Genomic DNA, 57,514 nt, shown 5'->3' on the forward strand with positions numbered 1-57,514 from the left:
GACCAGCAACCTGTGTAACCCGCGGTCGGCAAATCTTCCGAATATCCGGTGAAGGTCAAGTTGGCGCTTAATAATTCAGTGACGAGATTCTGTGAGGTGAACGGTTTTTTACAGATGTCGTCGGTTACTCCTTGTGTAGAGCCTGAAAACAAAGCGAGATAGTTAGGCTGGCTTGGATGTGTGACTCCATGCGCATTCGTGAACAGCGCACCGCGCTGAATGAGCGATTGCATATAAGGAGCATCGGGGCTTCCTACGATTTGATTATAGGAATGGTTTTCTTCAACTACAACGACAATATGATCAATCGGCGGCGTCAAACTGGAGTTTGCTCTATCGTTTACAAACACAGAGCTTGTGGCTTGATCCCAATCGATCTGAAGACCAAATTGCTGGGCGAGAAAACGTACCGGAAGCATCGAGCTGCCGCTTTCGATATAGGGCGCCGAATCAAGTGTATATAAGCTGTCATTCACTTGAACGACCGGGTTGCCGATCGTAAGCTGAATCCTTTTATCTGCCTTATCAAGAGTAACTTTATGCTGCTCGTTTTCCCAAGTCACTTGAAAGCCAAGCGCTTCAGCAATCGTCCGCAAGGGAACGAAAGTAGTGCCATTCACGTTTTGCGAGCTGACTTCGGAGTTTAGTTTGTTGCCGTTCATAAACACTTGTGTCGGAACACTGGCGTTTGCAGCCGTTGGAACCGACAATGCCAGTAACACTGCAGCTATAGAAAGTAGCTTCTTTTTCATCATGCACCTCATGTAGTAAGTTTTCTCAGACTTCCTGCTCTAAATACTTAGAGCTAAGCAGAGAGAAAAAGTTGCACTTTTTCGTATTGGTTAATTTTTCCGGAAAATAGTCGAACAGAACCTTACTTTGCAACGTCTTCTTGATGGTGGTTGCATAAGGAGGGATTCATTTGAAAACGAAATTCGTTTTGAGGTTAAGCGGGTTGCTTGTGGGGATAGTTCTTGTTTTATTTTTAAGTATTGAGATGGGAAGTCGTCACGTATTTACTCCGCGGCAAGATCACAGTTCTATTCAATCACCTCTACCGTCTGCCTCCTTAGATCATGTTCCCGTATCTACTCCCATACCAACCTTAGAAATAGCAGCAGCGGCTTCTCCCACTACTCCTGAACCAGTACCAGTCGAAACACCATTAGTCCTTTTCAATGGACAGATCGAACATATCTTTTTTCACCCTTTGATTGCATTCCCGGAGCTCGCCTTTGATGGAGATTCTATGGCGAAAGGCTATAATGATTGGTTCGTCACGGTGAAGGAATTCAATAAAATCTTAGATTCGTTATACCGGAATCAGTATATTCTAATTGATATTGGTTCGTTGTATACGGAAAAAGAGGGTGTTGTCAGGCCACAAGAACTGTGGCTGCCCGCGAATAAAAAACCCCTCGTACTTTCGATTGACGACCTCAATTATTACACGTATATGCGCGAAAATGGTAATGCCTCTCGATTAGTCTTGGATGACAATGGAGAAGTTGCAACTTATTCCATGACACCTCAAGGGGAACCGATTACGGCGCGAAATAGTGAAATTGTCCCTATTTTGGATGATTTTGTCCATGCGCATCCCGACTTTTCTTGGCACGGTGCGAAGGGAGTTATTGCCCTAACTGGATATGAGGGCATTCTTGGGTACCGCACGGATCAACGCGACTCGCCTAATTATATAAACGCCAAGGAGGGTGTACTTCCTGTTATAAAGCGCTTGAAGGAGACCGGATGGACTTTTGCCTCGCATGGCTATGGGCATTTGGATACAGCAAAAATTACCTTGAATCGATTCAAGCAGGATACGCTGCGCTGGAAGCAAGAAGTAGAGCCGCTGATAGGCGCCACCTCTGTATACATTTATCCATTCGGAAGTAGTGTGCTGCCTGAGGATCGCAAATATCAGTTTCTTATGGAGGAGGGCTTTCGAATCATGTGTTCCGTGGGTCCGGTTCCATACCTTGCTTTTAAGCCAGACAGCGTCATGATGGATCGCAGACATATAGATGGCATAGCTCTTCACGACCAGCGTTCCAGGCTGCTACCTTTGTTCGACAGTCAGGAAATTTGGGATTCTATAAGACCGGGATCGGGTCCAAAATAAATTAGGAGAAGGATTCGCTGTTATGGCAATCCTTCTTTTTACTTTAACTATGAATTAATAAAATCTTAAGAAATGATTCACACTTCCTTAACTGTTATTAACTATGATTTAGAAGTGATAAATGAAATGACTCATAGTCAAAAATGTATCGTATACATTAAATATAAGATATGATTTGCTAACTCGAAGGGGAGGTTCGTTTTAAAATGAATATATTTCCCAAAATTTTGGTTTTGACAGCTGGTTATGGCAATGGACATTTACAAGCTTCTCAAGCTTTGAGTGAACAATTCGAAAAGCAGGGAGCAAAACAAGTTGTCACACTTGATCTCATGAAAGAAGGACATCCTTTATTAAATACGATTACCATTTCTCTTTATAATAAAAGTACACAAGTGGCAAGAATGGGACTGGATTATTACGGTTGGAGCTACTATTTGACAAGGGAAGCGGAGTATGATGCGCTGATTAATCGATCTTTAAATATTTTGGGTCGGAAGAAATTATTTCAGTATATACAGCAAATACGACCAGATGCAGTAGTGAATACCTTCCCATTTGGGGCAACTCCTGAGGTTTGCAGGACACTTGGTGTTAGCAACTTTACTGTTATAACGGATTATGCATTGCATTCTAGATGGATTCATCCTGAGGTAGACAAGTATTATGTCGCTACAGAGGTGCTGCAGCAGCAGCTCATGAGTAAGGGTTTTACGAAAAATCAAATCCATGTCAGCGGCATTCCTATCCGTAAGCAATTCGATGAAATGAAATCAGACAAGCAATCCGTATTGGTAAACAACACGAAGAAAAAATCGATTTTGGTTATGGCAGGTGATTATGGGATCTCGAGCTACATGGAAGAAATGGTTCTATCTTTACTAGCCATAGGTGATCATGAGATTACGGTTATTTGCGGGAGAAATGAGAAAGTTAAGCATAAATTGGATGCTCTTCAATCGTTTCATCCTAACTTGAATGTTCTCGGATACGTTAGTAATATTCACGAATATATGTCAAATACGACTTGTATCGTTACGAAAGCAGGAGGCCTAACTTTGACTGAGGCGATCTCCATGCGCATTCCAATTTTCATATTCAAACCGTATGCAGGACAAGAGAGAGAGAACGCCATATTTTTGTCCGAACAAGGGGTTGCTTCGATTTCAAATCATGTGGATGAGCTTGCAGCTCAATTAAAAGGTTTGATAGATACGCCTTTGCTTCAGAGTGAGATCAAGAGTCGAATGCTTGCTCTAAAGAAAACCCAAGCAGCTTCTGTCATTGCTCATGACATCATGGAAACGATCCGTCAACCCATTTCTGTTTCTGTATGAGCAGGAATTTTAATTGAAAAGATTGAGAAAACTATCAAATATGGGAGTGACTGATCAACTTGAAATCTCAAAAGACTCTCCCTCACGCTCGGCTTATGAGTTTCATTAGTTTACTCATCATTGCTAGTATTATTAGTTATTATATCTATCTACTTCATACCGGTACTGCCCAAAACATGCTGAAATCCATCAAAGATTTGGGTATATTACCGTATAGTATCGCCATGAGCGGCATATATGCAGGGGTTCGTAAGGGCTCACTGCTGTGGGGAGTTATCGGAGCGGTCGTATGCATCGTATTATTAGGATTAAGTTGGTTGTTAAAGAGAAGAAATAATATGCTAATGGCTGCGAAAATAGGAGAATGATGCGACTTTGCGTCTTCCTTCATACATTATAAAAGATGGGGTAGCCAACGGCTATCCCATCTTTCATTAACGCCAACAAATTGAAGCATTTTAAGGAGAACACATGTGTGCTTGAGCTACATATGGATTACACATTTCTATCTAGTAATGTCCCTAGTTGTTCTGCCAAGACATGATGGGGGACAGGCTTTTCATTAGTAAACCACCATTCCACTACTCCTACGTAAGCAGATGCAACAAACCTAACTAGAAGATCTTCATGTAACTTCTCGTTCTTGCCTTTGGTTACTTCGACCTCACTCGTTAATTCTTCGATAAGTAAGTCAAGAAACCGACCCCGAAAATAAGGAGCACCTTTACTCGCTAACATCATTGAAAAGAATGAATAATTACGTTCAAAGTATTCGGTCCACATCAGAGTCGCTTCGATAAAATCCAATTCGGATGCCGATTTGCACATTCCCCTTAGAACGTTTATATGTTCTTCAATGAGCTTATCCAGTAAATCAAATTTATCCAAATAATGGAGATAGATGGTCCCGCGGCTCACATTCGCCCTGTCGGAAAGATCCTGTATCGTAATGTCATCAAAATTTTTCTCTGACATCAGTTCAATAACTGCTTTTTTTATCGCTTCCTGCGTTTTGAGTATTCTTCGATCCACTTTAGCCAATTGGCGGTCACCGAGCTTTCTTAACTAATTAACAATTATTAAGTAGTTGTTCATTTCTTAACAAATCACGCTTATTTAACAATTGCAGATTTTCTGTACCTACTTATAATTATAGACATGTGTTCAGGAATTCATCAAGAGTTATTCGACGACGTATTGTCTCAGAAGAAGACAAGATTTCTTATATGCTGGAACGAGAGGGGAAATTATTGGGCCGGTACTAAAGGACTATGCGAATCGAGATGAAATTGTACTCGCCACAAAGGTTAATAGCCGAATGCATGCTCACCGGATAGTTGGTCATCAGTAAAAGCGGTTAAGGAGGTAGAAAAAAATGGAGCGCCTATGGACGAAGCCATTTACTCTCATGACGGTAGGAAACCTATTCTTATTTAATGCATTTTATATGCTGTATCCGACGTTGCCGCCGTTCATCAAACAAATGGGGGGCAACCAATCGCAGGTCGGTCTGGCGATGGGCGCGTTTGCGCTGTCCGCCGTTATTTTCCGGCCGCTCGTCGGCGGACTGCTGGACCGGTTCGGCAGACGTCCGTTTATCGTCTGGGGGCTGCTTCTATTCATCCTGGCGATGTATATGTATAACTGGGTCGGGGGAATTGTCATTCTAATAGGGCTTAGAATCTTGCACGGCATGAGTTGGGCTATTTCCACAACTGCCACGATCACGGCGATTACAGATATGATCCCGTCTAGCCGCCGCGGCGAAGGAATGGGGTGGTTTAGCACATCTATGACCCTGGCTATGGCAATTGGACCGATGTTCGGCATCTGGGTTTCACAGAACCTATCGTACAGCTCTTTGTTTTTAATCGCCGTCGTCTTCTCTGCGGCAGCACTGCTCCTAACACTTGGTGCAAATACGCCTTACCGGCCGCAAATAGGCGGAAGAAGAATCGAATTGTACGAAAAATCGGTTTTGCCCGTTGCGGCATCTGTCTTTTTTCTGTTTATCGCTTATGGCGGCATTACCACCTTTGTTCCGCTGTTTGCAGACTCGATCCAGGTTAATTCCGGAGCGTTCTTTCTGGCCTTTGCTGCAGCACTTGCGCTCAGCCGTCCTATTTCGGGAAAACTATCTGATCGGTACGGAGAGATGTTTGTCATTGTACCGGCACTTGTGATTACGATTTGTGCCTTAGCTGTCTTGAGCCTCTCAACCGATTTGATCGGCGTGGTCGTATCGGCTGTTCTATATGGAATCGGCTTCGGCTCTGCGCAGCCGGCTCTTCAAGCAGCAACGATACGTCTGGCACGTTCGGACCGAAAAGGGGTTGCCAACGCCACGATATCGACTGCTAATGACCTTGGCATCGGGCTAGGTGCAATCATGTTAGGCTGGGTCTCCCAGTACACTAGCTACCAAGTATTGTTTGCGGTCAGCGCAGTGTCAGTAGCGTTTTCCTTGATTCTTTTTACTTTCTTTATGAAACGTTTTTTGAAAAACAAACCGTCTCTGAATGCTGATTCGAATTTATAATTGAATTAGCAAGAAACGATACTAAAAAGCAGGCAGCTGAGGCGGTCTGCTTTTTTACTTGAATTAGCGTGCAGAATCGTTCATTCGCTTTAAAGGGAAGTATGGATCCGTTCGCGAATAATTAAATATCTTTTGGTATTTTTGTGGAATTCGTAAACATACAGCTGTGATGGACGTGGTAAAAGGAGAGGAGAATATCGATCCAAATGTTAGTTGATCCTTCGAATCATGCGTTTAGTGAACTAAATGAGTACGTCTTAAAGATAAGAAATCTGATTAATGCAACAGCCGCATCCACTTATATTATTCAAAATGATTGTGTGGTAAATGAATGGTATTCGGGGTGTCACGACAATACAGTAGACAGTCGAAGGGTAGATGCCGAATCCAAGTTTAATATTGCTTCTGTCCGTAAAACATATTTAGGTTTCGTTGTTAGCCTCGCTCTTTACGAGGGGAGAATCAAAAATTTAGATGACTGTGTTACTGATTATCTAGATGATTTGGACGAAATTGTCTTAAAAGATACTACAATACGTCATCTGCTAACGCATACTCACGGTCTCCAAGGCAGTGATACTCTTATAAAAAGGGCTTTTCCACCAGGGACAGATTGGAAGTATAATAACACAGGTGTTAATTTGCTAATAACTCTTGTTCAAAAGGTATTTGGTCAAACACTCGCTTTGATTTTGCAAGAAAGACTGTTCTTACCCTATGGTTTTACAGAAACTGGTTGGCAGAAAGAGAAATCAGAAAAATTAGTATGGCTGAATGAAAACTATAAGGATAATCAAGGCAATTATGGAAATCTATTTGTTAGCACGAGGGAATTAGCCTATTGGGGTTATATTCATTTAACAAAAGGAAAAGTTAATGGCATGCAATTTGTTCCTAGCTCTATTTTCGAACAAGTCAGTTCTATTGCTACACCTTTAAACCTTAACGAAACTTTACCACGTAATGGATTTTTTTGGTGGATCCAGGACAAATTTCGACCTATAACTGAATTAGGAGACCAACTCCCCAAAGGTGCTTATCAGTCACTTGGTTTATATGAAAATACTATCTTAGTTATCCCTGAGTATAATGTTGTGGCAGTAAGAATGTTGAACCAAACCGATCGTAATCCTCCCCAATATGACTATATAAAAGACATTCAAACCTTCGGAAACCTTGTTTGCAAATGTGTTTTGTCACAAGAATAGATTTAACCTAACCTTTGCCTTAAAAAGGGGGCTGCCCCATGCCCATCAAGGTAAGATTTTAAAGTACCCCCAAACAGGAAAAAACGTCCTCGACATAAGAAATAGCTAAATTTTTTCATTTGAAATATCTATTGACTTCGCATTTGTTTGTTGTTACTGTATTAATTAATTAATACGGTAATACTGAATGAGATTGGTGGAGGCTGCGATGGAATTCAATCAGAAGGAACCGATTTATACCCAAATTATCGATGACATCAAAATAAAGTTCATCAACGGAACGTATCAATCGGGTCAGGAAATTCCCTCACGGCGCGAGCTTGCCAAAAGACTGGGGGTCAACCCGAATACGATCCAGAGAGCCTACAGGGAAATGGAGGACATGAAATTGATTGTAACGGCAAGAGGTCAGGGAAGCTTTATGACCAGCGATTCGAAAATTTTGGAAGCATTAAGGGAAGAAGCGTTGAACGCTGCGGTTAGCCAAAGCATCGAAATGTTACGTTCTTTCGGGAAATCGGATGAGGAGATTCTGGATACGATGAAAAAGTATATGAAAGGGGAAAATCTCAATGATCAGAGTGGAACAAGTCGTTAAGACGTTCGGAAATAAAAAAGCGTTGGACAGTATATCCTTCTCCGCCGGGGAGGGGCGAATCGTTGGATTGCTGGGTACGAACGGCGCAGGCAAATCAACGATGCTCAAAGCGATGGCCGGACTGCTCCGGCTGGATCGAGGCAAGATTACTATGGACGGCAAATCGCCGTGTTTGTCTACAAGAGGGATACTGACTTACCTTCCCGACAAGGATGTCTGGTATCCATGGATGAAATTATCCGATGCCATGCAGTATATGAAAGACATTTATTGGGACTGGGACGATAATAAGGCTCGTCATTTGCTCGATTTTTTCGAATTAATGCCCGAATCGTCGATTCGAGAGGCGTCCAAAGGGACGCGAGCTAAGATGAAGTTGTTGCTGGCACTTAGCCGGCAAGCAAGCCAAATATTTGTTCCTGGACGAACCTTTCTCGGGAATCGATCCTTTCGCGAGACAGCAGATTGCTCAAGCGATTGTGGAGGATTTTGTGGAGGAAGGTCAAACCATTATCCTAACTACGCACGAGTTATCCGAAGTTATGCCATATGTGGTCGGCGTTAACCGGATGCCGTTCAGGCGCTACGCCTTATTCTCATATACGGCGGGCTTCGTCTGGACATTCCTGTTCTTTATAATCGGACGTTATGCAGGCGATCACGCGCGGGAAGTCGGTTCGCTCATCTATGAATACGGCTTGCGCTTCCTTTGGCTACCGTTCGTCCTCGTTGCGGTGTGGGCGATTATCTGGTTTGCCTACAAACACAATAAACCTGGAAGGGGTCAGGCTTGACGATACTCGTTCTCGTTGCGGATGACGATCCGGAGATTCGCGGCGTCATTCGCTTTTATTTGTAAAACGAAGGCTACGGCGTCTATGAAGCGGAGTACGGCGTTCAGGTACTCGATTTGCTGCGAAAGGAAACGGTCGATTTGATATTTTGGACATTAATTCAGGCTTTCTTTATTTTTATGTTGGTAAATTTATGTCAACAAAATATGCACAAAAGCCCCTACATTGTCTAAGTCCATAAAATTGAAGATTCTCGCTTCTTTACTCAGGATGAGTCATTATAAATAATATACAAGAATAGGGTAGGGCAGTTCGTTTATGAGATGGGTGTTGGATGAACCGTTAGATATTTGGCCAGAACCGATGACGTTTTCCTCTATGTGGCCGGTTAGTGCATTCCAACTCCCCAGATGAACCTTCATACCCAATGACAACAGCAGGTTGCGTGTGCTCAACAACTTCCCGATCGAAACTTTTTCGGGTAAATCTTCTTATTGAGAGAGCCAAGTACAACTTGGACAGAATACCCCTTGTCCTTCAAATACTGCAGCATGAACTTCAGGGAAAAAGTAAACACCCCGCAGTGATCCCGTTTGGGTAAAGGGTGCTGCTCGGGACGGGCCTTCCATATCCATCGATGCTGCCGTTCCATCCTGCGTCTACATTGATGTAATTGTAGCCGTGCGATTGGAGACTTGTATGCATGGCATCGGACTGTGCTTTAATTTGCGCTGCCGTAATCCAACTGGAATTGCCCGAGTACACTTGCATGGTGTAGCTGCTCCAGCCCATTAAGGGTTTGAGTGCTAACCCATTATTGGCCGCATTCGCGACCTGTCCCGCTGAAATCCCAAAGCCCGATTGTACGGTGATTATAAGTAAAAACGCGAACACAATAGACCTTGCTTTTTTCAACCATGTCAACATAAATCCATCTCCTTTTTAAAAAATAACATCGTGTGAATCAAGAATTAGCGCACGGAACGAATACCTCCTATCAAAAATGATAGCGCTTTCTCAAATCTGATCATATAAGGATTCCGAAGTCTCAAGCAAGGTACATTTAAGCTATTTCACGTACAATATTCCTTATTTTCTCGATAGTACGAAACGGAAGTGAGAGTAGTCATGCCTTCAATTGATACATGTTTTTGATAATATTAGATTTTCATTCGCCGATTGTCTCCTAATGGCATACGTCCAAGCAAGCAATATGTACCGAGCATATATTTATACCGTAAGTGAAAAATCAATGAAGGGAATGAGTACACATGGGAGCAGTTGGTTATGGTGGTGTAGGTTGTGGTGATGGTTATGGATGGAGCCGCAATGTAGCAATTGTTTTGGTTCTTTTTATTCTTTTGGTAATCATCACAACAGCGTTTGTAATCTAATTTAACAACTCGAACAAGAAAAACGGCTCGTGTTCGCGAACTTCACGAACACGGGCCGTTTTTTCTGTTTTTTCTGATCATTAAAAAGGTTGTCTTGCTGCTGTTGAGCTTTCCTAGGCGTTTGCCTCCCAGTGACAAACGTCCAATCAAGAAGTATGTACTTAGCGTATATTTATATTGTAAGTTAAAAATCACTGGAAGGGAATGAATAAATATGAGCGGAGTAGGTTATGGATGGAGTCACAACGTAGCAATTATCTTGGTTCTTTTCATTCTTTTAGTCATCATCACAACAGCTTTTGTAATTTAATTCCTGTATCTCCTTAATTGAACACTAAGAATAACGAGAGAAACAAAGACGGCCTATCGCGTCATAGATGCGAATATAGGGCCGTTTTTTCTCGTTGTTCTTTTCAAAAAACGAACCCATGCAACATGAGAACAAGGCAATTCATCATTTAATTGGAAAAATTTCTCCTTTTTCATAAGAAGACAGTTTCATTGAGCTGAAAAATGGGATTCATGAATAGAGTTCGAGTGGGTTTTACGTAGATTAGAACGGTATACAAAATTCCAATTCATTTAAAAATAACTGACATCAGGGTCTGCGGTTTGCTTTTGTTTAGGAAATAGAAATCCTTCGATATATGGCGAAGATTGACCATGAAGTCGAAATGTTTTCTTTGTTCTGCGGTGAGCTTGTGAGCAACGATATCGTTCATTAAATTCAAAGCCATAAAATTCGCTCCTTCCTGGTCGCATTTTGCAGTGGCTTCACCGCTTGTGCGGTCAGGATATAAACTTCCGTCGAATTTAGCAAGCTCGTCAAAGCGTTCAGGAGGTACTCTGTAATCGATCGTTTGCCCCAAATAATCTAGATGGAGAGTAGGAAAGTGATGCGGTACGGTATCAAGATGAACAATAGTGCGTTTCCAAGGGCCGTTATTATACCATATTATTTTTCTTGCGCTCGCTTCGTTTGGTAATCCATATTACTTGATTAGCATGTAAGTTGTATCTTTGGGTTGTCCCGACCAACTGGCTAAGATTTGATCCAGAACGGGATGGACTCGGAAATGAAGGGATTGAGAGCCATAATTTCTTATATCCATAAGTCCTCCTTATATCGGATTAATTTTATCCTAATATATATGTTGGTGAGGTGCCTATGGTTACATCTTAGTTCCTAATTAATCATTACGAATAATTAAATAAACAATCAGTCCTATGATTGGAAAAAATAACATTGCTAATAGAATAATTATTGCAAATTCACTGCTTTTACCTCTCCTTAGGCTATCTCGATATGCCCATACGCATAAAACGATATGCACTAAAAATAACGCAAAGGATAATAAAAGAAATAATAAAATAATACCGGAGCTAAAGGCAAAACCAACGTTACTTTGCAAATTTGATCACCTCTTCTTGAATGATTAATGGGTCGTAATCACATTATGCTGGGAGTCACTTAATTTGGTTTTTACGCAGCCGATACGCTTTTGGCGTAAAACCTGTAAATTGTTTGAAGGTACGGTTGAAATGGCTAATGTCCTCGAAGCCCGTTTCCAACGCAATGCTGATGATCTTCCTATTCGTTTGGGCGAGGAGCATTTCAGAAAGTCGGATACGCATCTCATTGCGGTATTCCAGAAATGTGCGTCCCGTATAGTGTTTGAACTTGATTGTAAAAGCGGTGCTACCGAGGCCGCACATACGGCAGACTTGATCGAGCGTGAGTGGTTTATCGCAATGTGCAGCGATGAACTCGCATGTTCGCTTCATGAGCGCAGCATTGTCACCTTGTTCCACGAACTCATCTGCTTTTCTTATCGCATAACCCCGGCTCAAAAAAACGAGCAATTCGATCAGCTTTGTTCGAAGGAGGATGCGATAACCGGAATTCTTGCCAGTAAACTCGGCAAGCATGTTTTGCAGTAAAAAGTCAGCTTCCGTTCGTTGCGCCGCCGGTAAGGAAAGTCGGGTTCGGAACATGACCGCATTGCGAATGAATGGCTCCATGTAGTAGAAATCGACGAATGATTCCACTTCGGCCAAAGCGCGCATCTCATTTGTCAAAAACGAAGGGTGGAACAGAACGTTGTATACTTCAAGCGTATGGTTGGGCTCTATGTCATAGGCATGCTCTGCTTCTGGTTCGATCACGAATACATCGCCTTCCGAAATTGCAAAATTCTCGCCGCAATAGGAGTGACGACCCCGCCCTTTGCGCACAAATACAAGCTCAACAAATTCGTGCGAATGAAGGTCAATCGCGCTCGTAATCTTATAAATTTGCATAAAAAAAGGAAATGCAAGACTTTCCAGAAATTGATTGTTGGTTAAGCGGGACATTGCCTAGCCTCCATATGTTATCCAATATGTTTTCAGTATACAGTATATTCGCTGCATTACGCAGTTAGTAAAATCCGCATGGTTTAATGTAAAATCCACCAAGTTAACTATATAATTTCCATGTTAAAGTAATCTTGAAACTAGTAGGGAGGCCCTGACAATGGAGAATATGGATATGGTTAACCGTGTTATGAGTACGGAGCAAAAAGAGTTCTATAAAGAATACGGATTCGTGCAAGTGGATAACATTCTGACAAAGGATGAAATTGCGGAGCTGACTAGCTATATTGAGGAAGCAATGAGCGAGCAGGGCAGCCGATCACAGAAGACGTCAACGCCGGATATGAGCTATTACCGTGTGTTGAACCAGAAGGTTAACGTTTGGCGCGATCATGCGGGAATAGCGCGTTATACCGCACATCCGCTTCTTGCTAAGGTCGCGCTGGAGCTTGCGGAAGCAAGTGGAATCCGCCTGTTTCATGATCAAGCGCTGTGGAAAATGCCACAGGATTCGAAGGAGACACCTTGGCATCAGGATTTTCCCTATTGGCCGATGAACGACGAGATTGGGTCGGAGGGTGTGAACCGGACGAAAACGGTGTCCGTCTGGATTCCACTTGACGATGTGGACGAAACGAATGGCTGCATGATGTTCGTACCTGGATCGCAAAAGATCGGTAAGTTACAAGGCATCGATCTGGTGAACCCTCAAAATATTTTCGACGAAGCGAAAGGAACTGCAATTGATACAACGAAGCCGGTTCAAGTTCCGCTCCGTAAAGGCAGTTGCACTTTCCATAATGGGCTGACCTTTCATTATGCGCACGCCAACAAAACTGACAAACCGCGACGCGTGTTAGCTATCATCTACATGCCTGATGGTACGACTTACAATGGCAAAGCTCATATCATCACTGATCCGCTGAATCTGAAACAAGACGAAAAGCTGCAAGGAGGCATGTTTCCATTGCTCGCCAGACGATGACCAGACTAGTTTCTCATGCTTATTTCAGACTGAACACCGCGTAAATCGCGGTTTTTTTGTTTTTTAGATGACATAAAAGGTATTTGGAGGAATATCTAAAGCAAGGACGAATAATGTATCAGGCAAGCTGTCTTTGGCAAATGCTCAGTTACTAATGGTTATAGGAAGTAAAGGGGGTTGACATGAAATCCATTTCATACATCGCTCACAATATTCAAATCCGCAAGAAACTCATCCTTTCTTACCTATTTGTCGTATTCATACCGGTTTTGAGCGTAGGCCTACTGTTGTCCAATTCCTTGAAGAAAATTACGATCGGTCACGCGATCCAGCAATCGGTCAACAACGCAGAGAAAATCAAGAAACGAACCGAGGAGCTGCTGAGGATTCCTACTGATATTTCAAACCAGATTTATTTTGATAATAAGATTAAATCTCTCGTCAGCAACAATTATAGCTCCGTCTGGGATGTGGTTCATGCCTATAAAGATTACAATGACTTCGATGCTTTTCTTAAGCTGTATAAAGAAATAGCGGGCATTCGTCTTTACACGGGAAACGACACTCTGCTCAATAACTGGACGTTGTTTAAGGTGGATCAAGCAACCCGCAATTCTGAGTGGTACACGGATGGACTTAGAAATCGTGGTAAAATCGAATGGTTCTACATTCCGGATGTTACCCATCAGAATATGCGTTATTTAAGCTTGGTGCGGGAAATCTTTTTCGATAATATGACGTTTTGCGGCATGCTGATCGTGACGGTGAATCCTGAATACTTGCTGGATGCCGTAAGTCAAGAGCCGTTTGAGACGCTGATCGTGACCGGGGATGAAAATATTATTGCTGCCAAGGACTTCTCGTTAGTCGGAAAGACGCTTAGTGATATCGACTTGACCGGATTTGGCGCTAAAACGAGCACGGATATCGTGGATTCGAAGTATAAGGGGAAGGACGCTAAAATTATTTTAAAGAACGTAACGACAGATAACAGTAAAAACCAATTTCGCATTATCAGTATCATCCCGACTGAAACGATTACGGCGGAAGTAAGAAAAGTAAACGTTATTGCCTTTCTTATCATTTTTGTAAGCCTACTTGTCTCAATCGGAATGATTTTTTTCTTTTCAAATGTGCTCAGCAAGCGAATTGGCATTCTAAGCCGGCATATTCGTAGGGTAGCATTAGGGGACTTCTCTAGCACGTCAGTGGTGGAGGGGAAGGATGAGATCGGGCAGTTGGCAAGGCATTTCAACTTTATGGTAAGGAATATTGAATTGTTAATGTCCGAGGTTGAGGAAGCTCATCTTCAGAAAAACACGTTAGTGATCAAACAAAAGGAAATTAAATTTAAAATGCTGGCCAATCAAGTGAACCCTCATTTTCTGTTCAACGTCTTGGAAACAATACGAATGAAAGCGCACACAAACGGCGAAAATGAAATCGCAAATACGGTGAAATCGCTGGGTCAGCTGCTGCGGCATAATCTGGAGATGGGCCAAGAGCCAGTCTCGCTTGCCGATGAAATAGTGGTAGTGAGAAAATATTTGGAAATTCAGAGATTCCGCTTCGGGGATAAAATTGATTATGAGCTACCGCCGCCGGAAGAGGCATATGACTGCATTATCCTGCCGATGATCCTTCAACCTGTTGTAGAAAATGCCATCATTCACGGTCTCGAGAACAAGTTGGGGAAGGGGACTGTAACAGTTCGTCTGGAAAAATGGAGAAATCACCTGAGACTGATCGTGTCGGACGACGGGACCGGCATCGAAATAGACAAGCTCCAGCAACTGATGCGCTCACTTAACGAGCCTGATGATGAATCGAATCACCATATTGGCTTACGCAATGTTCATCAACGACTTCAACTGTACTATGGCTCAGAATTCGGCCTCGCAATAGAGAGTGAGCTGAGAGAGGGCACGAAAGTCACAATTCTTTTTCCTGACAATGGGGGGACCTCACATGTATAAACTGCTTATTATCGACGATGAACCGATTATTCGCCAAGGTCTGCGTACAATTATTGATTGGCTGTCTTTTGATATCGAAATATGCGGGGAAGCAGATAACGGCGCGGATGGAGCTAGGCTTTGTATTGAGCTCCAGCCTGATATTGCCATTGTCGATGTGAAAATGCCTGTGATGGATGGCATTCAGATGATAGAAGAGGTTCGAAAAGCCGGTGGTGAAACCGACTTCATCGTGCTTAGCGGTTACTCGGAGTTCGGCTATGCGCAAAGGGCTATCGAACAAGGGGTGAACAGCTACCTGCTGAAGCCCATCGAGCAGGAAGATTTATCGGCAAAGGTGGTGCAGCTTCACAAAATTTGGAGCCGTAAGATGAGTTCCCGTCAAAGCTTAAACGAGCTGCGTAGCTTAAAGCTGGAGAAGGCCATGCAAAGAGTCGTGACAAGGGAGGCTGGAACAACCCTCCAGAATGAGGATATGGTACTTCTGACGACCCATCTTGGGCTGCCTTGGACTTATTATCAAGTAATTCTGTTAAGCGATGAGCGGAGAGATTTGGAGCCTGAGGAGAAGGAATGGCTTATTGTTAAATTGCGCGAAACATATGATTCGGAACGAACAGGTATCACATTTAACATAGGGACGTACGTAGGCGTGCTGTCAAACAAAGAACATAGCGATGTAAATGGCTATGATTGGATTCCGCAGGCTAAAGATCGGTTCGGTGTCGAGCTTGTTTTGGCCGTTGGATCTGCTGCTGTGGAAATAGAGGGGGTTGCCGACTCGTACTATCAGGCCAGATTTTTGATCAAGAACAAATTTATGAACAGTCGTTGCGGAATCGCCGTCATGCCCGGCATAACGTCTTTTGATACATGTGCTGCTTCCATAGAAGATGCAGCTTCCTTTGAGCGGATCAGGGATTTATTAGCGAAAGGGATCGAGGCTGGCAATAAACAGATGATTTCGCAGCTTCTTCGTACAGCAGGTGCATTACTCCTTCGTCAAGACTGGTCGGAAAATCAAATAAAGGCTGCTTTCTCCGCTTTATATGTCGATGCGATGCATGCTTTGGCGATGAAGCATGGGCAGGAGAAGCCTACTTCAGCAGAAATGACGGAGAAGATATCTGGGATTGACGCTCAATATTCACTGGAGAGGCTTGTTTCTTATTTGGAAGGTTGTTTGCATGCCTGCTGCGAGGCGTGGAAAAAGGAGAAAACGAACGATTCGTTTCAACCCATTCTCGACTTCATTTCCGCTCATTATAGAGAGGATATTAAGCTGGAGTTTCTGGCTCAGCTGTTTAATTACAATAGCTCCTACCTCGGAAAGTTATTCAAGTCCCAGACGGGAATGTCATTTAATGCGTATTTGGACGATATTCGAATGCAGGAGGCCAAACGACTGCTCATAAACGGCAGCAAGGTATACGAGGTGGCTGAGATTGTTGGGTACGCAAACGTTGACTACTTTCATCTCAAATTCAAGAAATCGGTCGGCGTTTCGCCTTCGTCCTATCGGGAGAAAGGAAAAGCGCTCTAATCAGCTAATTAGAGGTGGAGAGCTGATCTCCACCTCTAATTTTTATATGAGAAACATATCTAAGTTCTCATGTAGTTGTAAGCTTTAACTTCCTTTAATATAGGTGTTGTAAGTGCTTACATTTAGTTGGAAGGGGGGCAATATCCTCATGCAACAATCGACTCAAACACTGGCAACACCGGTTAGTCTCATCAAGAGAAGGTCGACATGGAGCAAGATCATCGAACAGCGGTTTCTATTTTTAATGTCCGTCCCGTTTGTGATCTGGTTGATCATTTTCCACTACATCCCGATTTGGGGTTGGACGATGGCGTTTCAGAAATATAAACCGGGTAAGTCGTTCAGCGAGCAAACGTGGGTTGGGTTCGATAACTTCGTTACCTTGTTTCATGAGCCGCACTTTTATCTCGTTCTGCGTAATACGCTGGCTATGAGCTTCCTTAGTTTAATCGTAGGGTATACCGTACCCATCCTGTTTGCAATTCTACTCAATGAAGTTCGCGTAATGTCGATTAAGCGTACGATGCAAACAATCTCGTATTTGCCCCATTTTGTATCGTGGGTCATCGTTGCAGGACTTGTCTCCAAGATGCTATCCACGGACGGAGGGATTGTTAACCAACTGCTGTTGACACTGCATGTGATCGATAAGCCGATTCAATTCATGGCGCAGGGGAAATGGTTTTGGGGGATCGTGACCGTATCGGATATGTGGAAGGAAACAGGCTGGAACTCCATCATTTATTTAGCAGCTATCTCCGGTATTGATCCCGAGTTATACGAAGCGGCCACAATGGACGGAGCCGGTCGGTTCCGACGAATTTGGCACATTACACTGCCTGGTATTCGTCCGACGATTATGATCATGATGATCTTGTCCATCGGGTGGCTGATGAGTATCGGATTTGAGAAGCAGTTTTTGCTCGGCAATTCGATCGTCAAAGATTATTCCGAGGTGCTGGATCTGTACGTTCTGAATTACGGTATTAATCTAGGTAGGTTTTCTTACGGTACGGCCGTAGGGATGTTTAACTCGCTAGTAAGTATTGTTCTGCTGTTCAGTGCGAACCGGATTTTCAAACGTTGGACGAACGAGAGTGTGATTTAGAAAGGAGGTTACTACCGTGTACGTCAGCATACGATCAAAATTTTCCGGTTTGCCGTTTACGATTTTCTTATATGTGTTCATGCTTATCGTCGGCATCGTCACGTTGTATCCTTTCTTGAACGTGCTTGCGATATCATTTAACGATGCTACAGATTCGGTGCGAGGAGGTATCTATATATGGCCTCGCGTACTTACGATCCAAAATTATAAAGAAATTTTTCAATACCATAATTTGCTGGTAGCAGCTCGTAACTCGGTGCTGCGTTCGGTTATCGGTACAGGTATGGGTGTGTTCTCTGCTGCGATGGTCGCTTACGTGTTGAGCAGGAAAGATTTTATTGCACGCAAAATATTCTCGCTTATGTTCGTCCTAACGCTGTATGTATCAGGCGGCCTAATTCCTGTTTACATGCTAATGCGCGACCTTCATTTGACGAAGTCATTTTGGGTGTACATTCTGCCTAGTCTAGTCAACGCTTGGAACATCTTCGTCATACGCTCATATATCGAAGGGCTTCCGGTTTCCTTACAGGAGTCGGCAAAGATTGACGGAGCCAACGATGCTACGATTTTTTTCAAAATCATATTGCCGCTCTGCAAGCCCGTTCTCGCCACGATTGCATTGTTTGTAGCCGTAGGTCAATGGAATTCGTGGTTCGATACGTTCCTGTACAACAGTAATAGCGATTACTTGAGTACACTTCAGTACGAGTTAATGAAAATATTGGCAAATACGAACGCCGGGTCCTCTAGTCAAGACATCTTCCGCACAGGCAACGCCGAGCAAGCGACTCGCGTCTCGCCGGAATCGATTCGGATGGCCATTACGATCGTGGCAGCTGCACCGATTGTAATCGTATATCCGTTCTTACAGAAATATTTCGTCAAAGGGCTGACGCTAGGCGCGGTTAAGAGTTAGACAAAGTAAGCTTCCTATCGGTGATAACAGGGTGCATCTGTTGTTACAATATAAAAATTCTGGAGGGTAATCCGAAATGGCGAATTCCAAAAAGATGAAGCGAGCCGTTATGTTGTCAGCGGCAACGCTGCTCCTACTGATGACGGCATGTACAAACACGACGCAGCCGGCAGCAGACGGTAACACATCTAAACCGGCAGCAACGACTGACAACAAGGGAACCGACAGTAAAAAAGACGATATTAAGCCAATAACGTTTACGATGTTCAGCGAAGACATCAATCAGAACTACGAGAACATGCAAAGTCCTGTCGGGAAGAAAATTACTGAACTTACGGGCGTTTCGCTCAAGATCGACTATCCGGTTGGCGATGCGAAGCAGAAAGTCTCTTTGATGGCAGCTAGCAACGATTATCCTGACTTTATTTATGCGAAAGGCGATTCCAATCTTATCGTAAATGCCGGGGGCTTCATCGACCTCGCGCCTCTAATCGATAAATATGCGCCGAATCTGAAGAAGCTGTACGGCGACTACATGAAACGCTTGAGATGGAACAAAGATGATAAAGCAATTTATACACTTGGCGCTTATGGTGTGGGGCAGCAGCAATGGGAGCCAGCGACAGGCTTTGAGCTGCAGCATGGTGTGGTGAAAGAGCTTGGATATCCAAAGCTGCGCACCATCCAGGATTTTGAGAACGCGATTAAAACGTATAAAGACAAGCATCCAACAGTTGACGGTCAGCCGACCATTGGCCTTTCACTCCTCGCGGACGACTGGCGTATTCTCATCTCGGTCACAAACCCCGCGGTGTTCGCTACAGGAGGTCCGGATGACGGAGAATGGTACGTCGATCCGAAGACGCAGAAAGCGGTTTACCACTTTACCCGTCCAGAAGAGAAAGAGTATTTCAAATGGTTAAACCATATGAATGATATCGGTCTGCTCGATCCTGAAAGCTTCGTCCAGAAATATGACCAATATCAGGCGAAGATTTCGTCCGGCCGCGTTCTCGGTCTGATCGACGCGAAGTGGGAATATCAACAGGCCGAACAAGCCTTGAAAAAGGCGGGCAAGGAAGATCAAACATACGGTCTATATCCGCTGACGCTGAACGATAGTATTAAGTATCATGATTTTCAGGATTCAGGCTATTCGGGCGGTTGGGGCATAGGTATTTCCAAAACTTGTAAAGATCCAGTACGCGCGATCAAATTCTTAGATTGGCTCGCTACCGAGCCAGCCCAGATATTGAACAATTGGGGCATCGAAGGCGTCAACTACAAAATAGAAAACGGCAAGCGCGTTATCTCACCGGAAGAGATGGAGCAACGAAATAAAGATCCACAATACGGTAAGAAAACCGGTATCGGCGTGTACGCTTACCCGTTTCCGACATATGGAGACGGTGTGAAGGATTCGACTGGTCAAACGTACACGATTAAGAGCCAACAGCAAATTATCGACGCATATTCCAATACGGATAAAGAAGTTCTTAGCAAGTATAATGCAAAAATGTGGAAGGACCTGTACCCGCAGCCGTCCGATTTCCCGGTCAAACCATATGGAGCAGCTTGGCAAATTAATATTCCGCAGGATACGGATGCGGCCCTAATCTTCCAGAAGGCTGAGGACCTAATGAAGAAACGCATACCGGAAGCGATTTTGGCCAAGCCGGACAAATTTGACTCGATATGGGATAATTTCATGAAAGAACTCGAGCAAGCCGGCGTCCACAAAATGGAAGACCAATTTAACAAATTGCTGCAGGATCGCATTCAGCAGTTTACAAGCTAATATTTTAATGCGGAGTACCTTTATGGCGCTCCGCTTCAACATTTTGATTGTTCATATTGGCGTCAGTTGTAATGGATCGCAAGCAGCAGAAAACTATTCTAAATGGAATGGGTGAGTGTTATGGAGAAGGTGAAAGTAGGTGTCGTAGGATGTGGGATGATCAGCAGTATTTACTTGAAAAACTGTACGCAAGTGTTCAATCATATTCTTGAAGTAATCGCATGTGCAGATCTAATGCCTGAGCTTGCGCGTAAACGGGCGGAAGAATTCAGCGTTCCTACTTATTGTACGGTTGAAGAGTTACTAGCGAATCAGGACATTGACGTCGTGCTCAATTTAACCGCTCCCGCTGCGCATGCCGAGATAAACATGAGGGCCCTCCATGCCGGTAAGCATATTTATACGGAAAAGCCTTTTGCCCTGAGGCGTGAAGAAGCCCAAGAAGTGTTGGCACTTGCCGAATCTAAGGGACTTTTGGTCGGTTGCGCTCCAGATACCTTCATGGGTGCGAGTTTGCAAACATGCAGGAAGCTTATCGATGACGGCTGGATCGGCACGCCTTATGGTGCTAACGCAACGATTATTATGGGGAGTGCCGGAGACGGGATGCATCCTAATTTTCAAAATTTCCTCAAGCTTGGCGGAGATCCAATGATGGACATGGGACCTTATTATTTAACAGCATTAATTAACTTGCTCGGTCCCGTTCGGAGAGTCACAGGTTCCGCTAACCAGCTTCACGCGAAAATCAAGGTTCAAAACCCGAAATCTTCACGCTATGGTGATACTATTCCAGTGGAAGCACCTACGAACGTGGCTGCTGTGCTCGATTTTCACAGCGGCGCGGTAGCAAGTCTTCAAGCCGCCAAGGAAAGCTTCGGCTACAAACCGAGACTTGAAATCTTTGGCACAGAAGGCAATATGACGGTGCCAGATCCCAATTTCTTCGGTCCGGTTCCGGGTCTAGACACGACTGTCATCATTCAATTCCGCAGCGGTCAATCAAAGGAGATACCATTGACGCACGGTTTTACGGAAGACAGCAGAGGAATTGGCTTAGCCGACATCGCCTACGCGATCCGGTCGGGCCGGGCGAACAGAGCGAGCGGACGGTTGGCAGAACATGTTCTGGATATTTCTCTTGCTATCTTTGAAGCGTCGACAGAGGAGCGGCATATTCATCTCCAGACGCATGTTGAGCGTCCCGCTCCACTCCCGCTTGGCTTGAAATTCAACCAGTTGGACTCGTAATTTCACTTAATCGATTTATATAATACCCATTTGAAAGGATCGATGACCGTGCCAAAGTTTCCGATTGCTTTTCAGCCTTATACGATTCAAAAACAATTAGTCGAAGATTATGCAGGGTCTCTGGAACGTGTGGCTGCTATAGGTTATCAAGGCATTGAGATCGGTATGCCTCCGGAAGGCATGAAGATCGCCGAGCAGAAAGCGCTTCTGGATCGGCTCGGGCTGCAGGTGATTAACACGTGGGGTGGTTTCAACAGCTTCGATATCGATACGGAACAAATTGCCGATTATCTGGACGAAGTTGGCGGCCGCTACATCACGGTTTCTATGTTGTTCGACGGCACTTTGGAAGACGTACTGAATAAGTCCCGGCAGATGAATCGAATCGGTGAGGCTTTTCATAGACGGGGAAAGCAGTTCCTCTATCATAATCATGATTGGGAGTTCAAACGCATCGATGGCGAAACGATTTTGGACATTCTGCTGCGTGAAACGGATCCAGAACTCGTTAAGATGGAAATGGATACATACTGGATCAAACGCGGCGGGGAAGATCCGGCTGTCTACTTAAGCAAGCTTCAGAATCGTTGTCCGCTGCTTCATATTAAAGACATGGAAGCAGGCGAAGAGCAATTTTTTGCGGAGATCGGCGAAGGTATTCTGGATTTCACGAAGATATCGAGAGTGGCGGAAGCAATTGGGACTCAGTGGCTTGTCGTGGAGCAGGATCAAAGCCGCCGAGATCCGTTCGAAAGCTTAGCGATCAGCTACAGGAATTTGCATCATTTAGGCCTCATCATCGATAATGATAAGTAAGTCATTCAGCTGCGCTATGATGATATCGCTACAAATTAAGAGGCGCTGAAAAATAGCGTCCTCTGGTTAGAGTTAAGTAAAATGGCTGACGTTAATCGTCAGCCATTTTTTATGCAGGTAGAAGATCCATAGTGACAGTTGACATGGATATTATCTGTTACAGAAGTTGAATTTATTTTAGGGTTTGATGCATTGATATCAATTACTTTTTAAAAACTTATCTAAGCAAATAAAGGGATGCTACGCCCAGAATTGGAACCACAATAAGCATGATCCCTAGTCGAATTGAAATTAAATCTTCGTGTGAGTACACAGAAGCCACGACCTTTCTTGTCAGCTTAGTATATGCATACGATATGTATTCAATTTAAGCTTTGTCGAATCCTTTGATGAAAAAACACTACTTTTGTCAGTTGGCTTTTATTCAAAGAAGAATGGCAGCTTCTAGGCAAATTTAGTTCAATTAAATGGCAGGTTAGTTTAGGATAAATATATGTTAAAATAAAAGAGTGATCATAGAAATTGACTGTTATTCATCGTCCTATTAAGCTCTATCGAAATTAATTTGCACACTATTGGTATTATCCGGTAAGGTTTCTTCACCGCACTTCTTGTCGTATAGCTTATAACTATCATATAATAGTAAATAAATATTTTAATCATAGGGTTATAATGATCAGAAAAGGTGTATGACTAGGTCGAACTCTGGCTTGCTGTAGTGCAAAAGCAGGAGCGCCTATAACCTTTCTGCAAATTTTAGGGTATAAGGATGGTAAAAATGAGCAGCAGAGAAACTAAAACAGACGTCATCTTAATTGGTGCAGGAATCATGAGTGCAACTTTAGGGACACTTTTGAAAGAATTAGTTCCGGAATGGGAAATTACAGTGTTTGAGAAGCTTGAAAATGCAGGGGAAGAAAGCTCTAACGAATGGAATAATGCAGGAACAGGGCATGCGGCACTGTGCGAACTTAACTACACTGTCGAAAATCCAGACGGGTCTATAGATATCAGCAAAGCTATTAAAATTAATGAACAGTTTCAGCTTTCCATGCAGTTTTGGTCTTATCTTGTAGAAAGCAAGCTGATACGTAATCCACAGGACTTTATCATTCCATTGCCTCATATGAGTTTGGTGCAAGGGGAACAAGATGTAACGTTTTTAAAGAAACGTTTTGAAGCGATGTCGAATAATCCTTTGTTTCAAGGAATGGAATTTTCCGATGAACCTCAAAAGCTGATGGAATGGATTCCACTTATTATACAAGATCGTCCATCGAATGAACCCATAGCAGCAACCAAAATCGACTCTGGAACGGATGTCAATTTTGGTGCTTTGACGCGTATTTTGTTTGACCACTTAAAGAGTAAAAACGTCGATATTAATTACAAACATAGCGTTGATAATATTAAACGTACTAGAGACGGATTGTGGGAATTGAAAGTAAGAAACGACAGCGGTAACGTCGAACGCCATACTGCAAAATTCGTCTTTATCGGTGGCGGGGGAGGCAGCCTTCATTTGCTGCAAAAATCCGGTATTCCCGAAGGAAAACATATTGGCGGATTCCCGGTAAGCGGAATATTTATGGTGTGTAATAATCCGGATGTTGTCGCGCAGCATCATGCAAAAGTATACGGAAAAGCTAAGGTTGGAGCTCCTCCCATGTCGGTTCCGCATCTTGACACAAGATTCATCGACAATAAAAAATCGTTGCTATTTGGACCGTTTGCCGGCTTCTCACCAAAGTTTTTAAAAACCGGTTCAATTTTTGATTTGGTAACTTCCGTAAAACCGGATAATCTCGTAACGATGTTGTCCGCAGGTGCAAAAAACATGTCATTGACAAAATACCTGATCGAGCAAGTTATGTTATCGAAAGAAAAGCGCATGGAAGAGTTGCGAGAGTTTATCCCGAACGCCAAAAGCGAGGATTGGGATTTAGTAGTAGCGGGCCAACGTGTGCAAGTTATCAAAGATACGGAAGCTGGCAAAGGAACACTGCAATTTGGTACGGAAGTTATTAGTGCCGCAGATGGCTCGATAGCTGCATTGCTCGGCGCTTCTCCAGGTGCTTCTACCGCCGTTTCCGTCATGCTTGAGTTAATTAAAAAATGTTTCCCGCAACAAATGAAAGCATGGGAACCTAAAATAAAAGAAATGATTCCTTCTTATGGCGTGTCACTATTGAAAAACCCAGAGCTCATCCAAGAAATCCATACTTCAACAGCGCGGACGCTAGGTCTAAGCGAAAACTTGCCGTTACAGATAACACGCCAAACCGTATCATAAATATTAAAGTTTTGATTTGAAAACATTTTATATAAGTTTAGACCCTCGGCCCGTTGCTGAGGGTCACTTTTTTAGTATTCAAGAAAGACATCCGTTACGACTACAATAGCCGCTGCAATCCACGTACTTAAAAGGTTTTAGCCATTTCAACAGCCAGTTGAATAGCGTCTTAAAATTGACTGCCATTTCCAATGAAGCTGCCTCTCCCTCAGAATAGTAACACGCTTCATACAATTTAACACTTGCTGTTTGTTCTACTGGACGATTATTAGCCTTTACGAATAATACCTTTCTCATTCCCGTCTCCCACCTTATTTAGAAAATGGCTCTCGATCCCAGTTCTGTCCGACATCACCCCCTGAAATCGACAGAATTCGACGAATGCTTATAAAAGCTATGCATAAGGAGTGAATCACGATGGCGAATAATTACAAACGCTTCATTCAAAATCAATTCCAAAAAGCGAAGTCCACCGCTTCCGAATTCATTTCTTCAAGAAGTGAAGAACAAGAAGAAGGCACAATAGAACTCAATCCGCAATATTATGATGAGCTGAAAGCAATCGCCGACATGCAGCATACGACTGTGCAAGCGATCGTCAATGGAATCATTGTCCAATACCTGGCAAGTGCCCCCTTCGAATCAACCCCCATCTCAGTGGATCAAAAGGAAGATAACCCGCTTCTATATTTGGATGGTATTTGCAAACTTGAGGATTAAGGAGTGCTGACAACATATGGATAACCACTTGAACATTCAGGATGCAATTTTTCTGGATGAAACAGCTTTAGCCGCTTTAATGAACCCTGAAGACCCGCACTATTCGAAAGCTCGTTCCCTGTTTCTAGATTTGCATGATCTTGAACGTAATTACATAACGACCAACTCCATTATATTTGATCTTCATCAATGGCTTCGTAATGAATACAGTTATCAGAAGGCGGAGTATTTTTTGAATGCAATTGATAAAGCAGTGAGTAAAGGCAAGTTGTCGCTCGTCTCCAGCGGCCCCGAATTTGAGGGGGAATCGCGCAGACTGCTTATGGACAGGCCCGAGCTCCGTTTCTCGCTCAGCGAAGCATTCACTGCTGTGACCATGTCCTATTATCAGGTAAAACGCATCTTTACTTTCAACCGCAATTTCATAATGCTTGCCAATTTGGATAAAGATATTCGAATCATACCATCCAATTAAAAGCCAATAACTAATACAGTCTGCCCTCTTGAGAGGCCGGCTGTATTTTTTTCGTTTCAACTGAATCTTTTCCGCTTATTCGCAGGAATTAATCACTTTTTTGGAGTAGAATAGAAGAGAATGGGAGAAATGCGCATTAAACGACGGTGAATTATACTTAAGTAATCTGTAATGATGGTTCATTAAAGGAGGATTAAGATGGAAATACGAAAATTAGATACTTACGAGTCGGCTCCAATGGAGCTGTTATTGCTAGCAGACCCTTCTGAACAGATTGTTAAAGAATATCTTAAACGAGGGCAGTGCTATATAGCAGAGATGGACAACACTATTTTAGCTGTCTATGTATTATTGCCTACAAGACCTGAGACAGTTGAGTTGGTGAATATAGCTGTCAACGAGAACCACCAAGGTAAAGGGTTAGGAAAGAAGATAGTACAGCATGCAATTAACAATGCTAAGTATCAGGGGTATAAAACCATTGAGATTGGCACTGGGAACTCAAGTATGGGACAACTCGCTCTATATCAAAAATGTGGTTTTAGAATTGTTGGGATTGATAGGGACTTCTTTATAAAACATTACACTGATGAAATTTTTGAAAACGGTATACAATGCAGGGATATGATTCGTTTATCTCAAGGCCTATAGTTATATGCAAAACTGGTGCTATTAAGAAACAGGGCAGTGGTAGATGACTAATTCAAAAGGAGGGAATGAAATGCTAGTAAATGAAAAAATACTTTGGACAAACAATGATGGATTTACAATCAGTACTGAGAAGAGTTTTTTGGATATCGATGTTATATTTAATTTCCTTAGTAGGGATGCTTATTGGGTTAAGGGTATTACGAAGGAACTAGTAGTAGCATCCATAGAAAATTCCATTCTTTGCTATGGAGTCTACGATGGGAATCCTAATGATGGTCCCTATAAACAGGTTGGTTTTGCACGAGTTGTGTCTGATCTTGTGAGATTTTCCTGGCTAGGTGATGTTTTTATACTACCTGAATATAGAGGTCGTGGACTAAGTAAATGGTTAATGAGTGTCATCATAGAACACCCTAAATTAAAAGGAACGAGTTTTCAACTTGCAACAAAAGATGCCCATTCTCTTTATGCACAATATGGATTTAAGCCATTAGGACAAATTGAAAACAGAATGATCAGATCTCTTGATTGGGAAGTTGTATATCAGGGTTATAAAATAAATAAATAAATAAAAGACTAGACTTTATTCAATTAACGAGGGTGGGTTTAGTGGAGATATATTTAATTGCGGCAATGGACAAAAACAGAGTTATAGGAAACGACAACGACATTGGATAGAAGTATCCGTTGAAAAAGGGATTACTGAAAGTAAAAATCCTTATAATTACTATTTTCATATTTATGAAAGAAAATAAAACAGGGAGCGGACTGCCGCGGGCAGTTTCTCCCTGTTTTTCATTGAAGTAACGGTCAGATTTGCTTAATAAATACCTAGATTCTGCAAACGAAATAGGAGCAGATTGTTAGATATCAAGTTTACGGGTACCGAGCCATTTCACCATTTCAGGATCGCGATGTGAAAAGAATAGGCTCTGTTTTGTATCTAATGTAGTCATCGACTCCATATCCTCTTGGCTTAATTCAAAATCAAAGATATTGAAGTTTTCGATAATTCTTTCTTTACGAACGGACTTTGGAATCACAACGACTTCTCTTTGTGTCAACCAACGTAAAACCACTTGAGCAACGGATTTATTAACCTTTTCAGCTATGGATACCAATAGCTCATTCTGGAACAAATTATTTTTCCCTTCAGCAAAAGGCGCCCAGGATTCGATCTGAACATTACTCTCTTTCATGAATTTTGCATTTTCGATTTGTTGGTTGAAAGGATGCGTTTCAACCTGGTTTACAACAGGAACTACTTCATTATGAAGGATCAAATCGATCAGACGATCCTCATGGAAGTTACTAACGCCAATTGCACGGACCTTTCCTTCACGATACAATTCCTCCATAGCGCGCCAAGAACCATGCACATCGCCGAATGGCTGATGAATTAAATACAAATCCAAATAATCCAATTGCAATCTTTTCAGTGATTTTTTAAATGCATTTTTTGTGCGCTCATAACCAGCATCCTGAACCCAAAGTTTTGTAGTAATAAATAATTCCTCTCTTGCCACGCCACTCCGTTTGATCGCTCTGCCAACTGCTTCTTCATTTAGATAAGAGGCAGCTGTATCAATCAGCCGATAGCCTGACATAATAGCGTCATAAACGCTTTGTTCACATTCATTTTGATCTGCAATCTGAAATACACCAAAACCGAGTATAGGCATCTCAACACCATTGTTCAAAATTACTTTTTGCATATAAAATCCTCCATTTTTTAAAAATTATTTGTAAGTCGAGTTAACCTTTATCCCCATTCTTCACATCCTTATTATGCACCAGATAACAAAAGGACCGTTATCCCATTCATGCCAAATGTTTGCCTAATCCTCTCACTACCACTTATATAATAAACAAATATGGACTATAATCGAACTATGAGAAAACCTCTATCGAGGCCGTTCAATGATGAGCGACCGCGTTTAGATGTAGGTTTTATCGCCAATAATCAAGCCGTTTTCGAGAGCCGAAAACTTATACTTTCTTATGTGGTAAAAAATAGGAACAAGGAGAATCAAATGTCTGAAATAATCACTAAACAGCAGAATGAGCTCACCAAAATCATAGAGCGCTTTACACAAAAGGACGGTGTTCACCCAACTGCTATTCCGTCCTTATTTTTCATGCGTGTCTCGAATACGGCTGGACAAAGCCATGGAGTTTACAAGCCGTCCTTTTGTATGGTAGTTCAAGGGGCTAAGGAGGTTTGGCTGGCACAGGAGCGCTTTAGGTACAGTCCTGCCGATTACCTTGTTGCATCCGTTCACTTGCCAGTTACCGCCCAAGTCACTGAAGCCACTCCCGATGTTCCATATTTGGGTTTCAAACTTGAATTCACATCTAGTCAAATCTTAGAGCTTTTACATGATTCTGAATTTCGTGTTGATCTGAAACAAAATCCGAAGCGAGCTATGTTTGTCAGCCAGATAGAGTCATCTTTGTTAGATTCGGTCATTAGGTTAGCTCGTTTGCTTGATAATCCTAAAGATATTCCGGTGCTTGCTCCACTATTTACGAAGGAAATTCTTTATCGGGTGCTGCAAGGTCAGAATGGGATTATTTTGGAGCAAATTGGAATGGAAGGAAGCTCAACCCATCAAATCAAACTTGCTATTGAACAAATCATGAATAACTATGATAGCCCCTTACGGATTGAAGAACTTGCCGAAATAGCGAATATGAGTATTTCTTCGTTACATAGACACTTTAAAGAAATCACTGCGATGAGCCCTCTTCAATTCCAAAAACAGCTTAGGATGCAAGAAGCTCGGCGCCTATTATTAACCGAGTCGGCGGATGCTTCTGAGGTTGCCTACCGGGTAGGCTACGAAAGTGCATCTCAGTTTAGCCGTGAATATTCTCGCATGTTTGGTTTTCCTCCCAAAGCTGACATGAAGCGTCTGAAGGAAACATATGACCAGGAACAGGTAGTTACTGAGCAAGTATCCAATGTGTGAAGGGCATTATAAGCATTTAGTTCGATCTTTATCTAGAAAGGCCAAATAGAAACTCTCTCATCAATGTTAGAGGGGGAAATCTTTTGGTTTTTTTATTATATACACAATCGCAAATTCATAAGTATTCTTTCACGTGAGAGAAATAGGCAAACATTTAAGATAATCAGGATATCGGTTTCTTTTTGATTCGTTGCATAATTAAATTATGCATGGTCTGTCATTTTGGACGGGTCTGCAAACAGTATTCTTAAATGCCGTAATGGCTAATTTCGGAGGAGGAAAACATTAAAAAACTATTATTACTTGCCTTTGGATTAGTTTCTGCCTTACATTCTCTGCATGCGGAAGTGACAACAATGACATGACAAACAGTAATGACGGGAATCATCAATACAAGCCGTGTACAGGCTAAGGCTTAAAAGTAGATAATGAAAAAGCGTTTAGTAGAATAAAAATAAAAAATGTGGAAGTAGGGATCCTAAATGTCAGATTCTTCAAAAGAACTAACTGTCGCACAGAAAAACTTCGGAGATTTTGCACCAAAGATTGTTGAATTAACCGATGATGTTTTATTCGGAGATGTATGGAAACGTAAGGAGCTTACTCCACGTGACCGTAGTTTAATTACCGTATCTAGCTTAATTACTGGTGGGAATACGCAACAATTGAAATCCCATTTAACATTAGCAAAACAAAACGGTCTTAAGGAAGAAGAACTAATCGAAGTAATGACCCATCTTGCTTTCTATGCAGGTTGGCCGAAGGCAATGTCAGCCATGACAGTTGCAAAAGAGGTATTCTCAACAGAAAAATAACAATAACAAAAGGAAGTACTTATATATAATCATAAAAGAATAATAAAAAGCTCTTGGAGAGGTGAATTATTTTGGAAATTCGTTCTTTAGGACAAACGGGATTAAAAGTAACTAATCTGTGTTTGGGCACGATGACATTTGGCAATCAGGCAGACAAAAAAACCTCCTTCGAAATACTTGACAAGGCGTTCGACGCCGGAGTGAGTTTTATCGACACGGCAGATGTGTATCCCATTGGGAGGGCTTCTTATGCCAACGCAGGTGCAACCGAGTCGATTATCGGGGAATGGCTAGAGAGTAAACGAGACAAAGTGGTGCTAGCATCAAAGTGTTTTGGTACGATGGGATCCGGAGCAAATGATCGTGGGTTGAGTAGGAAGCATATCATAACATCCGTAGAGGATAGCCTCCGTCGTCTAAAAACGGACTATCTCGACCTCTATCAAGCTCATCAATTCGACCCAAGCACACCTATGGATGAGACTTTACGTGCGTTTGATGATCTCGTCGAACAAGGCAAAGTCCGCTACATAGGTGTATCAAATTGGCGTGCTTGGCAGGTGGCAAAAGCAAACGGAATTGCTGAAAGAAAAAATTACGCCCGTATAGTGAGCATTCAGCCTCGCTACAATCTCTTGTTTCGAATGATTGAAGACGACTTGGTTTCAATGGCCCTTGATGAGGGGGTTGGCATTATCAGTTACAACCCACTTGCAGGAGGCATGTTGACAGGCCGTTATAGGAATAATGCAAGTGTCGAAGAGGGGACTCGTTTCGGACTCGGAAACAATGCAGGTTCGTTGTATCAGGAACGTTATTGGCAAGAGGCGCAGTTCGACGCTGTTGCAAAATACCAGGCCTGGTGCCAAGAACATCACTATGATCCAACAACGACGGCCGTACGTTGGGTTACACAGCAACCGGGAATCACCTCCGCCATCATTGGTGCGAGTCGTCCGGAGCAGTTGAACGCGAGTCTGCGTGCTGCTGACATGGATAAATTAACGGAACAGGAGCTAGCTTGGCTCGATGGACTCTGGTTTGCTTTACCTCGTAGGCGCGAGTTTAGTTAAACCCAAGGTGAAAGAGCAGTAAAATTATAAAAGCTTGTTACACTAACGGAAACTATAGTTGAGGGGAGTGCTTCGCGGCAGCTCCTCTTTTGTTTACTAATCATTTTCTCTGAAATGATATTCAAATAACGAGGAACGATAATGGAGGAGGTTGCCTTATTGGCAGAGCTCCTTTTTTGTGATTTGCGACCCTTACTAGGTGTTTCTCCCGAAGTTTATAGGGACAGCCTTGTGCTGTTCCCTAATTTTCGAGCGTGTAAGGCGACATCTTGAGTCGGATCAACACCCCTAAATTTGTAATGCTGCATGTCGTTGCTTGTGCGGCGCGTAAAAGGAAGAGGAGGTTATCTTAAAACATGAAGAAGAAACTACAGGCTCTTATCTGCGTCTGTTCCCTTGGTGTAATGGGGATGACCGCACCGGTCGGTGCGCAATCGTTAGGTCAGGGCACACAAAGTGACCAAGTACTGGATTTGCAAGAACGATTAAGCGCACTGGGTTACTTTAAAACAGGAATTACCGGCTATTACGGTATTCAGACTAAGAATGCGGTAAAGAAATTTCAAGCCAGTTATGGCTTGTCAGTTGATGGTGAAGCCGATTCCCTAACTCTGTCTAAACTAAATAAAACGATTTCACCCAAACAGTCGGTTCTGGACGAAATGGCGCGAATAATTCATTCCGAAGCTCGAGGGGAGTCCTTTTTAGGACAAGTTGCCGTGGGAGCTGTCGTTCTTAATCGAGTTCAGTCCGAAAAATTTCCTGATTCCATCACTGAGGTTATTCATCAGCCAGGTCAATTTTCAGCCATTGATGATGGCCAGTTTAACCTTAAACCAAATTTGTCAGCCTACCGCGCGGCAATGGCCGCTTTGAATGGTTTGGATCCAACAACTGGGGCACTGTATTTTTACAATCCTGATATTGCCCAGGCATCTTGGAGCAAAAAAAGAACCGCCAAGATTACTATTGGTAATCACGTATTTACCTTTTAACAGGAGTTAGTCCAGGAAGAATGAGGTTAATTTTGTTCCATTAGTTAAATTATATTCATGTTAAAGTCCACTCCACCGAGAACAACTTTTCCTCAGGACATGACTGAAGAGGAACGGAACATCATGCTACAACATATTGCCTATTGGACTGACAAACAGAATCAAGGGATTGCTTTGGTTTTCGGACCGGTTCTAAATCCGACAGCCCCACATGGACTCGCAATTATTGAGGTTGAGAATAAAGATCAAGTTCCAAAACTCATCGCGGAAGATCCCGCCGTTATTGCAGGTGTGATGACAACGGAATTTTATTCAATGATGGCAACGTTACCAAAATAACCTGACGAAATACGTCAATACCCCATGGATGATGCTTAGTACAGGAGCTGCTTAACGCGGCTCCTTTTTTGGTTTAATCAACAAATGGGCAGCTTAGTGTAAAGATATTTTGATAAATGGAGGGCAGATTAGCGTGGTATAACAATTGAGTGTTAACTTCTTGGAGCCATAGTATTAGCACTCCTATGAGGGAGAATGGGCTTTACTGGATGACTCCGAGTTCCCAGTCCTCGGATCGCCGGTATGGATGACTAAAATGTATCAGATTGATTTTTGTTAAAATGGCCCGGTTTCGGGTTCCAGGGCTATTTAACATATGCCAAGCGGTATACTGTTCAGCATAAGGATTGAGAGCTGACATTCCATCAACTGGAATAATGACATTGTATCCACGGAATGCAGCACTAGTGGCTGTATGAAGGACTGCGCCATTAGCGGCATAACCGGTAATCAGAACGGTTTTAATGCCATGCTCATGCAATATTTGTTCTAAATCAGTTTTGTAGAACTTATCAACGTTTGATTTCACAACAGGATCACTTGGCAAAGGGGCTATCTGCGCGGCAATATCCGATAGGCTCCCCATATGTGTAAGGCTATAGACGACAAGCATGCCACATTCACGACTTCTCGCCAGTAGTTGATTAATTTTAGAGATGGAGGCAATACAACGAGGATTATTACATATAGTGGTCTCCATATCCAAAACTAGGAGTGCACTTGTTTTGGGGTCCACTGAAACGGATTGCAGCTGAGGGGGAGGAGGAGCGGAAACAGTGTTCCATTCATCGATGATAGTTGAATCCTTTCTTTCAGTGTAATAGTTCACATGTAGCCAGTGACTACTTGGCATGCAGTATTCACGCCAAACACCGTACAGGGGACAATAATAGTTCATCCTAATCCACCTCTGGGCCGATTATTTGATAATAGATTATGTTCGCGGCAAGGAAAAGGTGTGGCCGAACCGTTTTAAGGAAAAATCGACAATTAAACATAGTGGGACATCTGTCGTTCATACGCTTTCTTAAGGTATTAACCGTGAGGAGGTCTCCACTCATATGCCCGTAAAAGTAAAACTTCAAAAATTCGTCGATAAACTGCCGATTCCCAAAACCATTTCCCCGATAAAACGAGACAAGAAAGGTTCGTATTATGAAGTGACTATGAGGGAATTTACACAAAAACTACATAGTGATCTAGGGCCTACCCGCTTATGGGGCTACAATGGTATGTACCCAGGCCCAACTTTCGACGTGATGAAGGGTGAAACGTCATATGTCAAATGGATGAATGATCTGCCCAAAAAGCATTTTCTCCCCATCGATACGACCATTCATGGTGCAGAAAAAACAGTTCCACAGGTTAGGACTGTGGTTCATCTACACGGCGGAAAACAGCATGACCATAGCGATGGGTACCCTGATGCTTGGTTTACGAGAAATTTTGAACAAACAGGACCTAAGTTTCAAAGAAAAGTATGCGAGTATCCCAACCTTGAAGCCACTACATTATTTTATCATGACCACACAATGGGTATTACGAGATTGAACAATTATGCGGGACTTGGAGGCTATTTTATCATTCGTGATGAGCATGAACAATCCCTGAATCTACCGGTGGGGAACTATGAAATCCCGCTTATGATTCAGGATCGTTCATTTAACCCGGACGGTTCGCTCTTTTACCCTGCTACTCCGGATAAAAACAATCATCGTCTTCCTTATCCTTCAATTGTTACACCTTTTGACGCAGATTACATTTTGGTAAACGGCAAAGTATCCCCCTATCTACAAGTAGAACCGAGAAAATACCGATTTCGCATGTTAAATTATTGTAATAGTCGAGCTATTACACTCAAACTGGACTCCGGACAGCCATTTTATCAAATTGGAATCGATCGAGGATTACTGGAGAAACCAGTGAAAATGAATGAGATCCTCCTTCTAACGACTGAGCGCGCGGATGTGATCATCGATTTTTCTCAATCCTATGGTAAGACGATCATTCTTAAAAATGTTTTCAAGGGTGCCTCCCCAGAAACAACCGATGTCATGCAGTTTAAAGTAACCACTCCGTTAAAAGGCAAAGATGCCAGCTCCCTTCCTGATCAATTAACGAAAATTGATTTCCTTTCTAGAGAGATGTCAACAAGAACAAGAGATATCACACTGGTTAGGGTGGAGGATGAATATGGAAGATCGCTAAACTTACTTGACAGTAAAATGTGGAATGATCCTATATCCGAGAAAATGGACTTAGGAACTGTTGAAATCTGGCGGTTAATTAATCTGTCTGCGGATGACCACCCCATTCATCTACATGTCGTTGACATGCAAATTCTAGAGCGCCAGCCCTTTGACGATGCTCATTTCCAAGCCACAGGTAAACTTAAGTTTACAGGACCTGCGGTTCCTCCTGAACCTAACGAGAGGGGCTTTAAAGATACGATTCGTGCTCCCGCTGGTTACGTTACCTCTTTTATCGCGAGATTCGATCCTTTCGCTGGACTTTTTGTATGGCATTGTCACATGCTCGAACATGAAGATTACGATATGATGCGACCATTTGAAATCGTGAAGAAAAAAAATAGACTTAAAAATATACTAATGAGAATGATTAACGGGAAATGATAGCACCATGACACAGGCTGCCGGCATAACATTGGTAGCCTGTTGAGCGATTTGACAAAAGAGTTCAGTACCTGGGAGTGTGATAATCTACCGCAGTGTCCTCCTATCAGTGATAATCCAAAAGGCCTATTTTACATCTAACTACGAACTTGTTATGACAGAAGCCCATACAATGCATCGTTAAATGTTTCTATATCATCATAAACGGAGGACAACAAATATGGGCTTTCACGGAGGATTTGGGCACGGAGGTTTTGGGCACGGAGGTTTTGGAAGTCCGTTTGGTTTTGAAGGTTTTGGAAGCCCGTTTGGCTTTGGGGGCTTTGGAAGCCCATTTGGTTTTGGAGGCTTTGGAAGCCCATTTGGCTTTGGAGGTTTTGGAAGCCCGTTTGGCTTTGGAGTCCCATTTGGTAATCCCTTCTTTTTCCGCCAACCGTATCAGGGAACATCTTATCATTTGTCCCCTGGGCAGCCAACCATGCCTTATGTAGAAACATCCCACCACATGTACCCGGCCCAACAAATGGCACCTCAATTTTACACTAGCAATAAAAATGATCTGTATACCTGATTAATGAAATTTATAAACGCGGTCCTTATTATTTGGGGCCCCGTTTTGTTTAGCGCATTTGAACAGAGTGTAGGTGCTGGCGCCTTGGTTAAACAATTGTCGGATGACAAGAACTTTATCCCATTCCCGATGGCAAACAAATAAATACACCATGGGATCTAATTTGCAAAAGAATTAAAACATTTAAGTTGTAAGCGTATTTGGCTTAGAGATCGTACTTAGAAAGTAAATTGACCGAGGAGATTTCGTTGGAAGACGCCACTAGAGCAACTGGTTTTTCACGATATCTTTTCCATCGAATATTCCAAGCCTTGGTGGGACATTCACTAGCTGAATATGTTAGGGATCGTAGACTAACGAAGGCTTCCTACGATTGTTATTTCAGTTCGGATCTCAGGTCTTATTGAGCACAAATTGTCCCAATCAGTATGTGTTTTAGGGTTGTGATCAAAGATCAAACAGGCTGCCGGTGATAAACTCGGTGGCCTGTTGTACTAAACATTCTTGTAAGGCCTAAGATTTGGCCTTTGTCAAAAAAGGAGCGCCTCGGTATGATGGGTTTGTCAACGGGTTTATAACCCAATACCATCAAGGAGGCGCTCTTTCTATGAAGTGTAAACAATCGACGGTCAAAATCAACGCATTGAACGAATTTCCACATCTCACCTTGTTGTGGGTATAGATATCGCGAAGGAAACTCATGTAGCTCAAGTAACTAATTTTCGCGGCATCGTACTTAGTAAGCGACAGCTTACATTCTCAAATACAATTGAAGGATTCGAAAAATTAGAACGATGGATTGACGAAATCAGGCAGAAACACCGCTTAAAAGGACTCATAATCGGCATGGAGCCGACCGGACATTACGGGTATAACTTGGCCAAATTGGCTTGCCGACAAGGGCAAGAGCGTTGTCATGGTGAATCCGGCCACCACCAAACGAAAACAAAGAGAACCGGGATAATTCTCCCTCGTGGGATTCTTTCTTTATGTTCTGATTATTATTCGAAACTAACTAGGATGTCCAAGCAATTGTATTAAAGGTCCGTATAATAGTAGAAAATCACACAGATTTCATTAGGAGTTAATTGTTTTGGTTATGTCTACTACCGGTGGCTGATTTTCGGCTACTGATCTTGTCCTGTGCGTCTTGATGGCTGTTGTTTCGATGTATTATGGAGGACATGCTTTAGCCTGTAACAACCTTGTTCTGTGCGCCTTGTTGGGTATCATTACGATGTAAAGGAAAAAGTCCTCGGGGTCCTTTCCCACGGACATATCAATAGAATCTGGATTTACTTATAGACTAAGCGGAGCGAAAATAAGTTGTGGATCTGCAATTTGTGCATCCTGCTTTGCGATTTTTGCTTGTCTTCAGCATCGATGACGGAAAAGGGCACAGAGGACGGAGTTCGTCGAATGTAGAATTTGTCCATCACTTTCCTACGATGGTAGTACATAAGCGGTCCCACCGACGAAGCCCCGGTGAGACCGCTTTGATTTTTTTGTGAAATGATTATAGACCCTGCGCCAGCCGGATACGCAGGGTCCTGATTCAAACATAGAAGGACAATGGAGGTGGACCAATCCTTCTTATTTTTATATTATGTGTTCCTATTTAATTTGGTGAATGCTCTAGTATGGATGGTATATCCACTCCGCATCCAATACTTCCTATCAGTTGTTATCTTGCAGGTACCATCGCTATTGTGTTTGTCTATAAAAATGTACTTAAAACCCCACGGAATTATTCGTAGGATTTAGAGGAGGATTCCAAGCCATCGGAAGTGGATGAAGACACGATATTAATTTATGATTTTAACAGAATCTTAAAAAACGAAAGACCCAAGCAGCAATACGCCGCTCGGGTCCTCATTGTGTTAAAGAAGCTTTGTATCGAATAGGGAGATATTAGTTCCCCTCCACGCACGCACATTCTTTGAAATACCCAATCACAATGGTATTAGGAGTATAACCCACTAAAGGTAGCTTTAATGAAAAAAGACGGAATGATTTTACTTGTCTCGATAGTATTTGTTCTTTTAGTCATTATTTTATTTTTTGTACATGAACCGCGATTAACCTTCCAAATGAAAAAATCTAAAAGGCAAGGTGATATTAAATGGCAATCAATAAAAAACATGTGAAAACTCTAATTGGAAAAAAGGTTTACGTCATGACACGCCAAGGACAGGTCGTAGAAGGCATTTTGCATAAGATGGACCGTAAGAAAATATATCTTGATACAAATAAGAAGCCTGTAGGCACAAGTGCTTTCTCACCATTCTTCAGCCCATTCACACCGCTTGTACTTTTCGATTTGCTGGCAATTTCTGAGTCTCCGTTTTTCTTTAGCCCATTTTTCATTTAATCATCTCGATGCATGAGTGTTTAAAGTTTGCCCGTGAAGTGACTCTTAAAAGTTAGACACTATATAGTTTGGAAGCTTCTAGAGCATGAGTTCGGTATTGTATTGAGCTCATGCTCTTTAATTTTGCCTTAATCCGTTTTGGTTGTAGCATTTAATGTATTTGTCCAGCTCAATTTTCAACTGTTCGATAATCTTACATTCCTGTGTCTCGGATTTTAAGATGTAAAAATTGAACTCCCAAAGTACATTTGACATTGGTTTGATATCAAACTATAATACGGTTATGCAAAGTAGAGATGCAATTTCATTGATTTCCAAAATTAGAGAGAAAGTTAATCGGTTTATAGTAGCAGAGATGGTGAAGTATGGGATAGACGGTATTGGCACTTCGCATGGTGATATCATCTATGAACTATTTAAGAAGCCCAGACTCACTATGGCGGACATTTCTAAAGGAATTAATAAGGATAAATCTACAGTCACAGCACTTGTTGACAAGTTGGTCCGGCTTGGATATGTGACAAAGGAAAGGGACAGAGAGGACACGAGGGTTGTTTATGTTGCTTTAACCCATAAGGGGAGTGAACTGAAACCAATCTTTGAATCAATATCTAAAGAAATGTTAGACGTGTTTTACTTAAACATCTCTGAAAAAGAAAAAGAAGATCTGCTTAACGTTTTAAAAAAGATTTATTACAACTTTTAAATTTTTTTCAATAAATAGTTTGATATCAAAATAAATTTCGAGGAGGAAATCATCGTGAAAGATTTTACGAAAGAATTGCCCGATCATATAGAGAAATACATTGGGGAAAACGATTTATTTTTAGAGATATTCGAGGGGGAAAACCTTCCGAAAGCAACTAAAAAAAGGCCCCCTTTGCTTTTTGTACACGGTAGCTACTCAGGAAGTTGGATGTGGAGCAAATACATTCCTCACTTTATCAATGAAGGGTGGAAATGCTATGTCATGAACTTGAGAAGTCACTACAAAAGCAGGCTGTTGGATATGACTAAGATAACTTTCGAGGATTATTTGGAGGATATTAAAGAGGTTATCGCTGAGTGTGGTGTTTCGCCGATTCTTATCGGATTTAGCATGGGGGGGATCTTGAGCCAGAAGTTGGCTGAAACCGTTGAGATCGCAGGATTGGTGTTGATCGATTCAGTCATAAGCAGAGAAGTTCATGAAGTAGTACCATACAAAGAATTAGCCCAATTGCCATCTGGTAACATATTGCCTGCCCCAGCTCGTGAAGAGCATACAAGCATAGATGAAACGGCAGATGACATTGAATTTCAAAGAAAGTATCTGACAATGGAGTCATCTAAAGCATTTAGCGCTTTTTCCTTTTCAATCGAAACAAAGGGGATATCAATAGACAGCAGTTTAATTTCTTGCCCGTGCTTGGTTATCAAAGCAGTAAACTGTGATGATGACGACCTTCGGGGCAGGGTGACAGCAGAGCACTTCCAGGCTGCATATAAAGGGCTTTGGAACACAACTCATACCGGCGTGCTGGTAGGGCAGAGATATATGGAAACAGTAGATACAATCATGGACTGGTTAAAAAGATTTTAAATGGGCGCCAGGGTAAGATAGCGCACCATAGAGTAATGTATAATCAACCGCAAGGGAGCGCTTTGCCATGAAGGCATTCGGATGTCGGATATGGAGGCCCATGTAATCTCATGGACCCACTAAATTTATGCACAAAACTTGCCGTTACAGATTGCGCGGTTAGCGATATCTCCTGTAAACGCAAAACGCAGCCAAAGCAGCTGCGTTCACTTTTATGCTGACAGTTGTTTAAATAAGGCTCGCAATCTCACTTGAATCAAAGTTATATTTTTTTCCACATACATTGCACACAATCTCTATGAAACTGTCATTTTCATAGGCATTCGCCAGTTCTTCCTTGTCCAAAGCAAATAGCATGGGATAAAGGATCTCTTTGGAGCATCCACAAAACAAACGTACAGGCTCAATGCCTACAATGTCGATGTCTTCAAATATCAAGTTTGGAAGTTCTTTAAAAGTCTTGCTGGTCTCTGGATCAATCAAGTACGATTGATGATCTGATATTACGTTTCTTATTGTATGAATAAGACGAATCGGAGCGCCCGGAAGCAGTTGGGCCATGACTCCCCTGCTTAACACAATCTCATTTTTTTCATTGAAAACTATGTTTACTGAAAACCATGAAGGAGTCTGTTCGCTTTGTTTAAAATAATGTGACATATCATCAACAATATTCCCGTATGGCATATCTGTGATCCCTGTAAATACGTTGTTCATTCCTATATCGGTCGTGACCTGAATACATCCTCTAGCACCTATCAACTGTTCGATCGATAAATTGTTCAAATAGTCTGAAGGCGCGTTTAATAATTCATCACTAATATAACCGCGTACATTTCCCTTAGAATCGACATCTGCAAAGATTTTATAAGTATGATTGCTAGCTTTTACTTTTAGACTAATCCGTCCGTTGAGTGCCCTTTAGAATTCCTGTTAGCATACTTGCAACGGATACGGTTTTACCAAGTGAGGTTTTAAGGAGTTTATTCATATGATCATGATTGCAAACAGCTCTGATCAGATCAGTATTTTCCACAAATAGAATGCGTGCTTGTTTATTATAGGCTAATGTTTTAATTAAGTAATTATCCATTTGAAACAAAATCCTCTCCATGATTTCTTATGTTGATGTTTTTACTAGGGTACTTTATAGTATAAATCCTGACGTAACGTCAGGTTCAAGTCGTTTTTTTATCGTGCTATCCTTGGAGGGATCTGTATGGAGAATCGGAGTTGGAAAATAGGAGAAATCGCAAAACGAACAGGTCTAACCATACGAAGCCTGCATCATTATGATCAGATCGGATTGTTCTCGCCATCCCGGGTTACCGAATCCGGGCACCGCCTATATACAGATGCTGATGTTACTAGGTTGCATCAAATTATATCGCTTAAGCAGCTCGGTTTTGCTCTAGAGGAAATCAAAGTAATGATTAATAACCCTGTTTATAATCTGACAAATATGCTGGAAATGCAGCTTTCCCGATTAAACGAGCAAATAAACATACTGGTAGAGTTACGTGTTCGCTTGCAAGATATTTTTGAACTGTTAGATTCAGGGCAATCGGTATCAAGTGAAAGGTTTATGATGGCAATGCAAATGATGAGGATCATTCAGAGCCCGCATTTTAAGCCGAGGCAACTGTAGCCGCATGGGCAGGCATTTGGATTGGCATCATAAAGAATAAAGCCGTCTTCCTAGTCATTTTAGGATAACGGCTATACTTTATTTACGAGGTTTTTTTTAGAAAGGTTTGGTGACTCTCAATGTCTATGGTGCATATTTGGCCATGGCTTTCAGTGCCAACCGTTAATGAATTGCTTTTAACGCTTGCCTGACTTTTCTTGCGAAAACAAGTGGTCTATCAACCGATTCAATATTGATATAAATCAACCTTGGTTGCTCGAACAACCATTCGTTGCGAACAGACGAAACTTTTATTCCTTGATCTCGAATGGCCGAAATGAATGTATTGACTTCTTTTTGTAAGAATGCACCTCTACCTAAACATAGTGCTCTTCCAGTTCTATTATTTAAAGATTCGAACGAAAAAGAAGACGTTACACGAAATCTTTTTCCCAAAATTGTTGCTCTTATTTGATCTCGATTTATTGTCGTCACACATTTTCCGCCAGCGAAGCCGGGTTGGCCACCTATAATCTTTGAGAACTGCTCACAAAGCAAACCGTTATTCGCCATACTTCGATCCTCCTTAGGTTTCTATTTATGGTATGAGCACACGAACAGGGTACTAAAAGCTTTTAAAAGCTGCTGCGGTTTACTTTGTGTTTTAAAAATATAAGATGTGCACCTAAAGGGCGCACATCTTAACTTAAAATACCACAATAACTCCTTGTACAGATGCTGCTCCTGCACCAATATTCGTGATTCGGAGTTTGTACGTTCCGGCCGGTATATGAAAGCTCAAAGCTACTGTAAGGGTTCCAGTCAGCGTTACGCTGTTGGTAACCGGGATACCAGTTACGGCATTCACAATCTGATATCTGACAACAGGGGTTGTAATACTGCCAGCTCCGCGGCGTTGGGAAACTATGATTTCTCCTCTATTTACTAGGTTCCGGACCTGGAGGGTAGCCAGCAGTAGAGTAGAATAACTCGTCGCTACTAAAAAAGGGTATTGAAGGATTTTTAAAGTACATATAGAATATTTTTGAATATATTTAACACCAAAATATTAACTAACCTCTTGCACCTTACGTAACGTCACGTTTTATACTAAAAACACCGGTAAACAGCTAGCGCCAAAGAAAGGAGTGGGTTATGCAGCAGTATTGGAAAGTGGGGGATCTTGCCAAATTGACTGGACTTACAATCCGCACTCTGCGGTTTTACGATCAAATCGGCTTATTTTCACCGTCAGGACATTCCGATATAGGTCATCGGTTGTATAACGAAGCCGATATCAAGCGGCTGCACCAAATCTTGTCTCTAAAAGATTTGGGCCTATCGCTTGATGAAATTCAGTCGGTACTTAAAGGGCATACTTATAACCCATCTGACATCGTGGATATTCAGATTGAACGGGTTCGGAAAAATATAAAAACTGGGCAGAAACTTCTGGCTGAACTCGAGCGCGTGGCCGAACGAATGAACCAGCAGGAGCCGCTTTCAATTGACGCATTTATTTCATTACTGGAAACGATGAAGTTAAGCCACGAAAAGTATATTATTGATCACCGGATGAACTGGGAGCGCCGTTTCGATATGCTTGGCGATTTTCTAAACGATAATTAAACTTGAGTTCTCTAAAGGGAGGCATTTACTTATGAAACAGTGAAATACGATTCATTCTACATTCCAAATTGAGCGCATTTACCGAGCCACTCCGGAACGCGTGTTTGCGGCATGGTCCGACCGAAGCAGCAAAGCTCGCTGGTTCCAGCCTGCCGAGGAATTCGACTTTCGCATCGGGGGACGTGAATTTAGCAGAGGTGGCCCTCCAGGTGGACCTGTCTATACATTTGAGGCCTATTACCAGGAAATCTTACCCAATGAACGACTCGTATACACGTATAGTCTGGACCAAGGAGAAATCCGGATATCGGTGTCCATCGCAACCATTGAAATCATACCGACCATCGATGGTGTCAAACTAATATTTACGGAGCAGGGAACGTTTTTAGACGGCTACGATACGCCGGAACAACGCGAGCATGGAACTAATGTAATGCTGGACCTTCTCGGGAAATCTCTTGGGGAAAGCAACGCAGCTACCTTCGAACTCGTATCTCGTCGGAAGTTCGGTGCCTCTCGGAATTTGGTAAACCGAGCTTGGACGGAGCCTGAACTTCTCGCCCAGTGGTGGGGACCTAACGGTTTCACGAATACTTTCCACACATTCGATTTTAGACCCGGAGGCATCTGGGAATATACGATGCATAGCCCTGACGGAACTGGCTTTCCGAACCGAAGTGTTTTTCATGAAATCGGGCCCGAATGTATTGTGCTACGGCACGAATCCAGACCTAACTTTATCCTGACTTTCACAATCGAGGTTGTTGACGGTGGGACTGAGATTACTTTCCGGCAGACTTTCGAAACAGAGGAAGAATACAATAAGCTTAAACCTATTTGCGAAGAAGCGAATGAACAAAATTTAGACAGGCTCGGATCGCTGTTGAAGAGGCTTTACGAGTAGGATTGGTAAACGTCTAATAAATCCGTTACTTATACCCATGTGCAGCTAGTTCAGACGGCTGCCTTCTAATGGACCGCCGCCTCAACCCGCTCAAAGTCCCTGTTGTCATGTTGCGCAAGCGACTGAACAGGGGCTTTTTGTGTTCTTTCTTTCTTCAAACTTTCTTCAGAATTCCTTTGTTTTTTTCTTCGTTCATTCTTTAGATTGTTTCGTTACGATAGATGCATCTTAAGTGAACGAGAGGAGAGTTCTTTCATGATTAGAACCATGCAAGAGCAACTGTTATTTCTATATAAATTCATGCGTGCGCCGAGACAGATCGGAAGTGTCACGCCTAGCTCCGTGTTTCTGGCAAAAAAAATGCTCGAGCCCGTAGAATGGAATCAAGTAAGGAGCATCGCCGAACTCGGGGCGGGCACCGGTGCCATTACGAGACAACTGGCACAAGTTCTGCATAAAGAGGCAAAGGTTCTATTGTTCGAAAAGGACCAACATTTACGCAGTCAATTGTCCGCCCGGTTTCGGGACTTCGCCTGTTATGCCGACGCTTGCAGCATGCAGCCTGCCATACGGAGAGAAGGAATCGACGGGCTCGATTGTATCTTGAGCGGTCTTCCATTTTTTAATTTTCCGCTGGCTATGCGCGAGCAATTAATGAACCAGATCGAAACGACGCTGAAGCCGGGCGGCTTGTTCATCGCCTTCCAGTATTCGCAGCAGATGCGAAAGCAGCTCAGCCGAAGATTCGAAATCGAGCGCGTTCATTTTGTCCCTCTCAATTTCCCGCCCGCTTTCGTATACGTCTGCCGCAAAGGGGGAGTATCTTGATGGGCTCGAAAAAAACCGACGCCAACATCAACGCCAAAATGAAGCTTGCCACCTATTTTCCGCTTCTTTGGCTGCTTGCGATTCCGGTTTTGAACGTATTTTACGGTCTGCTGAATAACGGCAGCGGCGATGTCGGCAATTTGATGACCGATTTGGACAATTTGATCCCTTTCATTCCGATTTTTATTATTCCTTACTTGATCTGGTATCCGTTCTTATTGGGCATGTTTATTGTCTTGTTCCTGAAAGATAGAGCAGTCTACTACCGAAGCTTGACTGCCTTGTGTGCAGGGCTTATCTCTTGCTTCCTTATTTATGCGACGTTTCAAACGACCGTACCCAGACCTCCCATAAATGACGACGGCTGGTTAATCGGGCTTGTGAAATTCGTTTATGCGACCGATAAGCCGTTCAACTGCTTTCCGAGCATTCATGTCCTGACTAGCTATATCGTATTGAAAGCATCGTATCGCTGCAGCTTTGAGCGAATAGCGCGAACGGCGATATTCATAGCCGCTTGGAGCATCATCATCTCCACTTTGTTCGTGAAACAGCATGCGCTTCTGGACGTTGCCGGGGCTGTTTTGCTGGCCGAAGCGCTTGTGTTCGCTGAGAAGCTTATCCGCTTTGAAAACCGCAAAACATCAAAAGAGGCCCGCGCCCATAAACTATGAATGGCTTCTGTCGCTCCACGTTGGAACACCTGTTTTGACACGTTGAGTCGCAAGATAAAAAAGGAAAAATAATTGCGTTTTTCGGAGACGCTTTTCTAAAAATATGGTAGCCTTGCAATAGGCATTAGTTATTTTTTTCCTAAACATAACAAACCTGGGAGTGATTCAACTTGACCATAAGCGTTCTCCTCGCCGACGACGATCCGGAAATTCGCGACGTGATTCGTATCTACTTGCAAAATGAAGGCTACCGAGTTTTTGAATCGGAGGATGGCGTTCAAGCACTCGAGATGTTGCGCCGGGAATCAGTCGATTTGATCATTCTGGACGTCATGATGCCGAATATGGATGGAATCAGAGCTTGCTTCAAGATTAGAGAGATGACGAAAATTCCGATCATCATGCTTTCAGCCAAAAGCGAGGATATCGACAAAATAACGGGTCTTACTACCGGGGCGGACGATTACGTGGCCAAACCGTTCAATCCGTTGGAGCTGATTGCAAGAGTCAAGGCGCAGCTGCGCAGGCAAAAGTTCACCGGAGCGGCCGATCATCAGGCCAAAGTTTCTAATGACAGCGTAGTAGAAATCGACGAGTTGGTCATTAATAAAAACAAGCACCTCGTGACAGTGCGCGGCCGGGAGGCGTCTCTTACGCCGATTGAGTTCTCCATTCTGGAGCTGCTTGCTGGCCATAGAGGACAGGTGTTCAATGTGGAGCAAATTTATAGGAGCGTTTGGAAGGAAGACAAATTTTTGTCCGACAATACGGTGATGGTCCACGTGCGCAACATTCGCGAGAAGATCGAAGACAATCCGCGCGAACCGCGATTTATTAAAACGGTTTGGGGAGTGGGATATAAAGTTGAATAGAGACTTCTTTTCCCTCTTTAACTGGAAAAAGAGCATCAGGCTGCGCTTGCTCGGATCTCTACTGTTTAGCCTTATTGTCTCTTTTTTCGGAACGTCCCTCATCAATGACATTTTGAAATATATTTTACCGCAGATTATCAGACCGAAGATTGATGGCGCAGCTTTTACCTTTGTTGGCGCGGCCTTTTCCTTCCTCTCGTTTTTGTTTTTCTTTTTGCTCCTATTTTTCTTCCTGATGCGTCATATTGTTAGGCAAGTGAGAACTCTTGCCGACGGCCTCATGGCGATCGCCAAGGGAGATCTCCATTACCGGGTGCCGCTACCGGGCCAAGATGAACTGGGGGAAGTCGCGCAGAACATCAATTACATGGCAGAGCAGCTACAAAGCATGATGATGAGAGAACGACAGATCGAGACATCCAAAATGGAACTGATCACGCACGTATCCCATGATTTGCGCACACCTTTGACGAGCATCATCGGCTATTTGAACCTGCTCAAAAATGACGACTACCATGACTTGGATGAACACAAACGGTATATTCATAACGCCTATAACAAGACCCAGCAAATGAAAAAGCTGATCGACGATCTGTTCGAGTATACCCGTCTTACCAGCGGCGACGTCAACCCCACCTTCCGGAAGATCGACCTAAACAGCCTCCTCGAGCAAATCATCATCGAGTTTGAGCCGATCGCGCAAGAACTCTCCCTTACGGTGAAGAAGGATTGGGACCAACAGCCCCTATTTGCCCATGTTGATGTTGAAAAGCTGGTGCGGGCGATCGATAACTTGCTCATGAATGCGCTCAAGTTTTCCTTGAAGCCAGGCGAAATTACGGTTCGGCTTGCCGAGAACAGCCATTTTATCGTGTTTGTTGTTGAAAATTGGGGAAGCCCGGTTACCAAGGAGCAAGAGAAGCTTTTGTTCGAGCGTTTTTATAAGGCGGAGCCTTCAAGGCGCGATCGGGACGTGCCTTCGGGCGCAGGACTCGGGCTATCGATTGCGAACTATATCGTAGAACTGCACGGAGGAAGAATCGGTCTGAAGCATGAGAACGGGCATTTCACCTTTTTTATTGAGCTGCCGAAAGCGGCACAAATAACGAAGTGCAATGGTGGCGAAGAGTTTAAATGAATGATGGGGACGAGGTCAACCAGAAAAATGGCTGACCTCATAATTAACGAAGCCAATACCAATTAACAAAGTGAGGAAGAATATGAATATAGTTCTTATAGGTATGTCTGGAGCTGGTAAAAGCACTTTAGGTGTGTTGCTTGCAAAAGCTTTAGGAATGGATTACGTGGATACAGATATTGTTATACAACAACATGAAGGTAGGTTGTTACAAGATATAATTGATAATGATGGTCTCGAAAAATTTATGGAAGTCGAAGAAAAAATTGTGTCTGAGTTGCAACTACAAAATTGCATTATATCAACAGGTGGAAGTGTTATATATTCAGAAAAAGCTATAAATGTCCTTAAACAAGGTGGACAGATAATTTATTTACATGTCCCATATGAAGAAATTAAAAGGAGACTAGTAAACATAACAACCAGAGGCATTGTAATAAAGAAAGGAAATAGTCTTAAGGACGTTTACGAGGAAAGAGTTCCTCTATACATTAAGTATAGTGATAAGACTCTTGATTGCTCAAATAAGGATATTGAACATTGCGTTAGTGAAATTATAGAGAAATTACAAGAAAGTCATTGATGGATTTTTTTTGCATTGTGCTCTGAAATGCCCATTCGATTCGTCAGTGATCTCCCCTTACTCTTCCAATAACCGACAGAGTATTTTTGCCTTTCCACGCCGTTTTCCTTTTGTATAACTCATTATCTAAAATCGGTATTCCCCTTATATCGAAGGTCACCTTGTTCTGGTCTCAAACGCTTCTGGCTTCGTTGCTCCTCCAATAAACGGACCATATGCAATCGGACGTTTTCCGATTGCGGCGTGGCCCAAGAAGGGTGAGCGAGATTACGGGTTTCCAAAGGATCCTCGGTTAAGTTGTAGAACTCGTATTGCTCAGGAACCGGTTCGGTTTTGCAAGTAACATGACAAGTGGGAGTAGATGTTTGTTCTGGATCTGCACATACGTCACCAAACAACTGAATCGTGAGGTCTCGCACACCCGGTTCGCTCCAGAACTGCTCGTTGTCGAAGTAACGGGAAAATTTCCATAGCTGATTTGGCAGTCCGTGCTGTCCGGGTAGATCGGCGATAACGGTCTCGATGTGGTTAGGCTGAACGACAGAGGTGTAAGCTCTCCCTAATGGATTGAATTGATGCTGGCCACGTGTTATATCGTCATCGGTCATGAAATAAACGGGCTCCCTGCGGTAGGAGGATCCCCCAAGCTCTTTACTACCGAGTAAGTATGGCGTAAGATCGCGGCCAACGAAGGGGCGGACTTCGCTGAAGCTGCTTTGCAACCGGTATTGAATACTGGGAATGTCTGCGTCCGCAAGTCCAAGCATCGTAGGCAGAAGGTCGACATGGGAGGTTAGCTCTGAAAAGCATTGCCTGTGCGGAAAGAGGCGCTTGTTGTGAATGAGGAAGGGCACATGCAGAACTTCTTCATAGGCGCAGTACATTTTCTGGTGCAGATGGCCGTGGGCGCCCAGCAGCTCACCGTGATCTGAAGTGAAAATGACAATTGTATCGTCACTGAAAGAAGAGCGGCTCAGCGCTTCTAAGACCTTCATTATTTGAAGATCGGCATTTTTTTGCAACTGATAATACAGCTTTCGATAAAACGGCTCATTTACGATTGGCTGCAGGGCTATTGGATAAGTATCCCGGTAGCTGGCCTGGCAACGTGGCTTCGTATTCAGAAATTCACCGATCGTGGGCGGAGGAAGGACTTCCGGCATCGGATCGACCTGGAAATGAAACAAGTTCGGTAGATGGTCGGTCAGCATACCATACAACGCAATATCGTGCGGGTTTACAAAGGAGGCGACGACGAGCCATGGCTTTGAACCAGAGTCGGTACGCTTTAGATGATCCAGCGCTTCAATCAGCTTAACAGTCTCTGTGCCGTAAACGACATCCCTGCCGCTCAAGCCTGTAGCTGCCGATGAAGCGGAATTACGAGGATTGCGGCCATGGGGTTCAGGCCCGATCCAAGATGAGAAGCCGAAGGCATACAGCGGATCTGCGGACAAATAAAGCTGTTCCCGCTGTGGGTCCGGCACACCAGTTGCAGGATTGTAGCTAGGCATATCATCTTTAGTTCCAGGAACCAGAATATCTTCATACGAAATATGCCATTTGCCTTTGTAATATGTTTGGTACCCTGCCTCGCGAAAGTAATTGCCCATCGTAGGCACAGTATTCGGCGGCAACCAGAACATATCTGAATCGAAAGCACTCTTCGCGATGCCGTTCGTTTGCGAGACACCATGGAGTGAGGGGTAATGGCCGGTAAACATCGTAGCCCGGCTCGGACAGCACGCAGCGCTACCGATATAGTGACGGTGGAGTTCCACGCTATTCGCGCGCAACCGTTCGTGGGCGGGGAGATTTGTGAGCCGCCAAGCTCTAATCTCGGGGCTTTCGTAGAGAGGAGGATACCGCTCCTCATCGACAACAATCAGGAGGAAGTTCGGCTTATTTATCATATACACACCCCCGAATTAACCTGTTCTACCCTAGATGTATGCGGGGAAGGTAATCACCATGCTGATTAAAATGGGGACTCGCATTCCCGACGGAGCTATCTCTAAGTAAAAGGATGAAGATCGTTTATTACGGCATTCAGCTAAGGGCAGGAATGTTGAATGATTCTAGTGAAAATATAAGAGATCGACTAAGTTAAGGGGGAAGGTTATGGATGATACGTGGGAACGTTCTATACTGTTCTATCATTTGGATACAGTTACGGCATCACACTTGTTTCATCTATTCGATCCAATGACCAAACTGGAGAGTATACATCAACTAAATGAGGGCAAACGCAACACGAATTATCGTATTCAAACGTCTGCTGGTGATTATGTTCTGCGCATCTACCCAAGTGGTAATGATAGTTGGCGTAAGGAATCCAAAATTCGCAGTGTATTGCAAGGGGAGATACCTCTGCAGCATCTTTGTCATTTGGATCAGCATGAGGCGATTGGCAACCGTACTTTCGCGATTTATGAATTCGTAAAAGGACAAACGTTGCTTGAAGCCATACTCTTTGGCTATATGCCGAATGAGGATATCTTGTACCAGCTAGGTGGAATGTTGGCAACCATCCATGAGTTTCGTTATCCGCAGGTCGGATTTTTGAACGAGACGTTGGAAGTGGTAGAGGAACTTACCCCGTTGGAAACTTGGTATGCGTATTTTCTGAATTCAACAGTCTGCCAAAGATTGGGGAAATGCACAGTTGATCGTATCGAACGGCTTGTTAATCGGAACAAGAATATGCTTCGGGACATGGATAAACAAGTTTCTCTCGTCCATGGAGACTTTCGTCCGACTAACCTTCTGCTTTTAGAAGGAAAGATTAATTGTATATTGGATTGGGAGTTCGCGATGGCCGGTCATTCCATCGCGGATATCGGCCAGTTCTTTCGGTATGAGAGTCAGTTCCAAGCGACTCACAAAAATGTCTTTGTTCAAGCCTATAATGAACGATCGGCTTGGAAGTTACCAGCCGACTGGGAGTGTATGGGAATGATGCGTGATCTGGTCAATCTGCTGCAAATGCTTGGTACTGAGGAGGAACTTCCAGTGAAATTTTTTGATTTGACCAAGCTTATTGAAGGGACCTTACGGAAATTAGAAGCGATTCGGGTTACATGAGATTGTTACGCTTACGAAAAACGATAGTTGAAATCAACACAAACGAGTTTTTTATTACTAAAAAAGCAATCGAAAGTCTAACCGAAAAATTGGGACTCCCTAAACCCAATTTACAAACTAAAAAACAATTATTTCCGATTCATTCGAGCAGGTTTCGTATAATCACAGCATTAGTCTCATCCAAATCAATATCCGAGCCTTCCCTCTTGTGATATAATTATCCATTATCTTAGTTTGTGGGGATGGTGCATATGTCGGAGCAGCAAGTGTACGTCCGGTTCCCTGAGGAGGCGGACGCCGGAGAATTGACAGCAATGTACAAGCGCAATCGGGAGTTCTTCGAGAAGTTTTCGCCAAGCAACCCGGAGGAGTACTATACGGAGGAACACCAGCTCCAAACGATTATTAAGAGCAGGGCTGACAGGGTGGAGGATCGGAAATATGCTTTCTTGGTATGCCACAAGGAGGACGACCGGATTATTGGCAACATAGGGCTATCCTTTGTGGTACGGGGACCGCTTCAGAGCTGTATGATCGGATACAGCCTAGACCAGGCTTATAACGGCAATGGCTATATGACGGAAGCAGTGAAGCAGGTGGTACGCTATGCCTTCGGGGAGCTGAAGTTTCACCGGATCGTCGGGGAAGCCTCACCCCGAAATCCAGGATCTATCCGCGTGCTTGAGAATGCCGGCTTCCACAAAGAAGGCATCTCCCGAAGCAATGTGAAGATCAACGGGGTGTGGGAAGATCATCAGGTTCTGGCCCTTATCAATCCGTCCGAAGATATCTAGTCAACCACCGATGAACTATAACGCAGGAGCTGCATTGAAGCAGCTCTTTTTTTGATTTCAATGAATGCTATTTTGCTGGGGTAGAGATTTGTGTCAATAATGTAGGTACACCGCATCGGGCGGTTCCAGCTTCAAGCGGCGATTCAGTCCGTGCATGCCCAGCGAGCCTGGACGGGCCGAACAGAGTGGGAAGAGATTGCGTTGTTGTACGAGGGGCTCATGGGTTTCGCTCCAACGATCGGCACAATCGTCGGCCGGGCGGCAGACGTTGCTGAGGCGCATGGGGCCGAAATCGGGATGGCGTTGTTGAGAGAATTACCAGCCGAAGCGGTCAAGAGCTATCAGCCTTATTGGGCGCTGAGCGCACAATTTGTTCAAGCGAATGCAGAGATTCGAAGAGGCTCATGCTGCATACAGCCGTTCCATTGGACTGTGCATGGATCCTTCCTTTAGCGCGTTTTTGGAGAAGCAAGCTGGAGAATGTAGTTTTCATGTGGAATTTATGAATGTTATTGACACGACACCAAATGGTGACCTATAATTAAAGTGACACTAAATGGTGTCGAAATATGAACTCTCGCCTCGTGGGCGCTATGTCCGAAGTGCCGCATATGTCCCTTGGTAATAATATTTAGGAGAGGGTGTTGTGAAAGAGAACAATCAGTTGCGGGATGTGTATGACGCGATTGCAGATCCAACTAGGCGCCGACTGATTCGTCTGTTATCAGAGGCAGAAGAGATACCGCTTCATGAGTTAACGACTCAGTTTCAAATGGGCCGTACAGCGGTATCCAAGCATTTGACAATCCTTAAAGAGGCCGGACTGGTACTTGATCGAAAAGTCGGCAGAGAAACGCGATTTAGGCTAAACGCCTCTCCACTCAGAGAAATTCAAGATTGGGTTGCTTTCTACAGCAAGTTCTGGAGTACGAATATGTTGCGCTTGAACCAATTATTAGAGGAGGAAGAAGAATGAGTTTAACATTATCCTTAGATTTTCAGTACACGTCATCGATTGAGAAGGTTTGGTCCGCTTTAACCGATCCAAGCAAGCTTGCCAAGTGGGTCATGGAAAATGATTTTAAGCCCGTTGTAGGACACCGTTTTCAGTTCCGCACGCAGCCGACCGAATATTGGAATGGAATTATTGAAGGCGAAGTGCTTCTCGTGGACCCACCAAACCGGTTGTCCTATACTTTTGCCAGTGGAGAGGAGCACACGGTCACCTGGACGCTGCAGGACTTAGGGGATGGAAAGGTTAATCTACATCTCGAACAAACCGGAATCTCAAATGCTCAGGCACTGGGAGGCGCTAAGTATGGCTGGACTAACTGGTGCGGTGAGCTTGAAAAGTTGTTGGAACAATAACCGCATTCGGTACTAAAACATCTCCTTCCCCCCATGCTTAATTAATGGGTACGATAGTTGAACCCTGCTTGACCCGAATCGACATTAAACCGGCTGCATATAATTTGCAGCCGGTTTATGTTGATTCGGACATTTTGAGAATTTCTTGTCGGTTCGGGTCAAGTTCCCATTAGAATTTAACCGATTGCACGATGAATGGTACAATGTGAATATGAGTAGAAATTAACATAATCGGAAGGATGTTAATTATGAGCGAGTCTAATCAGGAGTATATCGTAATCTCGGCTGCGAGGGAAAACAATCTCAAGAACGTATCCTTGCGCATTCCCAAGCGGAAGATCACGATTTTCACCGGGGTATCCGGATCCGGCAAGTCATCGATCGTCTTCGATACCATCGCCGCTGAATCCCAGCGTCTGCTGAACGAAAACTTCAGCATGTTCGTCCGCAACTTTCTGCCGCGTTTTCCGCAACCGGATGCAGACGCGATCGAGAACCTCAGCATGGCTGTTATTGTGGATCAGAAGCGGCTGGGCGGCGGTTCCCATTCCACGATGGGCACGATTACTGATATCTCTCCCATTCTCCGTCTTCTCTTCTCCCGGGTGGGTCAGCCCTATGTTGGACATGTAAACATGTTCTCGTTTAACGATTCGCAAGGCATGTGTCCCGAGTGCAACGGGATTGGTCGAAGGCTTGGCGTCGACATGAGCAAGGCGCTGGACAAGGCAAAGTCGTTGAATGAAGGGGCGATTATGCTCCCGGACTATAAGGTGAACAGCTGGGATTGGAACATGATCGTGCAGTCAGGGTCCTTCGATCTCGACAAGAAGCTAATCGATTATTCGGATGAGGATCTGGATCAACTGCTGTACGCCAAGGCGAGGAAAGTGGAGATGGATTTCGCCGGGAAGGCAGTGAATATTACAGTTGAAGGCATTATCGAGAAGTTCACCAACAAGTACATCAAACAGGATGTGAAGACGAAGTCCGAGCGTACACAACAAGCTGTTGCGCCGTACATCTCCGAGGGTCCCTGCTACAGCTGCCGCGGCGCGAGACTCAGTCAGGCTGCGCTGGGCTGCAGGATCAATGGGCTTAACATTGCAGAGATGTCCTCCATGGAGGTCGGACAGCTCATCCGCATCATTCGGGAGATTGACGACGCGATCGCCGCGCCGGTCGTCAAATCGCTGACAGAGCGGTTGCAGCATCTGGTGGATATCGGACTTGATTATTTGACGCTGGACCGTGAGACGGATACATTGTCCGGCGGCGAGTCGCAGCGCGTCAAGATGGTGAAGCACCTGAGCGGCAGTCTGGTGGATGTCACTTACATCTTCGATGAGCCCAGCGTTGGCTTGCACCCCCGTGATGTACACCGGTTAAATGAATTGCTTCAGAAGCTGCGCGACAAAGGCAATACCGTGATTGTCGTCGAGCATGATCCCGATGTGATCAAGTTGGCGGATCATATCGTCGACGTCGGACCTCACGCCGGCAGCCGCGGAGGTACCATCGTGTATGAAGGAAGCTTCCAAGGACTTCTAGAGTCAGGTACACTGACAGGCACCCATATGAAGCGGCCGCTCCAGCTGAAGCACGATTGCAGGCAGCCATCCGGCAAGCTGTCCATCAAGGATGCCCTACTTCACAACCTGCGGAACGTGAGTGTGGATATTCCAACCGGAGTGCTGACAGTAGTAACGGGTGTCGCCGGCTCGGGCAAGAGTACGCTAATTAACGAAGTATTCCTCAGCGAGCATCCGGATGCAATCGTCATCGACCAATCGGCGGTAGGCGTGTCAACACGCTCGAATCCCGCGACCTACACGGGCATTATGGATGATGTGCGCAAGGCGTTTGCTTCCGCGAACAAGGTTAACCAAGGATTGTTCAGCTTCAACTCCAAGGGGGCTTGCGAGAACTGCCAAGGACTGGGTGTTGTGTATACAGACCTTGCATACCTCGACAGCGTTAAGCTGCCATGCGAAGTATGCGGAGGCAGACGGTTCAAGGAAGAGGTGCTCGCGTACAAGCTGAACGGTAAGTCAATTGCAGAAGTGCTGGAGATGACTGTGGATCAGGCATTGGATTTTTTTCAGCTAAAAGAGGTTATGCGTAAGCTCCAGGCGATGAGTGATGTGGGGCTGAACTATATTACACTCGGCCAGCCTCTCAGCACGCTCTCTGGCGGGGAATGCCAGCGCATCAAGCTGGCGAGCGAGCTGCATAAGAAGGGAAGCATCTACGTGATGGACGAGCCGACGACCGGCCTGCATATGTCAGATATCGGTCACCTTCTGGAGATCATGAACCGCCTCGTGGATACCGGCAATACGGTGATCGTCATCGAGCACAACCTCGAGGTGATCAGCCAAGCGGATTGGATTATCGATATGGGACCCGACGGAGGCAGCAAGGGCGGCCAGGTGGTGTTCGAGGGCACACCGCCACAGATCATCCATGCGGAGCAGTCGATCACGGGAAGCTACTTGATGTAATACATCAAATGCGATCTTATTTAATTCGAGGTCACTCTATTGAGTGGCCTTTTTATGTGCGACGGGCAGTCGCAACTTTAGCGCAATAGCGTTATGAGTAAACGAATACAAGCGGCGGTGACGTTACCTTGGTAAATACGAGCCGAGAACTTGGAAAGTTGCTTTCTCGAAGGTGAAAGTCCTTCCTCAAGCTTTCTGGTAAGACTTGAGAAGCTTAATCTAGGGCAATATCGCGAGGTACTTGTCTGAAGGAGATGCGGGAAATCGAGAGATCCGCAAGCGGATGTGCAGACCCAAATGCGAAAGCGTGAAGCACGTAGCGGCAGGATAAGTCGGCGACTGTGCGTAAATAACGGGAAGCCTAAGGAAAAAAATTGCCATCCAATGAACCAGACGAATAGCAATGGCTTATCAGGTGAAGGTGCTGGGTATGTACAGAAGGAAGATGTGATGACCCCGTGAGATTCTCCACTCCCCTGGAGGGAAAAAAAATCAGGATGGCTACATATAAAGCTTCGCCGAAATTATAGTCATGGTGGAGAATTCAGAAACGGAAGGGGAACGACCTCGTGGACAAACACTTGAATGTGGTGCTGGACAACCGTCACGTTACTGCGGTAAGAACTAACGGAATGAGCGCGATGAAAGGTGAGAGATAGACTTGAATCAAGAACTGAAGCTAAAATGGCATAGTATTTACGGGCAAATTCTGTTTGAAAGAAAACTTCATGGAGCATGGTTACAAGTAAAAGAAAACAAAGGCGCGGGCGGAATCGACGGTGAAACCATCGAGAGTTACGAGAGGAAGCTGGATGAAAATCTGGGGGAACTTCTACGAAAACTGAGGGAGAAAGCCTATGTCCCTTCCCCTGTACGAAGACGCTACATCCCGAAGAAAAACGGGAAGATGCGACCACTGGGGATACCGAAGGTAAGTTCATACTGCACGCCTCCCAATTTGGTTTTGGACTTTATAGCATAGTAACCCTATTTCAGCAATTTGACTGGTTCAAGATGCCCAGAATCCTGAATACGTTGTCGTAGTGCAATCTCTTTTTGCTCGTCTAGCGGGATATCCCAAGGAAATCCCGGTCCTATCTTCTGACCCTGCAATATCCCATGATCAAGCCAATAATAGACAACATGAGTAGATACCTCCAAGCGCTGCGCCACCTCCTTTACCGTGAAGCCTTGTCGTGGTAGTGAAAAGGCAGGTATTTTGTTCAAGTAGCGGATCCACTTGATCGAGGGGACTGTGAAAATTCTACCTTCT

Annotated in this window: 57 protein-coding genes and 3 pseudogenes (1 of these 60 running past the window's edge); 47 read left to right on the forward strand and 13 right to left on the reverse strand. The window is 43.7% G+C overall.

All coding sequences use genetic code 11. From position 1 onward, the window contains the following. On the reverse strand, window positions 1–752 hold the 5' portion of the coding sequence (locus tag G519_RS47320; RefSeq protein ID WP_051253253.1) for an alkaline phosphatase family protein. Its footprint begins 433 nt before the window's first position; 752 of the gene's 1,185 nt are visible here — the first part of the coding sequence; the start codon lies at window positions 750–752; the stop codon falls past the left edge of the window. Window positions 753–922: 170 nt separating this feature from the next. Here G519_RS47320 and G519_RS42265 point away from each other — a divergent pair, with 170 nt between their 5' ends. From G519_RS42265 to G519_RS0108500, 3 genes are all read left to right on the forward strand, one after another. After that, window positions 923–2,125, forward strand: a complete 1,203-nt coding sequence (locus tag G519_RS42265; protein ID WP_051253254.1) for a polysaccharide deacetylase family protein — start codon at window positions 923–925, stop codon at window positions 2,123–2,125. A 206-nt stretch (window positions 2,126–2,331) separates the two neighbouring features. After that, window positions 2,332–3,462 (forward strand): MGDG synthase family glycosyltransferase, encoded by a 1,131-nt coding sequence (locus G519_RS42270; protein WP_051253255.1) that lies wholly within the window; start codon window positions 2,332–2,334, stop codon window positions 3,460–3,462. A gap of 59 nt (window positions 3,463–3,521) precedes the next feature. Beyond that, window positions 3,522–3,830 (forward strand): hypothetical protein, encoded by a 309-nt coding sequence (locus tag G519_RS0108500; protein WP_029194314.1) that lies wholly within the window; start codon window positions 3,522–3,524, stop codon window positions 3,828–3,830. Window positions 3,831–3,957: 127 nt separating this feature from the next. Here the strand turns inward: G519_RS0108500 and G519_RS0108505 are convergent, their stop codons facing one another. Further along, window positions 3,958–4,503, reverse strand: coding sequence for a TetR/AcrR family transcriptional regulator (locus G519_RS0108505; RefSeq protein WP_029194315.1), 546 nt, complete (start codon window positions 4,501–4,503; stop codon window positions 3,958–3,960). A gap of 334 nt (window positions 4,504–4,837) precedes the next feature. On the opposite strand from G519_RS0108505, the gene G519_RS0108510 reads away from it, so the two are divergent. From G519_RS0108510 to G519_RS42275, 4 genes are all read left to right on the forward strand, one after another. Beyond that, window positions 4,838–6,001: an MFS transporter gene (locus G519_RS0108510; RefSeq protein WP_029194316.1), complete on the forward strand. Its 1,164-nt coding sequence runs from the start codon at window positions 4,838–4,840 to the stop codon at window positions 5,999–6,001. Between the two features lie 206 nt (window positions 6,002–6,207). Next, window positions 6,208–7,209, forward strand: a complete 1,002-nt coding sequence (locus G519_RS0108515) for a serine hydrolase domain-containing protein (RefSeq protein ID WP_036632396.1) — start codon at window positions 6,208–6,210, stop codon at window positions 7,207–7,209. Between the two features lie 208 nt (window positions 7,210–7,417). Next, window positions 7,418–7,807 carry a GntR family transcriptional regulator gene (locus G519_RS0108520; RefSeq protein WP_029194318.1) on the forward strand — a complete coding sequence of 130 codons (390 nt, stop codon included), beginning with the start codon at window positions 7,418–7,420 and terminating at the stop codon, window positions 7,805–7,807. Further along, complete coding sequence (locus G519_RS42275; RefSeq protein WP_051253256.1) at window positions 7,782–8,372, forward strand: ATP-binding cassette domain-containing protein; 591 nt, start codon at window positions 7,782–7,784, stop codon at window positions 8,370–8,372. The genes G519_RS0108520 and G519_RS42275 overlap by 26 nt, the downstream gene beginning before the upstream one ends. Window positions 8,373–9,159: 787 nt before the next feature. On the opposite strand, the gene G519_RS0108530 is transcribed toward G519_RS42275, so the two are convergent. After that, window positions 9,160–9,528, reverse strand: coding sequence for an alpha-amylase family protein (locus G519_RS0108530; protein ID WP_029194319.1), 369 nt, complete (start codon window positions 9,526–9,528; stop codon window positions 9,160–9,162). Between the two features lie 344 nt (window positions 9,529–9,872). Between G519_RS0108530 and yjcZ the strand changes: the two genes are divergently transcribed. Both yjcZ and G519_RS52055 read left to right on the forward strand, forming a co-directional pair. Further along, window positions 9,873–9,995, forward strand: a complete 123-nt coding sequence (gene yjcZ, locus G519_RS48800; RefSeq protein WP_084160079.1) for a sporulation protein YjcZ — start codon at window positions 9,873–9,875, stop codon at window positions 9,993–9,995. Between the two features lie 214 nt (window positions 9,996–10,209). Further along, window positions 10,210–10,305 carry a sporulation protein YjcZ gene (locus tag G519_RS52055; RefSeq protein ID WP_127527793.1) on the forward strand — a complete coding sequence of 32 codons (96 nt, stop codon included), beginning with the start codon at window positions 10,210–10,212 and terminating at the stop codon, window positions 10,303–10,305. A 272-nt stretch (window positions 10,306–10,577) separates the two neighbouring features. Here the strand turns inward: G519_RS52055 and G519_RS48805 are convergent. Together G519_RS48805 and G519_RS0108550 are read right to left on the reverse strand one after the other, a co-directional pair. Continuing rightward, a pseudogene (locus G519_RS48805) lies at window positions 10,578–11,107 on the reverse strand (hypothetical protein). Between the two features lie 355 nt (window positions 11,108–11,462). Then, window positions 11,463–12,350, reverse strand: coding sequence for an AraC family transcriptional regulator (locus G519_RS0108550; protein ID WP_029194321.1), 888 nt, complete (start codon window positions 12,348–12,350; stop codon window positions 11,463–11,465). A gap of 160 nt (window positions 12,351–12,510) precedes the next feature. Between G519_RS0108550 and G519_RS42280 the strand changes: the two genes are divergently transcribed. The 9 genes from G519_RS42280 to G519_RS0108600 all read left to right on the forward strand — a co-directional run bounded on the left by G519_RS42280 (window position 12,511) and on the right by G519_RS0108600 (window position 25,039). Next, on the forward strand, window positions 12,511–13,335 hold the full coding sequence (locus G519_RS42280) for a phytanoyl-CoA dioxygenase family protein (RefSeq protein WP_051253257.1): 825 nt from the start codon (window positions 12,511–12,513) through the stop codon (window positions 13,333–13,335). A 182-nt stretch (window positions 13,336–13,517) separates the two neighbouring features. Beyond that, window positions 13,518–15,311 (forward strand): sensor histidine kinase, encoded by a 1,794-nt coding sequence (locus tag G519_RS0108560; protein ID WP_029194322.1) that lies wholly within the window; start codon window positions 13,518–13,520, stop codon window positions 15,309–15,311. Next, entirely contained in the window at window positions 15,304–16,854 is a 1,551-nt protein-coding gene (locus tag G519_RS0108565; protein WP_029194323.1) for a response regulator, read from the forward strand. The genes G519_RS0108560 and G519_RS0108565 overlap by 8 nt, the downstream gene beginning before the upstream one ends. 148 nt (window positions 16,855–17,002) lie before the next feature. Further along, window positions 17,003–17,962 (forward strand): ABC transporter permease, encoded by a 960-nt coding sequence (locus G519_RS0108570; protein ID WP_029194324.1) that lies wholly within the window; start codon window positions 17,003–17,005, stop codon window positions 17,960–17,962. Window positions 17,963–18,041: 79 nt separating this feature from the next. Further along, window positions 18,042–18,881 carry a carbohydrate ABC transporter permease gene (locus tag G519_RS0108575; protein ID WP_127527803.1) on the forward strand — a complete coding sequence of 280 codons (840 nt, stop codon included), beginning with the start codon at window positions 18,042–18,044 and terminating at the stop codon, window positions 18,879–18,881. Between the two features lie 76 nt (window positions 18,882–18,957). Beyond that, complete coding sequence (locus tag G519_RS0108580; protein ID WP_036632398.1) at window positions 18,958–20,679, forward strand: ABC transporter substrate-binding protein; 1,722 nt, start codon at window positions 18,958–18,960, stop codon at window positions 20,677–20,679. Between the two features lie 120 nt (window positions 20,680–20,799). Beyond that, window positions 20,800–21,930, forward strand: a complete 1,131-nt coding sequence (locus G519_RS0108590; protein WP_029194327.1) for a Gfo/Idh/MocA family protein — start codon at window positions 20,800–20,802, stop codon at window positions 21,928–21,930. Window positions 21,931–21,978: 48 nt separating this feature from the next. Beyond that, a complete protein-coding gene (locus tag G519_RS0108595; RefSeq protein WP_051253259.1) occupies window positions 21,979–22,746 on the forward strand; it encodes a sugar phosphate isomerase/epimerase family protein in 768 nt (255 codons plus the stop codon). Window positions 22,747–23,524: 778 nt separating this feature from the next. Next, on the forward strand, window positions 23,525–25,039 hold the full coding sequence (locus G519_RS0108600) for a malate:quinone oxidoreductase (protein ID WP_029194329.1): 1,515 nt from the start codon (window positions 23,525–23,527) through the stop codon (window positions 25,037–25,039). A gap of 198 nt (window positions 25,040–25,237) precedes the next feature. Here the strand turns inward: G519_RS0108600 and G519_RS50060 are convergent. Then, window positions 25,238–25,336 (reverse strand): annotated as a pseudogene (locus G519_RS50060) (FMN-dependent NADH-azoreductase); the annotation flags it as partial. A gap of 120 nt (window positions 25,337–25,456) precedes the next feature. Here G519_RS50060 and G519_RS42285 point away from each other — a divergent pair. From G519_RS42285 to G519_RS42290, 4 genes are all read left to right on the forward strand, one after another. Continuing rightward, complete coding sequence (locus tag G519_RS42285) at window positions 25,457–25,759, forward strand: hypothetical protein (RefSeq protein ID WP_036632429.1); 303 nt, start codon at window positions 25,457–25,459, stop codon at window positions 25,757–25,759. Window positions 25,760–25,775: 16 nt separating this feature from the next. Next, window positions 25,776–26,234 (forward strand): type II toxin-antitoxin system VapC family toxin, encoded by a 459-nt coding sequence (locus G519_RS0108615; RefSeq protein ID WP_029194331.1) that lies wholly within the window; start codon window positions 25,776–25,778, stop codon window positions 26,232–26,234. A 198-nt stretch (window positions 26,235–26,432) separates the two neighbouring features. Further along, window positions 26,433–26,885 (forward strand): GNAT family N-acetyltransferase, encoded by a 453-nt coding sequence (locus G519_RS0108620; RefSeq protein WP_029194332.1) that lies wholly within the window; start codon window positions 26,433–26,435, stop codon window positions 26,883–26,885. A gap of 70 nt (window positions 26,886–26,955) precedes the next feature. Next, entirely contained in the window at window positions 26,956–27,453 is a 498-nt protein-coding gene (locus tag G519_RS42290; protein ID WP_036632405.1) for a GNAT family N-acetyltransferase, read from the forward strand. Window positions 27,454–27,748: 295 nt separating this feature from the next. Here G519_RS42290 and G519_RS0108630 read toward each other — a convergent pair whose 3' ends face one another. Beyond that, on the reverse strand, window positions 27,749–28,600 hold the full coding sequence (locus G519_RS0108630) for an aldo/keto reductase (RefSeq protein WP_029194333.1): 852 nt from the start codon (window positions 28,598–28,600) through the stop codon (window positions 27,749–27,751). Between the two features lie 318 nt (window positions 28,601–28,918). On the opposite strand from G519_RS0108630, the gene G519_RS42295 reads away from it, so the two are divergent. The 5 genes from G519_RS42295 (at window position 28,919) to G519_RS0108655 (ending at window position 33,079) form a co-directional block, all read left to right on the forward strand. Next, window positions 28,919–29,857: an AraC family transcriptional regulator gene (locus tag G519_RS42295; protein WP_051253260.1), complete on the forward strand. Its 939-nt coding sequence runs from the start codon at window positions 28,919–28,921 to the stop codon at window positions 29,855–29,857. A gap of 482 nt (window positions 29,858–30,339) precedes the next feature. Next, window positions 30,340–30,672, forward strand: a complete 333-nt coding sequence (locus G519_RS0108640; RefSeq protein WP_029194334.1) for a carboxymuconolactone decarboxylase family protein — start codon at window positions 30,340–30,342, stop codon at window positions 30,670–30,672. Between the two features lie 71 nt (window positions 30,673–30,743). After that, on the forward strand, window positions 30,744–31,745 hold the full coding sequence (locus G519_RS0108645; RefSeq protein WP_029194335.1) for an aldo/keto reductase: 1,002 nt from the start codon (window positions 30,744–30,746) through the stop codon (window positions 31,743–31,745). 356 nt (window positions 31,746–32,101) lie between these two features. Then, the gene (locus G519_RS0108650) at window positions 32,102–32,740 is read left to right on the forward strand and encodes a cell wall hydrolase (RefSeq protein ID WP_029194336.1); all 639 of its coding nucleotides are present in this window, start codon (window positions 32,102–32,104) and stop codon (window positions 32,738–32,740) included. A 99-nt stretch (window positions 32,741–32,839) separates the two neighbouring features. Beyond that, window positions 32,840–33,079: a YciI family protein gene (locus G519_RS0108655; RefSeq protein WP_268618342.1), complete on the forward strand. Its 240-nt coding sequence runs from the start codon at window positions 32,840–32,842 to the stop codon at window positions 33,077–33,079. Window positions 33,080–33,281: 202 nt separating this feature from the next. Here the strand turns inward: G519_RS0108655 and G519_RS42300 are convergent, their stop codons facing one another. Continuing rightward, window positions 33,282–33,977, reverse strand: coding sequence for a cysteine hydrolase family protein (locus G519_RS42300; protein ID WP_051253261.1), 696 nt, complete (start codon window positions 33,975–33,977; stop codon window positions 33,282–33,284). A gap of 163 nt (window positions 33,978–34,140) precedes the next feature. Here G519_RS42300 and G519_RS0108665 point away from each other — a divergent pair, with 163 nt between their 5' ends. From G519_RS0108665 to G519_RS0108685, 5 genes and pseudogenes are all read left to right on the forward strand, one after another. Then, entirely contained in the window at window positions 34,141–35,712 is a 1,572-nt protein-coding gene (locus tag G519_RS0108665) for a multicopper oxidase family protein (protein ID WP_029194338.1), read from the forward strand. A 1,192-nt stretch (window positions 35,713–36,904) separates the two neighbouring features. Beyond that, a pseudogene (locus tag G519_RS48815) lies at window positions 36,905–37,257 on the forward strand (IS110 family transposase); the annotation flags it as partial. A gap of 1,148 nt (window positions 37,258–38,405) precedes the next feature. Beyond that, window positions 38,406–38,654 carry a hypothetical protein gene (locus tag G519_RS42305; RefSeq protein WP_051253262.1) on the forward strand — a complete coding sequence of 83 codons (249 nt, stop codon included), beginning with the start codon at window positions 38,406–38,408 and terminating at the stop codon, window positions 38,652–38,654. Between the two features lie 229 nt (window positions 38,655–38,883). Continuing rightward, a complete protein-coding gene (locus G519_RS0108680) occupies window positions 38,884–39,360 on the forward strand; it encodes a MarR family winged helix-turn-helix transcriptional regulator (protein ID WP_244280061.1) in 477 nt (158 codons plus the stop codon). 54 nt (window positions 39,361–39,414) lie between these two features. Continuing rightward, window positions 39,415–40,236, forward strand: a complete 822-nt coding sequence (locus G519_RS0108685; RefSeq protein WP_029194341.1) for an alpha/beta fold hydrolase — start codon at window positions 39,415–39,417, stop codon at window positions 40,234–40,236. Between the two features lie 228 nt (window positions 40,237–40,464). On the opposite strand, the gene G519_RS0108690 is transcribed toward G519_RS0108685, so the two are convergent. Continuing rightward, the gene (locus G519_RS0108690; protein WP_084160081.1) at window positions 40,465–41,139 is read right to left on the reverse strand and encodes an Hsp33 family molecular chaperone HslO; all 675 of its coding nucleotides are present in this window, start codon (window positions 41,137–41,139) and stop codon (window positions 40,465–40,467) included. Beyond that, the gene (locus G519_RS53490) at window positions 41,135–41,350 is read right to left on the reverse strand and encodes an Hsp33 family molecular chaperone HslO (RefSeq protein ID WP_127527797.1); all 216 of its coding nucleotides are present in this window, start codon (window positions 41,348–41,350) and stop codon (window positions 41,135–41,137) included. The genes G519_RS0108690 and G519_RS53490 overlap by 5 nt, the downstream gene beginning before the upstream one ends. A 105-nt stretch (window positions 41,351–41,455) precedes the next feature. Between G519_RS53490 and G519_RS47325 the strand changes: the two genes are divergently transcribed. Further along, window positions 41,456–41,884, forward strand: a complete 429-nt coding sequence (locus G519_RS47325; protein WP_064743406.1) for a MerR family transcriptional regulator — start codon at window positions 41,456–41,458, stop codon at window positions 41,882–41,884. Window positions 41,885–42,046: 162 nt separating this feature from the next. Here the strand turns inward: G519_RS47325 and G519_RS0108705 are convergent, their stop codons facing one another. After that, the gene (locus G519_RS0108705; protein ID WP_029194344.1) at window positions 42,047–42,436 is read right to left on the reverse strand and encodes a DUF1259 domain-containing protein; all 390 of its coding nucleotides are present in this window, start codon (window positions 42,434–42,436) and stop codon (window positions 42,047–42,049) included. A gap of 582 nt (window positions 42,437–43,018) precedes the next feature. Between G519_RS0108705 and G519_RS0108710 the strand changes: the two genes are divergently transcribed. The 7 genes from G519_RS0108710 to G519_RS0108740 all read left to right on the forward strand — a co-directional run bounded on the left by G519_RS0108710 (window position 43,019) and on the right by G519_RS0108740 (window position 48,491). After that, a complete protein-coding gene (locus G519_RS0108710; protein WP_029194345.1) occupies window positions 43,019–43,492 on the forward strand; it encodes a MerR family transcriptional regulator in 474 nt (157 codons plus the stop codon). Window positions 43,493–43,568: 76 nt separating this feature from the next. Continuing rightward, entirely contained in the window at window positions 43,569–44,396 is an 828-nt protein-coding gene (locus tag G519_RS53250) for an SRPBCC family protein (RefSeq protein WP_307720081.1), read from the forward strand. Window positions 44,397–44,651: 255 nt separating this feature from the next. Beyond that, a complete protein-coding gene (locus G519_RS0108720; protein WP_029194346.1) occupies window positions 44,652–45,224 on the forward strand; it encodes a class I SAM-dependent methyltransferase in 573 nt (190 codons plus the stop codon). Next, a complete protein-coding gene (locus G519_RS42325) occupies window positions 45,224–45,898 on the forward strand; it encodes a phosphatase PAP2 family protein (RefSeq protein ID WP_064743407.1) in 675 nt (224 codons plus the stop codon). The genes G519_RS0108720 and G519_RS42325 overlap by 1 nt, the downstream gene beginning before the upstream one ends. Before the next feature lie 170 nt (window positions 45,899–46,068). Next, complete coding sequence (locus G519_RS0108730) at window positions 46,069–46,770, forward strand: response regulator transcription factor (protein WP_029194347.1); 702 nt, start codon at window positions 46,069–46,071, stop codon at window positions 46,768–46,770. Then, complete coding sequence (locus G519_RS42330; RefSeq protein ID WP_051253263.1) at window positions 46,763–47,908, forward strand: sensor histidine kinase; 1,146 nt, start codon at window positions 46,763–46,765, stop codon at window positions 47,906–47,908. The genes G519_RS0108730 and G519_RS42330 overlap by 8 nt, the downstream gene beginning before the upstream one ends. An 82-nt stretch (window positions 47,909–47,990) precedes the next feature. Continuing rightward, window positions 47,991–48,491, forward strand: coding sequence for a shikimate kinase (locus G519_RS0108740; RefSeq protein WP_029194348.1), 501 nt, complete (start codon window positions 47,991–47,993; stop codon window positions 48,489–48,491). 122 nt (window positions 48,492–48,613) lie between these two features. Here G519_RS0108740 and G519_RS0108745 read toward each other — a convergent pair whose 3' ends face one another. Continuing rightward, window positions 48,614–50,404, reverse strand: coding sequence for a sulfatase-like hydrolase/transferase (locus tag G519_RS0108745; RefSeq protein WP_029194349.1), 1,791 nt, complete (start codon window positions 50,402–50,404; stop codon window positions 48,614–48,616). 208 nt (window positions 50,405–50,612) lie between these two features. Between G519_RS0108745 and G519_RS0108750 the strand changes: the two genes are divergently transcribed. From G519_RS0108750 to G519_RS0108780, 7 genes are all read left to right on the forward strand, one after another. Continuing rightward, a complete protein-coding gene (locus tag G519_RS0108750) occupies window positions 50,613–51,575 on the forward strand; it encodes a phosphotransferase family protein (RefSeq protein ID WP_029194350.1) in 963 nt (320 codons plus the stop codon). A 251-nt stretch (window positions 51,576–51,826) separates the two neighbouring features. Beyond that, window positions 51,827–52,369: a GNAT family N-acetyltransferase gene (locus tag G519_RS0108755; RefSeq protein ID WP_051253264.1), complete on the forward strand. Its 543-nt coding sequence runs from the start codon at window positions 51,827–51,829 to the stop codon at window positions 52,367–52,369. Between the two features lie 150 nt (window positions 52,370–52,519). Then, entirely contained in the window at window positions 52,520–52,822 is a 303-nt protein-coding gene (locus G519_RS0108760; RefSeq protein ID WP_029194352.1) for a hypothetical protein, read from the forward strand. 193 nt (window positions 52,823–53,015) lie between these two features. Beyond that, window positions 53,016–53,345 carry an ArsR/SmtB family transcription factor gene (locus tag G519_RS0108765; RefSeq protein WP_029194353.1) on the forward strand — a complete coding sequence of 110 codons (330 nt, stop codon included), beginning with the start codon at window positions 53,016–53,018 and terminating at the stop codon, window positions 53,343–53,345. Further along, complete coding sequence (locus G519_RS0108770) at window positions 53,342–53,737, forward strand: SRPBCC family protein (protein WP_029194354.1); 396 nt, start codon at window positions 53,342–53,344, stop codon at window positions 53,735–53,737. The genes G519_RS0108765 and G519_RS0108770 overlap by 4 nt, the downstream gene beginning before the upstream one ends. Before the next feature lie 248 nt (window positions 53,738–53,985). Beyond that, window positions 53,986–56,241 carry an ATP-binding cassette domain-containing protein gene (locus G519_RS0108775; protein ID WP_029194355.1) on the forward strand — a complete coding sequence of 752 codons (2,256 nt, stop codon included), beginning with the start codon at window positions 53,986–53,988 and terminating at the stop codon, window positions 56,239–56,241. 661 nt (window positions 56,242–56,902) lie between these two features. Next, the gene (locus tag G519_RS0108780) at window positions 56,903–57,223 is read left to right on the forward strand and encodes a reverse transcriptase family protein (RefSeq protein ID WP_029194356.1); all 321 of its coding nucleotides are present in this window, start codon (window positions 56,903–56,905) and stop codon (window positions 57,221–57,223) included. A 5-nt stretch (window positions 57,224–57,228) separates the two neighbouring features. Here G519_RS0108780 and G519_RS50065 read toward each other — a convergent pair. Further along, on the reverse strand, window positions 57,229–57,514 hold a 286-nt coding region (locus G519_RS50065), incomplete at its 5' end, for a hypothetical protein (protein WP_029194357.1).

The organism is Paenibacillus alginolyticus DSM 5050 = NBRC 15375 (genome assembly GCF_000422905.1).
Lineage (GTDB): Bacteria > Bacillota > Bacilli > Paenibacillales > NBRC-103111 > Paenibacillus_E > Paenibacillus_E alginolyticus.

What these genes read in the sequence shown, in the direction of transcription:
- G519_RS42270 (WP_051253255.1), top strand. Translation starts at nt 2,332, where the DNA reads ATGAATATATTTCCCAAAATTTTGGTTTTGACAGCTGGTTATGGCAAT.
- G519_RS0108510 (WP_029194316.1), top strand. Translation starts at nt 4,838, where the DNA reads ATGGAGCGCCTATGGACGAAGCCATTTACTCTCATGACGGTAGGAAAC.
- G519_RS0108515 (WP_036632396.1), top strand. Translation starts at nt 6,208, where the DNA reads ATGTTAGTTGATCCTTCGAATCATGCGTTTAGTGAACTAAATGAGTAC.
- G519_RS0108520 (WP_029194318.1), top strand. Translation starts at nt 7,418, where the DNA reads ATGGAATTCAATCAGAAGGAACCGATTTATACCCAAATTATCGATGAC.
- G519_RS42275 (WP_051253256.1), top strand. Translation starts at nt 7,782, where the DNA reads ATGATCAGAGTGGAACAAGTCGTTAAGACGTTCGGAAATAAAAAAGCG.
- G519_RS0108530 (WP_029194319.1), bottom strand. Translation starts at nt 9,528, where the DNA reads ATGTTGACATGGTTGAAAAAAGCAAGGTCTATTGTGTTCGCGTTTTTA.
- yjcZ (WP_084160079.1), top strand. Translation starts at nt 9,873, where the DNA reads ATGGGAGCAGTTGGTTATGGTGGTGTAGGTTGTGGTGATGGTTATGGA.
- G519_RS52055 (WP_127527793.1), top strand. Translation starts at nt 10,210, where the DNA reads ATGAGCGGAGTAGGTTATGGATGGAGTCACAACGTAGCAATTATCTTG.
- G519_RS0108550 (WP_029194321.1), bottom strand. Translation starts at nt 12,350, where the DNA reads ATGTCCCGCTTAACCAACAATCAATTTCTGGAAAGTCTTGCATTTCCT.
- G519_RS42280 (WP_051253257.1), top strand. Translation starts at nt 12,511, where the DNA reads ATGGAGAATATGGATATGGTTAACCGTGTTATGAGTACGGAGCAAAAA.
- G519_RS0108560 (WP_029194322.1), top strand. Translation starts at nt 13,518, where the DNA reads ATGAAATCCATTTCATACATCGCTCACAATATTCAAATCCGCAAGAAA.
- G519_RS0108565 (WP_029194323.1), top strand. Translation starts at nt 15,304, where the DNA reads ATGTATAAACTGCTTATTATCGACGATGAACCGATTATTCGCCAAGGT.
- G519_RS0108570 (WP_029194324.1), top strand. Translation starts at nt 17,003, where the DNA reads ATGCAACAATCGACTCAAACACTGGCAACACCGGTTAGTCTCATCAAG.
- G519_RS0108575 (WP_127527803.1), top strand. Translation starts at nt 18,042, where the DNA reads ATGCTTATCGTCGGCATCGTCACGTTGTATCCTTTCTTGAACGTGCTT.
- G519_RS0108580 (WP_036632398.1), top strand. Translation starts at nt 18,958, where the DNA reads ATGGCGAATTCCAAAAAGATGAAGCGAGCCGTTATGTTGTCAGCGGCA.
- G519_RS0108590 (WP_029194327.1), top strand. Translation starts at nt 20,800, where the DNA reads ATGGAGAAGGTGAAAGTAGGTGTCGTAGGATGTGGGATGATCAGCAGT.
- G519_RS0108600 (WP_029194329.1), top strand. Translation starts at nt 23,525, where the DNA reads ATGAGCAGCAGAGAAACTAAAACAGACGTCATCTTAATTGGTGCAGGA.
- G519_RS42285 (WP_036632429.1), top strand. Translation starts at nt 25,457, where the DNA reads ATGGCGAATAATTACAAACGCTTCATTCAAAATCAATTCCAAAAAGCG.
- G519_RS0108615 (WP_029194331.1), top strand. Translation starts at nt 25,776, where the DNA reads ATGGATAACCACTTGAACATTCAGGATGCAATTTTTCTGGATGAAACA.
- G519_RS0108620 (WP_029194332.1), top strand. Translation starts at nt 26,433, where the DNA reads ATGGAAATACGAAAATTAGATACTTACGAGTCGGCTCCAATGGAGCTG.
- G519_RS42290 (WP_036632405.1), top strand. Translation starts at nt 26,956, where the DNA reads ATGCTAGTAAATGAAAAAATACTTTGGACAAACAATGATGGATTTACA.
- G519_RS0108630 (WP_029194333.1), bottom strand. Translation starts at nt 28,600, where the DNA reads ATGCAAAAAGTAATTTTGAACAATGGTGTTGAGATGCCTATACTCGGT.
- G519_RS42295 (WP_051253260.1), top strand. Translation starts at nt 28,919, where the DNA reads ATGTCTGAAATAATCACTAAACAGCAGAATGAGCTCACCAAAATCATA.
- G519_RS0108640 (WP_029194334.1), top strand. Translation starts at nt 30,340, where the DNA reads ATGTCAGATTCTTCAAAAGAACTAACTGTCGCACAGAAAAACTTCGGA.
- G519_RS0108650 (WP_029194336.1), top strand. Translation starts at nt 32,102, where the DNA reads ATGAAGAAGAAACTACAGGCTCTTATCTGCGTCTGTTCCCTTGGTGTA.
- G519_RS0108655 (WP_268618342.1), top strand. Translation starts at nt 32,840, where the DNA reads ATGACTGAAGAGGAACGGAACATCATGCTACAACATATTGCCTATTGG.
- G519_RS42300 (WP_051253261.1), bottom strand. Translation starts at nt 33,977, where the DNA reads ATGAACTATTATTGTCCCCTGTACGGTGTTTGGCGTGAATACTGCATG.
- G519_RS0108665 (WP_029194338.1), top strand. Translation starts at nt 34,141, where the DNA reads ATGCCCGTAAAAGTAAAACTTCAAAAATTCGTCGATAAACTGCCGATT.
- G519_RS42305 (WP_051253262.1), top strand. Translation starts at nt 38,406, where the DNA reads ATGGCAATCAATAAAAAACATGTGAAAACTCTAATTGGAAAAAAGGTT.
- G519_RS53490 (WP_127527797.1), bottom strand. Translation starts at nt 41,350, where the DNA reads ATGGAGAGGATTTTGTTTCAAATGGATAATTACTTAATTAAAACATTA.
- G519_RS47325 (WP_064743406.1), top strand. Translation starts at nt 41,456, where the DNA reads ATGGAGAATCGGAGTTGGAAAATAGGAGAAATCGCAAAACGAACAGGT.
- G519_RS0108705 (WP_029194344.1), bottom strand. Translation starts at nt 42,436, where the DNA reads ATGGCGAATAACGGTTTGCTTTGTGAGCAGTTCTCAAAGATTATAGGT.
- G519_RS0108710 (WP_029194345.1), top strand. Translation starts at nt 43,019, where the DNA reads ATGCAGCAGTATTGGAAAGTGGGGGATCTTGCCAAATTGACTGGACTT.
- G519_RS0108720 (WP_029194346.1), top strand. Translation starts at nt 44,652, where the DNA reads ATGATTAGAACCATGCAAGAGCAACTGTTATTTCTATATAAATTCATG.
- G519_RS42325 (WP_064743407.1), top strand. Translation starts at nt 45,224, where the DNA reads ATGGGCTCGAAAAAAACCGACGCCAACATCAACGCCAAAATGAAGCTT.
- G519_RS0108740 (WP_029194348.1), top strand. Translation starts at nt 47,991, where the DNA reads ATGAATATAGTTCTTATAGGTATGTCTGGAGCTGGTAAAAGCACTTTA.
- G519_RS0108745 (WP_029194349.1), bottom strand. Translation starts at nt 50,404, where the DNA reads ATGATAAATAAGCCGAACTTCCTCCTGATTGTTGTCGATGAGGAGCGG.
- G519_RS0108750 (WP_029194350.1), top strand. Translation starts at nt 50,613, where the DNA reads ATGGATGATACGTGGGAACGTTCTATACTGTTCTATCATTTGGATACA.
- G519_RS0108755 (WP_051253264.1), top strand. Translation starts at nt 51,827, where the DNA reads ATGTCGGAGCAGCAAGTGTACGTCCGGTTCCCTGAGGAGGCGGACGCC.
- G519_RS0108770 (WP_029194354.1), top strand. Translation starts at nt 53,342, where the DNA reads ATGAGTTTAACATTATCCTTAGATTTTCAGTACACGTCATCGATTGAG.
- G519_RS0108775 (WP_029194355.1), top strand. Translation starts at nt 53,986, where the DNA reads ATGAGCGAGTCTAATCAGGAGTATATCGTAATCTCGGCTGCGAGGGAA.